This is a genomic window from Providencia stuartii (genome assembly GCF_029277985.1).
In the GTDB taxonomy this organism is placed as follows: domain Bacteria; phylum Pseudomonadota; class Gammaproteobacteria; order Enterobacterales; family Enterobacteriaceae; genus Providencia; species Providencia zhejiangensis.
Genome location: NZ_CP119546.1, coordinates 2,422,205 through 2,479,875 on the forward strand (window position 1 = coordinate 2,422,205; position 57,671 = coordinate 2,479,875).

General features: G+C 39.5%; 55 protein-coding genes (2 of these 55 running past the window's edge). 19 read left to right on the plus strand and 36 right to left on the minus strand.

The genetic code is table 11. From position 1 onward, the window contains the following. A protein-coding gene (gene grxB / locus P2E05_RS10565) for a glutaredoxin 2 (RefSeq protein WP_163861841.1) crosses the window boundary here: on the minus strand, window positions 1-55 show its 5' end (the start). It extends 584 nt beyond the left edge of the window; 55 of the gene's 639 nt are visible here — the first part of the coding sequence; its start codon is at window positions 53-55; its stop codon lies off the left edge, out of view. Between the two features lie 1,232 nt (window positions 56-1,287). Here grxB and P2E05_RS10570 point away from each other — a divergent pair. After that, complete coding sequence (locus P2E05_RS10570; RefSeq protein ID WP_154635557.1) at window positions 1,288-1,602, plus strand: helix-turn-helix domain-containing protein; 315 nt, start codon at window positions 1,288-1,290, stop codon at window positions 1,600-1,602. Window positions 1,603-1,754: 152 nt separating this feature from the next. Here the strand turns inward: P2E05_RS10570 and P2E05_RS10575 are convergent, their stop codons facing one another. The 6 genes from P2E05_RS10575 to P2E05_RS10600 all read right to left on the minus strand — a co-directional run bounded on the left by P2E05_RS10575 (window position 1,755) and on the right by P2E05_RS10600 (window position 8,979). Next, window positions 1,755-2,372: a fimbrial protein gene (locus P2E05_RS10575; RefSeq protein WP_154635556.1), complete on the minus strand. Its 618-nt coding sequence runs from the start codon at window positions 2,370-2,372 to the stop codon at window positions 1,755-1,757. Window positions 2,373-2,384: 12 nt separating this feature from the next. Further along, entirely contained in the window at window positions 2,385-3,392 is a 1,008-nt protein-coding gene (locus tag P2E05_RS10580) for a fimbrial protein (RefSeq protein WP_163861843.1), read from the minus strand. Next, a complete protein-coding gene (locus tag P2E05_RS10585; RefSeq protein WP_163861846.1) occupies window positions 3,383-5,872 on the minus strand; it encodes a fimbria/pilus outer membrane usher protein in 2,490 nt (829 codons plus the stop codon). Before P2E05_RS10585 ends, P2E05_RS10580 begins: the two co-directional genes overlap by 10 nt. A 9-nt stretch (window positions 5,873-5,881) precedes the next feature. After that, window positions 5,882-6,583, minus strand: a complete 702-nt coding sequence (locus P2E05_RS10590; protein ID WP_154623210.1) for a fimbrial biogenesis chaperone — start codon at window positions 6,581-6,583, stop codon at window positions 5,882-5,884. 70 nt (window positions 6,584-6,653) lie between these two features. Then, the gene (locus P2E05_RS10595) at window positions 6,654-7,238 is read right to left on the minus strand and encodes a fimbrial protein (RefSeq protein ID WP_154623209.1); all 585 of its coding nucleotides are present in this window, start codon (window positions 7,236-7,238) and stop codon (window positions 6,654-6,656) included. A 1,573-nt stretch (window positions 7,239-8,811) separates the two neighbouring features. After that, window positions 8,812-8,979 carry an MbeCy gene (locus tag P2E05_RS10600; protein ID WP_154623116.1) on the minus strand — a complete coding sequence of 56 codons (168 nt, stop codon included), beginning with the start codon at window positions 8,977-8,979 and terminating at the stop codon, window positions 8,812-8,814. A 305-nt stretch (window positions 8,980-9,284) separates the two neighbouring features. Between P2E05_RS10600 and P2E05_RS10605 the strand changes: the two genes are divergently transcribed. Next, window positions 9,285-10,232 (plus strand): FUSC family protein, encoded by a 948-nt coding sequence (locus P2E05_RS10605; RefSeq protein ID WP_154623118.1) that lies wholly within the window; start codon window positions 9,285-9,287, stop codon window positions 10,230-10,232. A gap of 53 nt (window positions 10,233-10,285) precedes the next feature. Beyond that, a complete protein-coding gene (locus P2E05_RS10610) occupies window positions 10,286-11,119 on the plus strand; it encodes an aldo/keto reductase (protein WP_163861852.1) in 834 nt (277 codons plus the stop codon). Between the two features lie 248 nt (window positions 11,120-11,367). On the opposite strand, the gene P2E05_RS10615 is transcribed toward P2E05_RS10610, so the two are convergent. From P2E05_RS10615 to P2E05_RS10630, 4 genes are read right to left on the minus strand one after another with little or no spacing between them, the layout of a single operon-like run. Further along, window positions 11,368-11,814 (minus strand): YcgN family cysteine cluster protein, encoded by a 447-nt coding sequence (locus P2E05_RS10615; RefSeq protein ID WP_208852771.1) that lies wholly within the window; start codon window positions 11,812-11,814, stop codon window positions 11,368-11,370. Between the two features lie 17 nt (window positions 11,815-11,831). Further along, the gene (locus tag P2E05_RS10620) at window positions 11,832-12,488 is read right to left on the minus strand and encodes a fumarylacetoacetate hydrolase family protein (RefSeq protein WP_154623123.1); all 657 of its coding nucleotides are present in this window, start codon (window positions 12,486-12,488) and stop codon (window positions 11,832-11,834) included. Between the two features lie 20 nt (window positions 12,489-12,508). Further along, complete coding sequence (locus P2E05_RS10625; protein ID WP_154623124.1) at window positions 12,509-13,597, minus strand: lytic murein transglycosylase; 1,089 nt, start codon at window positions 13,595-13,597, stop codon at window positions 12,509-12,511. 46 nt (window positions 13,598-13,643) lie between these two features. Beyond that, entirely contained in the window at window positions 13,644-13,916 is a 273-nt protein-coding gene (locus tag P2E05_RS10630) for a YcgL domain-containing protein (protein WP_154623156.1), read from the minus strand. Window positions 13,917-14,045: 129 nt separating this feature from the next. Between P2E05_RS10630 and minC the strand changes: the two genes are divergently transcribed. Genes minC through minE form a run of 3 tightly spaced genes read left to right on the plus strand, consistent with a single transcriptional unit; the run spans window position 14,046 to window position 15,886 of the window. Continuing rightward, on the plus strand, window positions 14,046-14,765 hold the full coding sequence (minC, locus tag P2E05_RS10635; protein WP_163861855.1) for a septum site-determining protein MinC: 720 nt from the start codon (window positions 14,046-14,048) through the stop codon (window positions 14,763-14,765). 23 nt (window positions 14,766-14,788) lie between these two features. Beyond that, window positions 14,789-15,604: a septum site-determining protein MinD gene (gene minD / locus P2E05_RS10640; protein WP_154623128.1), complete on the plus strand. Its 816-nt coding sequence runs from the start codon at window positions 14,789-14,791 to the stop codon at window positions 15,602-15,604. Window positions 15,605-15,607: 3 nt separating this feature from the next. Next, the gene (minE, locus tag P2E05_RS10645) at window positions 15,608-15,886 is read left to right on the plus strand and encodes a cell division topological specificity factor MinE (protein WP_154623129.1); all 279 of its coding nucleotides are present in this window, start codon (window positions 15,608-15,610) and stop codon (window positions 15,884-15,886) included. Between the two features lie 610 nt (window positions 15,887-16,496). On the opposite strand, the gene rnd is transcribed toward minE, so the two are convergent. The 5 genes from rnd to P2E05_RS10670 form a co-directional block, all read right to left on the minus strand. After that, on the minus strand, window positions 16,497-17,621 hold the full coding sequence (rnd, locus tag P2E05_RS10650; RefSeq protein ID WP_154623131.1) for a ribonuclease D: 1,125 nt from the start codon (window positions 17,619-17,621) through the stop codon (window positions 16,497-16,499). Between the two features lie 86 nt (window positions 17,622-17,707). Continuing rightward, entirely contained in the window at window positions 17,708-19,396 is a 1,689-nt protein-coding gene (fadD, locus tag P2E05_RS10655; RefSeq protein WP_154623133.1) for a long-chain-fatty-acid--CoA ligase FadD, read from the minus strand. 351 nt (window positions 19,397-19,747) lie between these two features. Beyond that, window positions 19,748-20,350, minus strand: coding sequence for a Slp family lipoprotein (locus P2E05_RS10660; protein WP_154623135.1), 603 nt, complete (start codon window positions 20,348-20,350; stop codon window positions 19,748-19,750). Between the two features lie 274 nt (window positions 20,351-20,624). Next, a complete protein-coding gene (gene tsaB / locus P2E05_RS10665) occupies window positions 20,625-21,320 on the minus strand; it encodes a tRNA (adenosine(37)-N6)-threonylcarbamoyltransferase complex dimerization subunit type 1 TsaB (protein ID WP_251464236.1) in 696 nt (231 codons plus the stop codon). 123 nt (window positions 21,321-21,443) lie between these two features. After that, window positions 21,444-23,369, minus strand: coding sequence for an ATP-dependent DNA helicase (locus P2E05_RS10670; protein WP_163863593.1), 1,926 nt, complete (start codon window positions 23,367-23,369; stop codon window positions 21,444-21,446). A gap of 159 nt (window positions 23,370-23,528) precedes the next feature. Here P2E05_RS10670 and P2E05_RS10675 point away from each other — a divergent pair, with 159 nt between their 5' ends. Further along, window positions 23,529-23,876 (plus strand): RidA family protein, encoded by a 348-nt coding sequence (locus P2E05_RS10675; protein WP_154623141.1) that lies wholly within the window; start codon window positions 23,529-23,531, stop codon window positions 23,874-23,876. A gap of 72 nt (window positions 23,877-23,948) precedes the next feature. Here the strand turns inward: P2E05_RS10675 and mdtI are convergent, their stop codons facing one another. Further along, on the minus strand, window positions 23,949-24,281 hold the full coding sequence (gene mdtI / locus P2E05_RS10680) for a multidrug/spermidine efflux SMR transporter subunit MdtI (protein WP_154623142.1): 333 nt from the start codon (window positions 24,279-24,281) through the stop codon (window positions 23,949-23,951). Window positions 24,282-24,283: 2 nt separating this feature from the next. Continuing rightward, a complete protein-coding gene (gene mdtJ / locus P2E05_RS10685; RefSeq protein WP_154623143.1) occupies window positions 24,284-24,691 on the minus strand; it encodes a multidrug/spermidine efflux SMR transporter subunit MdtJ in 408 nt (135 codons plus the stop codon). A gap of 639 nt (window positions 24,692-25,330) precedes the next feature. Here mdtJ and pdxK point away from each other — a divergent pair. Beyond that, the gene (gene pdxK, locus P2E05_RS10690; protein WP_269723162.1) at window positions 25,331-26,179 is read left to right on the plus strand and encodes a pyridoxine/pyridoxal/pyridoxamine kinase; all 849 of its coding nucleotides are present in this window, start codon (window positions 25,331-25,333) and stop codon (window positions 26,177-26,179) included. Between the two features lie 109 nt (window positions 26,180-26,288). Here pdxK and zwf read toward each other — a convergent pair whose 3' ends face one another. Next, on the minus strand, window positions 26,289-27,764 hold the full coding sequence (gene zwf / locus P2E05_RS10695; protein ID WP_163861864.1) for a glucose-6-phosphate dehydrogenase: 1,476 nt from the start codon (window positions 27,762-27,764) through the stop codon (window positions 26,289-26,291). Window positions 27,765-28,170: 406 nt separating this feature from the next. Between zwf and P2E05_RS10700 the strand changes: the two genes are divergently transcribed. Beyond that, complete coding sequence (locus P2E05_RS10700; RefSeq protein WP_272657709.1) at window positions 28,171-29,016, plus strand: MurR/RpiR family transcriptional regulator; 846 nt, start codon at window positions 28,171-28,173, stop codon at window positions 29,014-29,016. A 412-nt stretch (window positions 29,017-29,428) separates the two neighbouring features. Then, window positions 29,429-30,871, plus strand: coding sequence for a pyruvate kinase (gene pyk / locus P2E05_RS10705; RefSeq protein WP_272657708.1), 1,443 nt, complete (start codon window positions 29,429-29,431; stop codon window positions 30,869-30,871). 179 nt (window positions 30,872-31,050) lie between these two features. On the opposite strand, the gene P2E05_RS10710 is transcribed toward pyk, so the two are convergent. From P2E05_RS10710 to znuA, 9 genes are all read right to left on the minus strand, one after another. Next, entirely contained in the window at window positions 31,051-31,485 is a 435-nt protein-coding gene (locus tag P2E05_RS10710; RefSeq protein WP_272657707.1) for a hypothetical protein, read from the minus strand. Between the two features lie 117 nt (window positions 31,486-31,602). Then, the gene (locus P2E05_RS10715) at window positions 31,603-32,622 is read right to left on the minus strand and encodes a fimbrial protein (protein ID WP_196713066.1); all 1,020 of its coding nucleotides are present in this window, start codon (window positions 32,620-32,622) and stop codon (window positions 31,603-31,605) included. An 8-nt stretch (window positions 32,623-32,630) separates the two neighbouring features. Then, complete coding sequence (locus P2E05_RS10720; protein WP_269723163.1) at window positions 32,631-35,120, minus strand: fimbria/pilus outer membrane usher protein; 2,490 nt, start codon at window positions 35,118-35,120, stop codon at window positions 32,631-32,633. A gap of 11 nt (window positions 35,121-35,131) precedes the next feature. After that, complete coding sequence (locus P2E05_RS10725) at window positions 35,132-35,794, minus strand: fimbrial biogenesis chaperone (RefSeq protein ID WP_154635600.1); 663 nt, start codon at window positions 35,792-35,794, stop codon at window positions 35,132-35,134. Between the two features lie 179 nt (window positions 35,795-35,973). Beyond that, window positions 35,974-36,504: a fimbrial protein gene (locus P2E05_RS10730; RefSeq protein ID WP_154623643.1), complete on the minus strand. Its 531-nt coding sequence runs from the start codon at window positions 36,502-36,504 to the stop codon at window positions 35,974-35,976. 167 nt (window positions 36,505-36,671) lie between these two features. Then, the gene (locus tag P2E05_RS10735; protein WP_272657706.1) at window positions 36,672-37,556 is read right to left on the minus strand and encodes a LysR family transcriptional regulator; all 885 of its coding nucleotides are present in this window, start codon (window positions 37,554-37,556) and stop codon (window positions 36,672-36,674) included. Between the two features lie 1,252 nt (window positions 37,557-38,808). Beyond that, complete coding sequence (gene lpxM, locus P2E05_RS10740) at window positions 38,809-39,783, minus strand: lauroyl-Kdo(2)-lipid IV(A) myristoyltransferase (RefSeq protein WP_196713063.1); 975 nt, start codon at window positions 39,781-39,783, stop codon at window positions 38,809-38,811. Between the two features lie 109 nt (window positions 39,784-39,892). Then, window positions 39,893-41,230 (minus strand): murein DD-endopeptidase MepM, encoded by a 1,338-nt coding sequence (mepM, locus tag P2E05_RS10745; RefSeq protein ID WP_276122739.1) that lies wholly within the window; start codon window positions 41,228-41,230, stop codon window positions 39,893-39,895. Window positions 41,231-41,248: 18 nt separating this feature from the next. After that, complete coding sequence (gene znuA, locus P2E05_RS10750) at window positions 41,249-42,208, minus strand: zinc ABC transporter substrate-binding protein ZnuA (RefSeq protein WP_163861869.1); 960 nt, start codon at window positions 42,206-42,208, stop codon at window positions 41,249-41,251. Between the two features lie 76 nt (window positions 42,209-42,284). Here znuA and znuC point away from each other — a divergent pair, with 76 nt between their 5' ends. Together znuC and znuB are read left to right on the plus strand one after the other, a co-directional pair. Beyond that, window positions 42,285-43,052 (plus strand): zinc ABC transporter ATP-binding protein ZnuC, encoded by a 768-nt coding sequence (gene znuC, locus P2E05_RS10755; protein ID WP_154622892.1) that lies wholly within the window; start codon window positions 42,285-42,287, stop codon window positions 43,050-43,052. Next, window positions 43,045-43,830, plus strand: coding sequence for a zinc ABC transporter permease subunit ZnuB (gene znuB, locus P2E05_RS10760; RefSeq protein WP_154622891.1), 786 nt, complete (start codon window positions 43,045-43,047; stop codon window positions 43,828-43,830). The genes znuC and znuB overlap by 8 nt, the downstream gene beginning before the upstream one ends. A gap of 110 nt (window positions 43,831-43,940) precedes the next feature. Here the strand turns inward: znuB and ruvB are convergent, their stop codons facing one another. From ruvB to aspS, 6 genes are all read right to left on the minus strand, one after another. Then, on the minus strand, window positions 43,941-44,951 hold the full coding sequence (gene ruvB, locus P2E05_RS10765) for a Holliday junction branch migration DNA helicase RuvB (RefSeq protein WP_154622890.1): 1,011 nt from the start codon (window positions 44,949-44,951) through the stop codon (window positions 43,941-43,943). A gap of 16 nt (window positions 44,952-44,967) precedes the next feature. Further along, entirely contained in the window at window positions 44,968-45,585 is a 618-nt protein-coding gene (gene ruvA, locus P2E05_RS10770) for a Holliday junction branch migration protein RuvA (protein ID WP_163861871.1), read from the minus strand. A 72-nt stretch (window positions 45,586-45,657) separates the two neighbouring features. Then, a complete protein-coding gene (gene ruvC / locus P2E05_RS10775) occupies window positions 45,658-46,179 on the minus strand; it encodes a crossover junction endodeoxyribonuclease RuvC (RefSeq protein ID WP_154622889.1) in 522 nt (173 codons plus the stop codon). A gap of 322 nt (window positions 46,180-46,501) precedes the next feature. Beyond that, a complete protein-coding gene (locus P2E05_RS10780) occupies window positions 46,502-47,245 on the minus strand; it encodes a YebC/PmpR family DNA-binding transcriptional regulator (RefSeq protein ID WP_154622888.1) in 744 nt (247 codons plus the stop codon). Between the two features lie 30 nt (window positions 47,246-47,275). Beyond that, complete coding sequence (gene nudB, locus P2E05_RS10785; RefSeq protein ID WP_208852749.1) at window positions 47,276-47,707, minus strand: dihydroneopterin triphosphate diphosphatase; 432 nt, start codon at window positions 47,705-47,707, stop codon at window positions 47,276-47,278. A gap of 10 nt (window positions 47,708-47,717) precedes the next feature. Further along, entirely contained in the window at window positions 47,718-49,490 is a 1,773-nt protein-coding gene (gene aspS, locus P2E05_RS10790; RefSeq protein ID WP_154622886.1) for an aspartate--tRNA ligase, read from the minus strand. 583 nt (window positions 49,491-50,073) lie between these two features. Between aspS and P2E05_RS10795 the strand changes: the two genes are divergently transcribed. The 6 genes from P2E05_RS10795 to P2E05_RS10820 all read left to right on the plus strand — a co-directional run bounded on the left by P2E05_RS10795 (window position 50,074) and on the right by P2E05_RS10820 (window position 54,430). Continuing rightward, window positions 50,074-50,397 (plus strand): DUF4377 domain-containing protein, encoded by a 324-nt coding sequence (locus P2E05_RS10795; protein WP_154622885.1) that lies wholly within the window; start codon window positions 50,074-50,076, stop codon window positions 50,395-50,397. 185 nt (window positions 50,398-50,582) lie between these two features. After that, window positions 50,583-50,987 (plus strand): NUDIX hydrolase, encoded by a 405-nt coding sequence (locus P2E05_RS10800; RefSeq protein ID WP_163861877.1) that lies wholly within the window; start codon window positions 50,583-50,585, stop codon window positions 50,985-50,987. A 155-nt stretch (window positions 50,988-51,142) separates the two neighbouring features. Next, window positions 51,143-51,541: an MAPEG family protein gene (locus tag P2E05_RS10805; RefSeq protein ID WP_154622884.1), complete on the plus strand. Its 399-nt coding sequence runs from the start codon at window positions 51,143-51,145 to the stop codon at window positions 51,539-51,541. Between the two features lie 133 nt (window positions 51,542-51,674). Then, complete coding sequence (gene cmoA, locus P2E05_RS10810; RefSeq protein WP_163861880.1) at window positions 51,675-52,430, plus strand: carboxy-S-adenosyl-L-methionine synthase CmoA; 756 nt, start codon at window positions 51,675-51,677, stop codon at window positions 52,428-52,430. Beyond that, window positions 52,427-53,398 (plus strand): tRNA 5-methoxyuridine(34)/uridine 5-oxyacetic acid(34) synthase CmoB, encoded by a 972-nt coding sequence (gene cmoB / locus P2E05_RS10815; RefSeq protein ID WP_272657705.1) that lies wholly within the window; start codon window positions 52,427-52,429, stop codon window positions 53,396-53,398. Before cmoA ends, cmoB begins: the two co-directional genes overlap by 4 nt. 225 nt (window positions 53,399-53,623) lie before the next feature. Next, window positions 53,624-54,430: a hypothetical protein gene (locus P2E05_RS10820; RefSeq protein WP_154622288.1), complete on the plus strand. Its 807-nt coding sequence runs from the start codon at window positions 53,624-53,626 to the stop codon at window positions 54,428-54,430. A 349-nt stretch (window positions 54,431-54,779) separates the two neighbouring features. On the opposite strand, the gene cutC is transcribed toward P2E05_RS10820, so the two are convergent. Together cutC and P2E05_RS10830 are read right to left on the minus strand one after the other, a co-directional pair. After that, a complete protein-coding gene (cutC, locus tag P2E05_RS10825) occupies window positions 54,780-55,541 on the minus strand; it encodes a copper homeostasis protein CutC (RefSeq protein ID WP_154622287.1) in 762 nt (253 codons plus the stop codon). Between the two features lie 179 nt (window positions 55,542-55,720). Then, window positions 55,721-56,275, minus strand: a complete 555-nt coding sequence (locus P2E05_RS10830) for a VOC family protein (protein WP_272657704.1) — start codon at window positions 56,273-56,275, stop codon at window positions 55,721-55,723. Window positions 56,276-56,503: 228 nt separating this feature from the next. On the opposite strand from P2E05_RS10830, the gene argS reads away from it, so the two are divergent. Continuing rightward, on the plus strand, window positions 56,504-57,671 hold the 5' portion of the coding sequence (gene argS, locus P2E05_RS10835) for an arginine--tRNA ligase (protein WP_163861885.1). 563 nt of this gene lie beyond the right edge of the window; only the first 1,168 of its 1,731 coding nucleotides appear in the window; the start codon lies at window positions 56,504-56,506; the stop codon falls past the right edge of the window.

Sequence of the window (57,671 nt, forward strand, 5' to 3'; positions counted from 1 at the left end):
AAATCATTCGGGCTCTAACACAAAATGGGCAATGATCGTAAAGATAGAGTTTCATAATGGGAACCTCTTTGGTTGATGGGTGTAATCCTATCGCTTATAACGACAGTATAGTGAATGAATTCTATGTGACAAAGTTATAAAACTTGTTATTAGCTATAGGATCAACCTTAAATATGTTTTAATTTTCATTGAGGTTCTTTTATTTACAAGCAGCCCGCTATAAGCACTCTTTTTCTTCATCCATAAAAGGTTGCTTTTTGTTACAATTAGCAGCAATTTATAGCGAATCGCTTCACCCCCCCCATTATCAACACTTCTCATGCGAACAATATCGATATAAATAACTGAAATTCGACTAAAGTTAGGTTTATTAGACTATAGAATGGGGAAATATCAGAGTAGAGTATCAACAAACTTGATTAGAAATGTATGTTTACATATTGCACCATTTTTAGCATATCAGTTCGGTTATACTAAAAGTCTAAATGCATATTCATTGATAGAGTTTTATAATTCATTATGACAAACTTGCTTTCACCTAGCATTTTTACATTTCTCGTTATCTTTTTAATCTCTTTAGGAGTTTATGATGAACTTCTTTATATCTTACATTTTTTTATCATTAAAATGTAAGTAATATTCCATACCTCTTTATAAGTAAAATGTAATTAGCAAATTGATTTTAAAATAAATATGAAACGCTGATACGTTAAAAATGTTTACCCGTACTGCTTACTCCCCTCACCCATTAATTTTTATAATCTTTTATCGATTAACATTACATTGTTACATCTCTTAATAATAAGTACATTTACTCAAAATAATATTTCCATCACTATAATTTAAAATGGAATTCAAAATTAATATCTATTTATTTAATATTGAATCATTATTTTTTATATTTAAACACTAAATAACTCATACTGAGATAAAAAAACAACTTAATTTGACACTCTAATTAAGAGTATCTATTTTTGAGAAAAATAATAACACTGTATTATTATATATATAACATTTAGTACCCATACAAAGATCATGTATTTATTCTATTAAAAATTCATTATATTAACCATAACAACATGTCTATACCCTCTTCATATGGATACTGCCATTAATTTATTGTCTGTTTAATCCTATAGTACCTAGCGTTAACAATATTAAAAATAATAAAATAAAAATATTAAATATGTGACAATTAATTGTTTGTTTACCATTTAATATATTGTATAATTTTACAATGCATTTAGCATTTATTCTACTATCCCTTTATCAATCGAGGGTGCCAACATGGACATTCATTATTTTATTGGAATTAAAATAAAAGCGCGGCGAAAAGAATTAGGTTTTTCCGGTTCTGATTTAGCCAAGAAATTAAATATAAGCCAACAGCAAATATCTCGCTATGAGAATGGAATCAATAAAATACCTCTAAATCATTTGGTTAGCATAGCAATTGTATTGAAGTGCCCTATAGACTGGTTCTTTCAAGGTTGTATAATTGATGAGGATGACTCAATTCAAGATAAGAATATAAACATAAAGAACCAAGAATTAAAATATGCCGCAGAAAGTGTTATTGTTCATAGCAAAAATGTTATCTGATACTCTGCTATTTTTATTATTACACTCATGATACCTCTACAGCTCAATAATAGTAACACTGTAAATTAACCTTTTAAAAAGGACAAAAAAAAAATAACATAGCCCATTAACTGCTATGTTATTTTTTTATTTGATTTTATAAAATTAAATTGTTAGTTATACTGTATTTCGTACGTTGCATAGCTTGCCATTAATCCAGTGGTCACTTCACTCGCATTCTCAGCAGTATAACCAATATAATATTGGAAGATGGCGTCTTTATTGTCTGATATTTTCGGTGTCACTTTCAATTGTTCAGGATCCGCAGGAATAATTTTATTATCCGCATCTAAAATGGTGCTGTTATTGATGGATAATGCAAAGTTAATATTCTTTGCACCATCAACTAGCATATTTTTCAGTAATCCCGCTGTTTCAAAGTTTGTTTTCGGCACCAAATAACCATCAGCCCAAGTGACACTCAGCTTATTAAGATCAGCATCAACAACTTCACCATTATGTTCCACAGATTGACACTGCGATAACTTGATAGTGAACATTTTAGATTTTAAATACGCACCACCTGCACTATTGTTGATTTCCATCAGTGAGATGGGAGCAAGATAGATATTGGCATCACTTCCTTGATCATTCACTGAGACTTTACAGGAAACATCAACAACTCTCCCCGCAAAAGATACCTTTCCTTCGTCATAATTTGTTTCAAAAGTGGGTAATGCATTTGCATAACCTACCACTGAAAAAAGTATCGGCATTATCCAGTTTTTCATTGGGATCCCCTATTAATCATAGGTTATGTTGAATTGCATCTTAGCCTGCACTTCACCAGCAGAGATTTTATCTTCATGTTGGTAATAGCGGGCAATATAGTTCATATTAATCGCTTTATCGCGTGCGGTTGCTAACTCACCAACTTTATAAGTTTCACCCCAATGCAATTTTTCTCTTTTATCAGTAAGAACCTGCACGCCAATACCTTGCGCAGAAGATGATTTGGCGGTGTTCGCTAACACCCCATCTTTAGCGGTGGTATTCCGAGCTAATGTGCCATAGAAATTCATATTCACAGAAACGGAATCCGGGGAAATACTCACACCACCATTGCATAATAGATTAATTGGAAATTGTTTTTCCCCTGCTGTGGTTCCCCGTCCTCTAAACTCAGTGCGCCTAACGGTATCTAAATGAACGTCTTGGTTTGCACCTGTCGTAATTTTACAAGACGGAGATACGATGGTAATGGCATCAGCTGATAAATAGGTAATAATCGCAGGTTCAACTGAATTCGGTTTATAGCCATAACGTGTATACTCACCCTGAGTAATTCTCCCTGACCCCGTATTTTCTGCTGTCTTAATGATTTGTAACTTAAATGTTGAGCCAGCTAAATACACATTGATCTTCTTTTTACTTTCCCCTTTGACTTTATAAGTATCAGGGTAAGTCATTGCAACAGCGCCCATACGTTGGAAACGTAGTCCTATCCCTGGGATATTGGTGTTGTAGACTTTATTCGGCCCTTCCGTCACCCCTTTAGCGGTGACGATTGCATCTAAAACAGTTCCACCATAGCACACTGCCCAATAGCTTCCGGTTTCTTTCATCGGCCAGGTTTTTTCTTGTATCACACTACCGACAGGAAGATCAGGTGAGACAATAACTCGGCCAAATTGCATATCGATATTCTCTGCTGGAACCCGACTGTCTCGGGTACATGTCGCATATGCAGAGATACTCGATAGCACTGCCGTGAGTGCTATCCCATGACGTAGAATTGTATTTATCGACATACACTATCCTTACTGGTTCCTGCTTCCAGAGAAAATACACATTGGCCATTATCCCATTTTACAATGGCTTCTTTGGCTTCTTCGTTACTAATAAATACTGTTCCCCCCTGCCCAACGACACCAATAGATTCACCTTGAAGGTTAGTTACTTCAGCACCAAATGGCATAGGTTTTTTATCAAGACGTACAACGTTAAAAGTACGGTTACGTTCAACTTTGGTTCCAAATTTCACTTTAACAATACTGCCTTCATAAGGCACAACTTGACTCGATGTATTTTCAAACACGATATCTTCAGCGCTGCCTTTAGGGTCAATTTCAATATTGTTAATACGATAAGGACGTACATATGGCGCTAGCGCATACCCCCCCTTATTAACACGAACACCTGGTGCACTGATAACTGAAGCACCTTCTGCTCCCTCAGCTTCAATGAGTGCCATTGTCGTTGACGTATTTGGCGTCAGCACAACACCGTCAGAGTGGACGACAACAGAGCCATTCGCACCAACACCAAACTGTCGATACCCTTGCCCTTGGCTATAGTTGGCATTGGTGTTGACATAAGGTGTACGATAACCTGTATTCATCGCAATACTGTGTTCACCACCGCTAGCCGTTGATGTGTTTAGTCCATAAGTCCAGTTATTTTCATCATCCAATGTTCCATTAACGCCAAGCTGAGTTGAACCAAACTTCTCGTTATTAAATATGGTGTTTGACGTTAATGTGGTACTTCTGTTGTCACCAAAATAGAGTGGAATATTTAGGTTTAAACTAATACGGTCATCTTTCTTACCATAGGTACTGTTATTATCCGAATAGACTCGCATAAAGTTAATGGAATAAGAGAGGCGTTGGTATTGGTTGTTATAGCTAAACTGATATTGTTTTTCAGTGCCAGAACGCTCCCAATAGCTGGATATACGACCAGTGAAATACAGCCCGCCAAACCCATCAGGTAAGTTTTGGTTTACCGTGTAGCTAAAGCCATTTTTTTCACGCCAACGATTATTCGAAAGTCCACGTTTATCGTAGTCAATCGCATACAGAGCATCATTAACATTAAAATAGTCTTTCGTTGAATAACGGTATGCAGCCAACGAAATATTGGTATCAGTTTGTGATATCAATCGGTTAAAAGTGATGCGATAACTCTGACCATTATCAGTTCGATGCTTTAACGCGGTTCGAGATTGCGTCATATCTAGCGCAACCGCACCAATACCTGTATTGATACCTGTACCAATTAAATAAGCTTGATAGTCATCAAACGCCGTTACACCACCATAAAGAGAAAATGTGTTATTTAGGCCGTGTTGAATAGTCCCTTGCATAATATAAGGACGATTGTGCAAGCCATCTGTGTCCGATTTACCCGCGGCAACTTGATAGCGCGTAAAACCAGGACGCAAAAGTTGCGCTAATGATGAATATGGAACACTGAAACTACTTTCACTACCATCAGCTTCTTTTACCGTGACATTTAAGTCATTACCATAACCCGATGGATAAACATCATTAAGAATAAATGGACCAGGTGGTACTGACGTTTGATATATAATAGAACCATTTTGGCGAACAGTGACCAATGCGTTACTTTGCGCTACACCACGAATTTCAGGCGCATAAGATGTCATTCCGTCAGGATACATGCTGTCATCTGTTGCGATTTTTGCACCACGCAAGCCAATACTGTCAAACAGATCGCCATCAGTGTAAAACTGACCGGCTGTCATTTTGGACTTCATGCTTGCAATAGGTCGTTGCAAGTATGTCTGGTTGCTGTTCCAACTGGTGCTTCCGGAACGTTGCCAACTTAAATTACCAATATGCTTTAACAGCCATCCATCAAAAGATAACCCTGCATTTAATCCTAAATAGGCACTGGCATCATTTTGCCCTTGAGAACCACTCGTATGGCTATCATAGTAGTTGGCCATATAGGCAACATTAAGTGCGGGTATACCTTTTTCCCAGAATTGTGGTGCAACATACCCACGTGATAAACGTTGCTCGTAAATTTGGGGAACTGAGATATCTAGACGTAAATTTGATGCGTGAAATTTATCATTCACCTCGCTCAAACCATTCCACTCTTTTAACGGTAAACAAGTAGACTCTTGTGAATTGAGTTGTGGGTTTAGCTTTTCTGCGTCGATACCAAAATTGCTCAACATTATTGGCGTGTAACAAATCCCTAAATGCCCTTCTTTTTGTCGAACAACATTTAAATCATAGCGCCCTTTCCAATTGCCATTGGTATACACATCAACGGAATATTTACCTTCACTGATTGGCGCGGTATTGAAGCGTTCTAAATCAATATTATCTTTGCTGCCTACTATGAATCCACTGTTAAACTCGTAGGTGGTACCTTCCGCACCCCATGCGTAAAATGTCGGCATCATACATACAGTGACAAAGCAGGTCACAGAGAGTGTATTACTATATTTATTTATTAACTCTCGCTGTTTCATTTTTCTGTCCTATTTAACAGTTGTTTTAACTGCTATATCCGCCCCATAATCATTGATATTGTTCAAAACAATGTTTTCGCCTACTTTAATTGCTTTTTTCAATACCACTGAACTTTGGCTTTTGGGTGCCAGCATAATCGCTTTATCAGTTAACCCATTTTTTCCATCTGTAGAAATTTTTGTAATAGTAATAAAAAATGGTGTTGGGTTATTTATGGTCAAATTGTTTCCATTAGCACTGACAATTAATTTTTCAGGTGCTAACTCACGACTACCTAAACCTACAGGACGATAAATAAATTTAAAACGTGAACGAATTGCCAGTTGTAAAAAGTTTTGATCTTCTTTTCCAGCCGTTCTAACGGTGGGGGGGATATCTAAAATATTCAGCCACCATAAACTTTCCTGATCTTGTGCTAATTGGTTTTTATCCATTAATTTTATACGGAGAGTTTGTCCCCCTTTCGCATCAATTCGAGATATTGGAGGCGTAATTTGAAATGGTGTTTTTATTGTATCTGGTGTTTCAGATGCATCACCGGTATCTAACCACGCTTGTGCGACGGCTGGTCTATCCGCGGTATTATTTAACTGCACTGTAATTTCTTTTTCATTTCCAGGATAAATAAATCGAGTGCCGTTAACAATAATATTATTCGCTAATGAAGATGCACTGAAAACGAAGCAGAAGAATAAAACAATTGCTTTCATTTGAACCTCTAAATAAAAGCGGCAGTGAGCCTACCGCTTAGATAAATATTACTTTTAAATTAATTTAATCTTATTCGTAAGTAATTTCGTAAGTTGCGTAGCTTTCTACAATACCGCTGCTAACAGTATCTGGTGTAGAAGTTGCGTAACCTACGTAATAAGTGAAGCGTGAACCATCAGCAATATCGATTGTTTTTGGCTTAGGCTGAGTAGCGCTGGTTGGGTTGATTTTGGTTTTTAAATCAGAATCAGCGTTAGTTGCTAAAACTAATTGAATATTTTTAGCACCCGTTGAATCTGTGTTAGCTAAATAACCTTCGTTAGCACCAGAAGCACCCGCCAATACGTTACCACCAGTCCAGTTAACGTTTAATACTGTGTCATCATTTGTGCCTTGGCAATTAGTTACATCAATCACAAATGATTTTGGTTTCAGATAAATGTTTGCACCTGCATCTTTAACTTCTTTAACAGAAACAGGAGACAAATAAACTTTAGCATCGCTACCTTGGCCATCAACAGAAATGGTACAAGAAACATCTGTCACTTTACCGTAAAAATTAACTTGGCCACCGCCAGCATTTTCAGTTCCAGCATAAGCAGAAGATGCGCCAATAATTGCAGTTGCAACTGCTGTCAGTAATACTTTTTTCATTATCATTTCCTAATATGAGGGGTTTTATTATTACACTAAACAGGACTTATTAAGTGCCTAGTTTTTTAATAAATAATTAACATAGTGTACTCACCATATATTTAATACGGACACATATTTATTTCTGTGTATTTAAGCTACTACTAATAATTAAATTAAAAATATAGTTTTATCTCAATTAGTCCATCTTAGAATTAATAATCATAACGTGGTCTATATGATTTCGAAGAGAGGATACATAAAAACTTAAATTACATTAAATCGTTTTTATTATTACATAGTGTAATTTTTAATAGGTGGCACCTATCAAATGAGTGCTATTGATCGAAAAATTTTATTAAGCCAATTCTCTGAATTACTCGTATTATGCAAGTTTATTACACTTGATAATTTATTTTTCAATTTTATGTTACAAATAAATTCTAAAAAATGATCTTATGATAGTTTTTTGTAAAAAATGAAAACAGCAGAATACATCTAAATATGACCATCATTATCGTAATAACTTATTCCAAATTAAAATCCACTGAAGAATGAGTCATCTAAATTTGATAGCTAACCTCTGCATAATATAAATTAATTTTATGTTATGTAGAGGTTGATATTCATTCTTATTTGAGCATATATTTATGAAATAATGATGACACATCATAATTGGACTATTTACTCACTATTGGAGTAATTCTGAGAAGTTAAGCTAACAAAGAGATATTGTGGTGATAAAATACTGGGTATAACCAATATCGTTAGTGTTGATATTGATAATATTAGTCTAGCAAGTGAAATATCTAAGCTAAATTTACTTGGATTTTGATAATTTTTATTAATTTAATATTTTATTTCTTGCCAATAACTAAAAATGTTTTAATGAATAATGGAGCATCAACGTCTTCTGTTAGTAAATGTTATCAATTAATTTGATATATAGCCGTTTTTTCTACATAAAATTTTATCTATTCAAATTATTTTAAAATTGTAACCAATTGATAATTAATATTAAAAAATAATTTGTTTTCTGGGTAACATAGGTCTATAAATCGGCATTCAGAAAACTCTTAAAACTCATCTACAGAGTAAAAATAGCTCACATTTCAACCAAACCTAACTAAAATCGATATTCGATTAAAGCCCCTATCTATTAGGAATCCTATAATCTAACTAAAAATGTAGATGCTAATTGCTAAAATAGCCACATTTTATACAACTTATTCGGGCCATAACATAAAACACACATCATATATTGAATATCTATTGTCGTTAAAAGTGAGAGTTAGATCTCTTTCAATCTATGAGCTGTACATTAATTAATCTTATTTGTTAATCTATCACTCTATCCCTTTCCGCCATTGGCAAAGTCATATGATGTCCATTGGTACGAACAGTAAAACACCCCATCCGCAAGAGAAAAGCGCCATAGAGTACAGGTAGCAGTTAACCTTTATGCGCTATTAAGCGAATGCAATTCACGCTATAGCTATAGCGCAGTAAAGATGCGTTAATTGCCTTCAAATTGGTGAGTGGCGTATCCCGATGTTTATGACCAAGTGCGCTCAATAACCGCGCTGTAATGGCACTATGAAGACTTGTGCTCAATATCATTATTCTCGGGATGATCTGGTGCGGCAAAGGCAAGTTCTTTCATCCATTCAGAAAGGATGGGCTTCGTTTTTTTTGCGTCAAGCTCCGCTCTCTCTTTTTTAGTTAACCTAATGACGACAACCTCTGTTTTCATTTGATGCATTTTAATTTCCCCCTTTAGAGGGTTAACCATGCCATAGTCAAGCCAAAGACAGGTCTTAATTACTTAATTTTACAAAAACAGAAGATAACGATACAAACAACTGAAATTAATCAATATATGTATTGATAAAAAGAGACTTGAGACTAGTTGCATGTCGAATTAATTGAAAACAACGCCATTTACCCTTTTGATAATCTAATAATGAATATAAAAATTATAATATTGTCAGTAAGTTACTCATTGATTACAGTATTCATACTAAACAAATTTGGCCTATATCATAAAATGAGAAGCGAGAACTTCTGATGTCAATTTCTTTGCACCAAATCCGTAGTGCACTTTTACTCTCTCTATGGGTTATTGCTCCTTGGATTTTCGGTATATTCTATGGACAAGCCATGTTTGGCACTCTTATGTCCTTTGGTGCTTATTTATTAGTGGTTTCATACCCTAAATTACCCAAAAAAAATCCAATTCCCGTATTACTACAAGGGGCTGGGATTTTATCTGTCTTTGCAATCATCGGGATTAATGTCACTTTAGGTAGCCTTTTGTTTTTTATTTATGCTGCTCTTGGTGCCCTTATTCAAGGCTATGCTGAATTACGAGCCACGTATTTGCGTTTACCTATCGCATTAGGCGTATTGGCTTATTTTCTTTCAATAGGACAAATACCTTCCCAAGGGAGTTTATTTTATAGTTGTGCATTTACACTCGGTACCTGTTGGGGCGTTATCATTTCTTATCTTCAGCTCCCTCGAAATGAAGCCCCCGCTTCTGCCACTCATATTGACTTACATTCTCCAGCGGTACAACGCTTCTCCATTGCAATGGTCTTAGTCGCACTAATAGGCAGTGTGCTCGCGACGCTATTGCCTAGCTCACATCCTTGTTGGTTACCGGCTGCGGGTTTAAGGGTGATGAAATCTGAGCGTATGGCGACGTGGGCGCGATTAAAACAACGGGGGATAGGCACCTTACTGGGCGCTGCTGTTGGCGGATTGTTACTTGGTTTTTATGAAAATCAACTATTACACGTCTCACTGGTGGGATTATTATTATTTGCCATGTTAATAATTGGGGCTAAACGCTACGGTTATTGGACATTCTGTTTAACTGCCATTGCATTGACTTTTAATATTACCGCTACCGCTGGACCTATAATCCTCGCGTTCGACCGAGTATTGCTCACAATTTGCGCACTCATTATTGCAATAACCATGCTGTTAGTACTACCCAAATCGACAAAATAAGTTTCGACAAGGTTGATATATTGAATGTAATGCTAATATCAACAGGAGGCACTATGAGCCCGACATATGAATTACTCGATGGATTCCAAATTCCTCAAATTGGCTTTGGAACATATGCTTTAAAAGGCTTACAGGGCACGCGGATCATTGAAAGCGCTTTAAACAATGGCTACCGTTTACTCGATACTGCATTTAATTATGAAAATGAAGGCATCGTCGGTAGAGCAATAAAAAATAGTTCTATTCCAAGAGATCAAATCAGTGTGACTTCAAAGTTACCAGGGCGCCACCAGCAATATAATAACGCAATACAGACGATTCAAGAATCTATCACACGTCTAGGATTAGACTATATTGACCTGTATTTGATCCACTGGCCAAACCCGAAAAGAGGAACGTTCGTTGAAGCTTGGCAAGCTTTAATCGACTCACAACGCTCTGGCTTAATAAGAAGCATTGGTGTCTGTAATTTTCTTCCTGAGCACATCGAGATTTTAGAAAAAGAAACAGGCGTGCTCCCTGTCATTAACCAGATAGAATTACACCCTAACTTTAACCAAGCAACACAGCGTCAATATCATGCATCAAAAGGCATTATTACGCAGTCATGGAGTCCATTAGGACGAGCTGGAAATTTATTCTCTCACCCAACGCTGGTCAATTTGTCTAAAAAATATAATCAGACTGTGTCACAGATTATCATGCGCTGGCATTTACAATTAGGTGCATTGCCGATACCAAAATCCGCGCACTCAACTCGTCAGATTGAAAATATTGATGTTTATGATTTTATCCTGTCGTCAGAAGATATGCAGGCAATAAATGCATTATCTTCAGTAGAGGGAAGACTAAGAAACCAAGACCCAGCAGTGTATGAAGAGTTTTAAATACGGTTTAGGAAGTGATACAAGCGGTTGCAGTAACAGCCCTATCGAATAAGGCTGAGGTTGTTGACAAAGCGGGATAAAAGCGTGATTTTTCCCGCTTTGTGTTATCAGCCGAAAATCAATAAATTGATTTTCCTCGTTTATTTTCAAAAACCCATTTGACTTGCCGCCAAACATAATAGGTTTGTCAGCAGTATGAGCCCTATCGAATAGGGCTATTATATGATCCCGTGTCAATGAACACGTGATTATGTTCTGTCTACGGGACGGTTCATTATATGGTCTTCCCACTCAACCACATCTTTTTCCCTAACGGCTATGTGCCGCACAGAAATCCTTTCCGCATGCATCGCCGCTTTTGACCCCGTCTTTAACGGATGCCATGCAGGCAATGTTTTCCCTTCAAGCAACAGACGATAAGCACAAGTATGTGGTAGCCATTCAAACGTCTCTAAATTGTATCGATTAAGTTTGATACAATCTGCCTCATAGCTGAAACGGTCTTCATAATGTTTACACTGGCACGTTTTGATATTTAATTGATTACAAGCCACATTAGTAAAATAAATTTCATCTGTGTCTTCATCCATCAGTTTATGCAAGCAGCACTGCCCACAACCGTCACACAGTGATTCCCATTCATCGTCAGTCATTTCATCTAACGTTTTTACCTGCCAGAAAGGCTGAGACATAATACTTAATAATCCTATACTTATATCACTCTGGTCGTTAACGAGTGATCATTAATTGAGAGCTTTAACATATCACCCGATGTCAATGGTCCCACACCTTCTGGGGTTCCTGTCAAAATAATATCCCCCGCACGTAAGGTAAAAAAGCGAGACATATAACTAATCAATGGCAATATGGGCGTGATCATATCACGAGTCGAGCCTGACTGGCGAATTTCGCCATTAATCTCTAAGGACAGTTGGGCACTTTGTGGGTCACCAAAGCTATTGACAGGAATAAAACCCGAAATTGGGCAAGACCCATCGAATGCTTTACTTTTTTCCCATGGTTGTCCCGCTTTCTTAAATTTTGCTTGTAAATCTCGTAGCGTTAAATCTAACGCCACCGCAAAACCCGCAATTGAACGAGAAACCCGATCTTCATCGGCATTCTTTAATGGCATACCAATCAAGACAGCTAATTCAATCTCATGATGCACTGCTCCCAGATCTTTTGGGATCACTATCGGCTGGTTTGCATCACATAATGCAGTTTCAGGTTTAATAAAAATAACAGGTTCTTCTGGGTGTGCGGAGCCCATCTCTTTAATGTGTTTTGCGTAATTACTGCCAACACAAACGACTTTATTTGCAGGAAAATCCAATAAGGCACCTTGCCAGTCACGATGTTGGTACATAGTTGTAACTCCTATTATCGTTATTGTATTTTTTGAGCAACGCCGTCAGCCATCAAGCATACACTCAAAGCAAAGTAATATGAGCGATTCCAATGCATAATAGTGCGGAAATTTTCTGTCACTAAGTATGCGCGCCCCTGCGGATCATCAGGGATAACAACCCATGTTTTTACACTGGACGGTAATTGTGCGAATGCTGGTAATTTGACGCCAAGTTGTTGCCACTGAGCAACGGTTTTACCCTGCTCTGCTTTAACCCCTTCGAGCTGTTTATCAAAATCAGCAGGTAATGTAATTTGGTAACCCCACGGTAAAGCGGCTTGCCAGCCTTCTGTCGAAAGATAATTCGCGATGGAGGCAAAAACATCTGCCGTGTTATTCCAAATATCCATTTTTCCATCACCATCACCGTCCGCCGCATAAGACAAATACGATGTTGGCATAAATTGGCTTTGCCCCATGGCTCCAGCCCAAGATCCTTTTAATTGCTGATCTTCTGGGATATAGCCTTTGTCCATAATTTCCAATGCAGCTAGCAATTGTTTGCTAAATAAAGCTTCACGACGCCCTTCAAATGAAAGTGTTGCTAATGCTGAAATAACATCTTCTTTACCTTGGGAACGACCGAATCCACTCTCTAGTCCCCACAAAGAAACAATATATTGAGGCGGAACACCATAACGTTTGCTAACCGCATTTAAGATTGCTTCGTTTTCCCAATATTTTTGAGCACCTGCGTTAATGCGCGAGGCGGGTAACACATTCTTTAAATAGCTTTCTAAAGTCACGGTGGCTCTTTTTTCAGGTTGCCCTTTATCGGCCTTAACCACACGCTCAATAAAATGGATATTAGCGAATCCCCGTTCAACTGTGCTCGGTTTAATTCCTTGCGCTATCGCGTGCTGTTTTAATAACTCAACATAAGCCGGAAATTGTGATGGCTCACGATTTTCAATTGGAAATGCTTTATCTAGCGCTTCAACTTCTTGCGCAATTGCGACATTTTGTTGAGTAGTCAATTGCTTCGGTGCAGCTGAAACCGGTGGCTTCGCTGAACAACTCACTAAAAATAAGCCGCTAATTAAAGTAAATAGTAAAGTTGGTTTCATTTCATCACTCCCACCGGTCAATTATCATTTCAGGATTATCCTAATTTTATTCGCTACAAGACTCACGATATTCAGCGAGTAAATTTTCAACTGGTGGTGGAAATTGAAGATAATATCCGACTTCAATTAAATCTGCTTTGACCTTTTCAATATCAGCATTTGCCAATTTATCGCGGTTTGTAAGGGATAATGTCATCGCAAACTGTGGAACGCCGAATTGTTTCATCAGTTCTTCGGGGACTCGAGAAAAATCATCTTTCTTCTCAATATAAAGATATGTTTGATCACGGTTAGGACTACGATATATTGCACAAATCATTATATTTAACTCTTTTTCTTGGTTCATTGGCTTGCTTGAGGAATGCAGTAACTATAACATGCTATTGTTTTACAGAATATCGTCTCCCGAAGTTTGTTTCGGATATTTTAATTTGCTGAGCCCGGATAGATGTCACAGTCGCCAATAGAACTCAAAGGCAGTAGCTTTACTCTTTCAGTGCTTCACTTACGTAGTGAAGAAACTAAACTCATCAAAAAAGCGCTTCAAGATAAGGTAAGTCAAGCACCTGACTTCCTTAAAAACGCGCCTGTGGTTATTAATATTGCCGATTTAACAGCGAATGCGGATTTATACAGTATCCATAAGGCTGTTATATCAGTTGGTTTAAGGGTTGTCGGAATAAGTGGATGCACCGACCCTTTATTACGGAAGAAAGTCAGTGATGCAGGTTTAGCGGTACTGAGTGAAGGCAAAAGCCAAAAAGCCGTTGACATTCAGCCTGAATCAACGCCGTCTAACGTTGAAATTGCTTCGCCAGCGGACCCTGAGTTTAGTTATCGAAAAACTCGAATTATTAATAGCCCAGTTCGTTCAGGTCAACGAATTTATGCCCCAAATAGTGATCTTATTGTCACAAGTAATATCAGCGCAGGTGCAGAATTACTTGCAGATGGTAATATTCATATATATGGCATAATGAGAGGTCGAGCTCTTGCGGGCGCCTCTGGTGATACTGAAAGCCAAATTTTTTGTACACACCTGCAAGCCGAATTGGTGTCTATTGCGGGTGAATATTGGCTGAGTGATCAGATCCCTTCTGAATTTCTCGGCAAAGCAGCGAAACTTTGTCTCGTTGATAACAGATTAAATATTGAAAACTTAATTTAGACCTTATTTACAAGGAATTATTCATGGCACGCATAATTGTTGTTACATCTGGTAAAGGTGGCGTAGGTAAAACCACTTCAAGCGCGGCCATAGCTACAGGCCTAGCACAAAGAGGGAAAAAAACAGTTGTGATCGATTTTGATATCGGTCTGCGTAACCTCGACCTTATCATGGGATGTGAACGCCGAGTAGTGTATGACTTCGTTAACGTCATTCAAGGTGATGCCACGTTAAATCAGGCACTCATTAAAGATAAACGTACAGAGAATCTCTATATTCTACCTGCATCACAAACTCGTGATAAAGATGCCCTTACTCGAGAAGGCGTTGAAAAGATACTCGACGAATTAGGTAATGAATTAGCATTCGACTTTATTGTCTGTGATTCACCAGCAGGTATCGAAAGTGGTGCATTGATGGCACTTTACTTTGCAGATGAAGCGATTATCACTACCAACCCAGAAGTCTCTTCAGTACGCGATTCTGACCGCATCCTAGGTATTCTTGCCTCTAAATCACGCCGCGCCGAAAAAGGTTTAGACCCTATCAAAGAGCACTTATTATTAACCCGTTATAATCCAGGAAGAGTGACTCGTGGCGATATGTTGAGTATGGAAGATGTCTTAGAAATACTCTGCATTCCATTAATTGGTGTGATCCCTGAAGATCAATCCGTATTACGTTCATCAAACCAAGGTGAACCTGTGATTTTAGACACAGAATCTGATGCTGGTCAGGCATACAGCGACTGTGTTGATCGTATTTTAGGTGAAGAGCGCCCTATCCGATTCATTGAAGAAGAGAAAAAAGGTTTCTTGAAACGCCTATTTGGGGGGTAAATAATGGCTTTATTGGATTTCTTTCTGTCGCGGAAAAAACCGACAGCAAATATCGCAAAAGAGCGATTGCAAATCATCGTAGCAGAACGTCGCCGCGGTGATAGTGAACCTCCTTATCTTGCTGATATGAAAAGAGATATTTTACAGGTTATTTGTAAGTATGTTCAAGTTGACCCTGAGATGCTTTCTGTACAATTCGAACAAAAAGACGACGATATCTCAGTACTTGAATTGAACGTGACATTACCTGAAGGTGATGAGCTAAAAACAACTGAGAAATAATCATAGCAAATAGCCGTTGTTTTTAAGTGATAAATAGCGGCTCGCTTTATCAGTTTTTCAGTCAATTGAATTGGCTTAATCATTAGTAAGCTAAATAGCCATAATATTTTTTATGGCTTGGGTTTTCTATCGCTAAAATAATGTTTTCGATTCTTTTAGATAAGCTCTCTGCTTGCAATATAACCAAATGTTAAACACCGCATCTTGTAGATTACCCTATTAGCATAACGCACTATCTATTCACGCTAATTTTAATCCTCTTCACCAAAATAAAGACTCATCGGCAATAAAACTTGTATACAAGATCGACAAAATAATGGGTCAGTTATCTTTTCAGGAATAGAGGCGATTAACAATAACTTTAAAATGATAAACTTCATTCCACATCTTGCCTGCTATTTTGGCTAAATATTGTTCTTTGATTGTTTTTGAAAATACAGAAACAACCTTTCACAAAGAGTGAATAAAATGCTTTTAATATGCCTAAGGATTATATGGGCAGTTTTACCCAAGGTCTCATTAACGCTATGTTATTCTTTGTTGAGAGAGCCTTAAATCCAGCAAGCTCGATTTAAGGCTACAATTTGGTCGAATAACGCGGGGATACAAACTAGTGTGTTTGATTAAGCAGTTTTGTAATGGGTTCCGCTAGCAAGCGACCTCGCCAGCCATCTAATAATTCAGGCTGCTTAGACAAGGATTTAATCCCCCAATGTACCGATAACAACTGATTAATTTGTCGACGAGATGCCAGTAATTCAGCATTAAATTTTTCATGTTCAGCGATTTCTTTTACTACCGCCTTAATTTCTTTAAATAAACTTTTATACTGGGATTGTTCGTTCAAGTTTGCAACCATTGGCGGATAGTCGCTTTCATTCATTTGTTTGGCTTTTTCCACAATACTGAGCAATCGTCTTCCGTGACATCGGATTTCTTGCCCCGTGAGTCCCAAAGCATCAAGTTCACCTAACGAACTAGGCAAGTAACGAGCCACCTTCCATAAATGTTCTTCTTTAACAACAAAATTAATGGCCATATCACGTGCTTTAGCCTGATTTAAACGCCATTCAGCCAGCATTTGCAAACAAGCAAGCTGTTCATCTTTAAGCTGACACACATTCGTGATGTTTCGATAGGCTAGCGCCGGATCCGTGATTTTCTGTCTCCGCTCAACGGTTCTTTGACACTCTTCTAAGGCATCAGCAAGATAGCCCGCTTCTTCCACTTTTTGCATGAGAATTTTCGCTAATGGCAACAGATATAAAACATCTGCTGTCGCATATAGGCATTGTTTTTCACTGAGTGGACGCGCTAACCAATCGGTTCGAGATTCACTTTTATCCAGCGTTACCCCTAGATATTCTGCAACTAAAGAGGCAAAGCCACACGAAATTGGGTAACCTAAAAATGCGGCGATCACTTGGGTATCAACCATCGGCTCAGGGACACATTGAAAGTCATGCAAAAATACTTCAAGGTCTTCACTACCTGCATGCAAAAATTTAGTGACAGTCTGATTAGTCAGCAACGCTTTAAACGGTGAAAAGTCGCTGATTGATAAAGGGTCGATCAATGAAACTTGTTTTCCATCATAAAGCTGTAGCAAACCTAATTGTGGATAATAAGTTCGAGTACGGACAAATTCGGTATCCAATGCAAGCCAATCAGCTTCACTTGCCTGCTGACATACTTGTGCAAGCTCACTGTCCGTTGTTACTAAACGATAATTCAAAACAAATTTCTCTTTTTATATACTCATCACAGTAACGCCGGTAAAAACCGGCGTTACTCATAGGGATGCAAACCGATAAGCTAACATTATGCTGTTGAGCTTTCTTTTTGCTGTTTTTCTTCATCACGTAATTCTCTACGCAATATTTTTCCAACATTTGACTTTGGCAACTCTGTTCTAAATTCAAACAGCTTGGGGACTTTATACGCGGTGAGTGAACGGCGACAAAATGTTTTTAAGTCATCAGATGTTAATTTCGGATTACTGCTCACCACAAATACTTTAACGGCTTCCCCTGTGCTGGTACTTGGTACGCCAATTGCCGCACATTCAACCACATCAGGGTGAGATGAAATCACATCTTCAACTTCATTTGGATAAACATTAAAGCCAGAGACAATAATCATGTCTTTTTTACGATCAACGATACGTATATAGCCTTCACTATCAATTTCAGCGATATCGCCCGTCGCTAACCAGCCATCACGCAAAATTTCAGCGGTTGAGTCAGGTCGGTTCCAATAGCCCTTCATGACCTGAGGGCCTTTGACCCACATTTCACCCGGCTCTCCCGCAGCAACCTCATTGCCGTCGTCATCAACCAGTTTAATTTCTGTTGATGGAACAGGTAACCCGATACTACCACTATAAGCGGTCAGATTATACGGATTTCCGGTCACAAGTGGTGAACATTCTGTTAAGCCATAACCTTCTAATAAGTGCTTACCGGTGAGTTTTTGCCATTTCTCGGCAACGGCTTTCTGGACAGGCATTCCGCCACCGACCGACAACCTTAACTTGGAAAAATCAAGTTTCTGGAATTCGGCATTATGCAACCACGCATTAAATAAGGTATTAACCCCGGTAATTGAAGTGATGGGATAACGAGCTAACTCTTTGACGGTACCAGGTACATCGCGAGGGTTGGTTATTAATAGGTTTACCCCACCAACATTGATAAAAAGGAGGCAGTTCACCATAAGAGCAAAAACATGATAAAGCGGCAGTGCTGTCACCACAAACTCTGAGCCAATTTTTAAGACTGGGCCATAAGCGGCTCTCGCTTGCTCAATATTCGCTAACATGTTGCGGTGTGTCAACATTGCACCTTTCGCAACCCCTGTTGTGCCTCCTGTGTATTGCAAAAATGCTAGGTCATCGCCCGTAATATTCGGTTTAATGTACTGCATACGATAGCCATAATGCATCGCACGCCTAAACGAAATGGCATCCGGTAGATGATATTTCGGAACGAGCTTTTTGACATACTTCACCACAAAATCAACTAACGTCGCTTTAGGGCGTGAGAGCTGATCCCCCATGCGGGTCAAAATCACATGCTTAACTTTGGTATTAAAAACAATTTTCTCAAGGGTATGCGCAAAGTTTGACACAATCACAATAGCGCTTGCACCACTGTCGTTTAACTGATGCTCTAACTCTCTTGGTGTATAAAGTGGGTTAACATTAATAACAACCATGCCCGCACGTAAGATACCAAATAGCGCTATTGGGTATTGCAATAGATTGGGCATCATTAATGCCACACGGTCGCCTTTTTTAAGCCCTAAGCCATTCTGTAGGTATGCCGCAAAAGCACGGCTTCTCTCTTCCAACTTGCGGTAAGTCATCACTGCGCCCATATTAATAAACGCAGGTTGATCCGCATATTGCGAAACCGAATTTTCAAGTAACTCCGCTAAAGAAGCAAAGCGATCAGGATCGATCTCTTCCGGAACATCGCTTGGGTAATTTTTCAGCCAGATTTTTTCCAAAGTATGACTCCTGAATTTTAGTATAGTAATATGACTCAACACCCTTTTAACAAATTATTAACTCAGCGTACCAGTTTGAAAAATACCCTGTGCCAAGGTTGAGAGCTCTATCACTAAATAAATTTCATTCCTTCGAAACAAAAATAGGCGGGACAGTCCGCCTATTTCATTTTAGTGTGTTTTACCAGAACGATATCCGGTATAGATATCGTAATAATACACTCTTCTGAACAATTTTTGGAGAAATTAACACATTACCCGTGCATACGCCTAAAAATAAGTCAGTCGAACTCACAAATCAAATAAAGAGGAGGCCAAATTGCCTCCTCTTACAAATTGTCCAATTTAATCTTATTCCGTTAAATACGTTTGTACTGGCGCGACCCCGCCAGGGTAGCCGTAACCATATCCATAACCCCAAGGGTGATTATAGTAATAAGGATTACCATAATAGCCATAACCCCATGGGCCAGCCGGAGGTAAAATAACACTTTGTGTTAAATTCCAACGTTGATATCCCGTTGCATCTAAAGTGACATATTTATACGGTATATCACCTATCTTGCCTGGCTGTTCTCCTGTAATTTTACCGACAACCGTTATATAACGACCATTGTAGTCAGCTGGATCAAGGAAGCCATTCACGAAAGCATAAATACGACCTACAGAAGGAACACCTAATTCAGGAGCTGCATCATATTTATTTAACGGAATAACAGCGATTTCTAAACGTGTTTTATTAGGTTGATTAAATACAGAGATGACTTTTCCGCCAAAACGGCCTTCTTGCCCAATATACATTTCAGGCGCATTTTGTACTGATGATAAGTTAACCGCTGGATTTGGTGACGAACCTTGAATTGAGGAAGGAATCGACACACAACCTGTTAGCGCTAATACGCCGACAAATAAGACAACGTTAAGTGTAGTGCGACAGTTAATTTTTATTCCCATATACCACCTCCATTTAAGTGAATTATAAATTCAGACGGCAAGGATTAATATGAATATCATCGTATATCACACGATATGTTCAATGGGCTGAGTGAGAAATGTACTATCAAGTCAATTATAGACGTATTGCAGAACCTTTAGTCAATTTCTATTTGTTTATTTTAATCATTTAATTAAAAAATCATTCCAATTTAGATTATTTAAATTGAAATGATTCATAATTTTAATACGCTAAATAACCCTAAAATAAATACAACAACTGAAAATTAACGCATTAACGACCAGGCAGTTTTTTCCACGTCACTTCATTGCGTAAGTAAGTGGGTTCCACGTTTTCCACTGACTCCACCTTACCTGCTCGCCATAAACGCTCAGCGATAGGCAACATATCTTGTGCTGTTGGCAATTCAACAGTGCTATCATTCAAGACAATATCGTTATCTTGTAATTGTGGATAGGCTTGCCAACCTGTCCCTGCGTGGCTCCATTCCCCAGTAAGTTGGCTAATTTTATCACGGAAAAGATCTGGACTCATGACCGCTTCACTGTCCTCGCCAAGCCATATTCCCTCTGCATTACGTTGATATTGAGCACAATACACTTCTGTCATTCGAGCATCGATTGCGACCAATACCCGAGCATGACCTCCAACGCGATATGCTCCTTCAGCCAATGTCATTAGCGATGAAATGCCGATCATTGGCAAATTAGCGCCTAACGCCAGCCCCTGAGCTATCCCCACACCAATTCGAACGCCCGTAAAACTACCCGGTCCCCGCCCGAATGCTAATGCATCCAGTTGACTTAACGAAAGCCCCGCTTGTGATAAAACGTCTTCCACCATGGGCAACACTTTCTGAGTGTGCTCTCGTGGTGAAACTGCAAAGCGAGAAATAATTTCTCCATCGCATAATAATGCGACTGAACATGCTTCTGTTGCTGTATCAACAGCAAGAATACGGCTCGACATGCCACAACTCCGGCAAATGAATTAGGTTTGATGCCACTGCCTGTCAACAGTGACCTGAAAATGCGATTTATAGTAGCATAAACTCAAGAGGAAAGAGTACAAAAAAGCCCTTATGGCCTTGGTTTACTTACTATTATTAATATCAGTTCTTTTTTTCTCAAGAAACTCAATCGCTTTAGTTAAACTACGAGTTCTTGGCGATGGCGGTAAACTGTTCAAGAAAACCTCACCATATGGGCGCGTTACTAAACGATTATCACAAATCACAATCACACCATAATCGCTAGTGTCACGGATCAAGCGCCCAACCCCTTGTTTCAACGTAATCACGGCATCAGGGATTTGTACATCAGCAAAAGGATCCCCTCCTCTTAGCTGACAATCCTCAATACGCGCTCGTAATAGGGGGTCATCTGGCGCAGTAAAAGGCAATTTATCGATAATAACGCAGGTTAAATCATCTCCACGAACATCGACGCCTTCCCAGAAGCTACTCGTCGCGACCAATACGGCATTACCTGCCTCAATAAACTGTGTCAGTAATTTATTTTTACTCGTTTCCCCCTGCATAAAAACAGGCAGAGTCAAGGTCACTTTAAACTCTTCGGCTAATTCACGCATCATCAAATGTGATGTACATAAGAAAAAACAACGCCCTTGGTTTTTGATGATCAGGGGTCTTAACATGGTAGCCAGTTTTTGTGCGATGCCTTTTTGATTCGTTTCTGGCAGAAAACGCGGTACACAAAGTAACGTTTGGCTTTGATAATCAAAAGGACTTGCTAATAATAATGTTTTGGCTGAATCAATTCCTAATCTATCTGTAAAATAGTTAAGTTGCTCATTGACTGATAATGTCGCGGAGGTAAATACCCAGCTTGCTGGGGCGCTAGATATCATTTCACTAAATTTATCTGCTACCGTCAGAGGGGTTAATGCTAATAAAAAGTGGCGACCATAACTTTCAAACCAGTAGCTGTAACCTGGAATAGTGACTTCTTTCAACCTATTGAGTCTATTGCGATACAGTGTTACTCGTTCAAAAATAGAATCTAATGTTTGTGAGCGCCCTAGTGACGTTTTAATGACTTCATAACAAAGCTCAAGGGAATCTTCGAGTAGTGTTAACGCTCGCTGTACCGTGGGCGTTTTTAATAATTCACGTAAATTCCCTCGAAAGCTGTTTTCCCCCAAATTTAAACGAAAATCTAAGGTACTTTGAGTTAGCCTGTCTGCACTCTTTTGTAGCTGAACCAGATCCTTAAGCTCTGTTCGGTAACTCATTACCATATCACGAGCAAGATCCAACAATTGGCGACTGCTTAATTGTTGACCAAAGTATTGGCTAGCGATATCTGGGATTTGATGCGCTTCATCAAAAATCATCACATCGGCTTGCGGCATCAGCTCACCAAACCCCGTATCTTTCACCACGCGGTCAGCCATAAATAAGTGATGGTTTACCACTATGATATCGGCATCTAATGCCTTACGACGCGCTTTTAAAACAAAGCACTCTTGATAACGAGGGCAATCACTGCCTAAACAGTTGTCATTAGTACTGGTGACTAGCGGCCAAACGGCATGATCTTCCGCAATATCATGGCACGTACTCACATCCCCTGATTCGGATTCAATTGACCAACTACGCAACCGTACAACAGCAGAGAGAATTTCAGGTTCAAGGCTGCCACCACCTAATGATTGCTGATCTAAACGCTCTAAGCACAGATAATTAGAACGACCTTTGAGCAACGCTGTACGACCGGTATATTGCATCGCATCAATAATCGTCGGTAGGTCACGATGATAAAGTTGATCTTGTAATGCCTTCGAGCCTGTTGAAACAATCACTTTTTTACCTGATCGTAATGCAGGAACTAAATACGCAAACGTTTTACCTGTACCAGTCCCCGCCTCAGCCACTAGCACTTGCTGTTTTGCAATGGCTTCAGAGACAGCATTAGACATAGTCACCTGCGCTGCACGTGGTTGAAACCCAGGGATTGTTTTCGCTAAAAAGCCATCAGAAGAGAAATCGTCGTACACCGCAAACCTATTAATCATTCAATTTGAAGGGGATTACTTTACCATGTCTTGCCCTCACCTGCTGAGCTAAATGGTGTATTCATGCCAGAAGGGATTTTCATTAATAGAACTAACTGTTATTCTTAAAAAAACTCATAGATAAAGCACTAAGGAACCCTAATGACGATTGAAAGGATAGATCCAGATAAGCGTTGGTCTGAAGCGGTTATTCACAATAATGTTGTTTACTACACCAGCGTTCCTGAAAATTTAGATGCTGATATTATTGCGCAAACCACAGATACACTCTCCGCTATTGATATTCTTCTACAACGTGTTGGTTCTGATAAGAGTAAGATCTTAGATGCCACTATTTTCTTAGCTGATAAAGCTGATTTCGCTGGCATGAACCAAGCATGGGATGCATGGGTTGTTGAAGGTAGCGCGCCTGTTCGTTGTACAGTTCAAGCGGCACTAATGAAACCCGAGTATAAAGTGGAAATTAAAATCGTTGCGGCGATTGATTGATTAGCCAATAGGGTGGATTAATCCATATAAAATATTAAAAGCGCCGCATACACACGGTATCGGCGCTTGTTTTTATGACATTTTAATGAGCACCATTCCTAGTAGCAGTACCGCAATGCCGCCCCAACCCTTGTAGTTGAGTCTTTGGTTGAAAAGTATCCATCCCGCGGCAATTGTCGCGATAATCCCAAACGCCCCCCACAGTGCATAAGCGATTGACAGCTCGATTCCTTTTACTGCTTGAGCAAGGGAACTAAATGCCCCTAATACCGCTAATAATGAGAGAATACCTAACCAGTAACGTTTAAATCCATTCGACATTTTTAACAAGATATTCGCTAAAATCTCAAGTACGACTGCTAATACCAAAAAGGCACCGTGCCACCATTCAAATTGCATATCCATAATTAGGCCTCCGTTTTCGTCATCGATTGTGTCAAGCTGCTTGATTTAACAGCGGTGTGTGCTTTTTGAGATGACTTAGTGGCGACAGCCTTTTTAGTACCAAATTTTATCAATCCAATACCGACGATTAGCAAGATTAACCCACCGATTTTCATTGGTGAGAGTGATTCACCAAACCACAGTACGCTAAAGGTGGTGATGAATAAAATACCGATGCCTTCCCATAAGGCATACGCGACCCCTAACGCCACTTTTTTAATCGCAATAGCCAATAAAATATAGGAAAGTGCGATCATGACATACATGACGACCATTCCGGTATATCCACCACTGACACTGGCGTGTTTCATGGATAAAGTACCGGTAACTTCGGCGATAATAGATAATACTAAAAATATCCAATATATCATTATATAATCTCTCTACAGACAACCGCATGCCTGCTTTTTTTTCATACAGAAAAAACGCACTTTTCGTCAGCGAAAAATTTCATGCGAGTATAAAAAAATAATAAATATCAAGAAAATGCTGGTTTTATTCAGCAAAGTGAATATTTTAGAGAGACGCTATAAAGCACCGCACCAGTGATGCTCACTGGAAAGGATAGCTGAAAGGAAAAGTCTGTGGGTTGTTCTTCTTTGTGACTTACTGATTTTAATGCTATTCACGCTAAGCATGATATCTCATTCATTTCATCGGATGGACATCCACCCAAGTTACTCCGAACCCTCATATAATTGTTAATACATGCTATTTTTAGCATGCCAAAAATATTAAGTCAATGAATATAAACAGCTTTTTATAATGAATTTTTATTGCATAATTATGCATCTATAACCGCAAGAACCTCAGTATTGTTCATAAGATAGCGAATAAACAACCAAAAAACCCTCACTAAATAACCCTATTTTTTATTGATAAAAATACATTTTTTACTGTTTTCTTTTATTAGACAACACATCAACTGTTTATCATTGACTTCAACAACAAACAGGCTTCTTATATGAGTCATATTCGTAAAATATGTATTTCGTCCGAAAGAGAGATAAATGGCTACCTTCAACCTCACCTCTAATAGTTTTCAAAACGACACAAATGCGACACCACTCCCCTATGATGTCATCTCTATCCAATCTCAGGTTGTTTATGGCTGTGTCGGTAATAGCATTGCCGTCCCTGCATTAATGAAACAAGGCTTGCGCGTTGCCGCTGTACCAACGGTTATTTTAAGCAATACTCCACATTACGCGACTTGCCATGGTGGTGAGTTACCTTCAGAGTGGTTTCGCGGTTACTTAAGTGGCTTAGTGGAACGTGGCTGTATGGCGGGTGTACGTGCCATTTTAACGGGTTACTTAGGCTCTAAAAACAAAGCACATGATTTAGCACAGTGGCTAACTGCTATACGTAAAACGCACCCTTCTATCCCCGTGATCGTCGATCCCGTTATGGGCGATGAAGACAGCGGTTTCTACATACCACCTGAAATCGCTGACGTTTATCGAAATGACGTTATTCCACTTGCGACAGGGATCATTCCAAATAAATTTGAGTTAGCAACGCTCAGTGGCCAAGAGATACAAACTTTAGATGATGCAACTAAAGCTGCCCGTAGTTTATTAAAGGGGCATACTCAATGGGTCATTATTACCAGCGCATTTCAACCCGATGAAGAGAATATCGACGTCGTTTGTGTCACGAAGCAAGATGTGTCAGTTATCCGCCATAAACGTTACCCAGTCACCCCCAAAGGCACAGGTGATTTATTTGGTGCGGAGCTAACAGCTCAATTATTAGCGGGGTTATCCGTGCCCGATGCCGCGAAAATGGCCTGTTTACGCATTGAGCAAGGAATTATTCATATGGCGGCAACCGGTCGCAGTGAATTGGTGCTTTAATGGCGACCTACAAGAATGTGATAAATCGCCGTTGATATCACGTCAATCAATAAGGCCAGTTGGCTTATCTCTGCAACAACTGGCCTTATAAAAATAATATTAGACGTTATTATTCAAATTCATTCCATGAACGCCCATCACGGGTGATCATAGCGACAGAAGCAATAGGCCCCCAAGTCCCCGCTTGATATGGTTTAGGTGCTTCGTTATCCATTGCCCATGCGTCCATAATGGAGTCAACAAATTTCCATGCTTCTTCCACTTCATCGCGACGAACAAATAATGCCTGAATACCGCGCATTGCTTCGAGCAATAAACGCTCATAAGCATCCGCTAAGTGAGTTTGATTGAATGTTTCTGAGAAACTCAAATCCAACTTCGTTGTTTGCAAGCGATGTTTATGATCGAGCCCAGGTGCCTTATTCATGATCTCAATATCAATACCTTCATCAGGCTGTAGGCGGATAGTGAGTTTGTTTTGTGGAAGCTCCTGATAACTTTCTGAAAAAATATTCAGCGCAGGTTTTTTAAAGTAAACCACAACTTCTGAACATTTTGCAGGCAGACGCTTGCCTGTCCGTAAGTAGAAAGGCACGCCAGCCCAACGCCAATCATCAATATCGACACGCAATGCCACAAAGGTTTCGGTCATACTTTGCTTATTAGCGCCTTCTTCCTCAAGATAACCAGGCACCTTATTACCTTGAACAAAACCAGCGGTATATTGGCCGCGAACTGCTTTTTCTCTAACATTCGTATGGTCAATGCGACGTAGTGAACGTAAGACTTTAACCTTCTCATCACGAATGCGATCGGTCGTCAAATCTGCGGGAGGAGACATGGCAATCATTGTTAAAATTTGTAATAGGTGATTTTGCACCATATCACGCATTTGCCCTGCCTGATCAAAGTAGCCCCAACGACCTTCGATACCGACTTCTTCCGCAACCGTAATTTGTACATGATCGATGGTTCGGTTATCCCAGTTATTGATAAACAGCGAGTTAGCAAAACGAAGCGCCAACAAGTTAAGCACCGTTTCTTTTCCGAGATAGTGGTCAATACGATAGACTTGGCTTTCATCAAAATACTTAGCGACTTCATTATTAATTTCTTGTGAAGAAGCTAAATCCGTGCCTAAAGGTTTTTCCATGACAACACGGTTAGGTTGCTTATTTAATCCTGCATGTCCCAGCCCTTGGCAAACTGCACCAAACGTACTTGGCGGCATGGCAAAATAGTGGATCGCGGGATGACGATCCTGCTTAAGCATTTGTGCCAAACTATCGAAATTTTCAGTTTGATTAACATCTAGATTGCAGAAATCTAAACGTGCGCTAAGTTTTTCCCACAGTACCGGATCAAGGTCTTCTTTCAAAAATTCGCTGAATGCTTTTTCAACAAATTCAATATAATCGCTCTGGCTCCACTGCGCACGGCCAACACCGATAATACGCGTGTCTGGGTGAATGTAGCCTGCTTTCTCCAACTGATACAAAGATGGAAGCAATTTACGACGAGCGAGGTCTCCTTTGGTGCCGAAAATAATCAAGTCACAGGCTTGAGCAGCATTATTTACCGCCATATTGGTTCTCCTCAATTTGCGGAATTTATTGTAATTTTGTTACAAAATTAGCCAGATGTTCCGCTAATGTACCCTTTTGAAGGTACTCAGTAAATATTGATGATACTGATCACAGTTTTTATGCTGAAAAAAACAACAAACGTGGCTCGTGTCATCATAACTGAATGGTGACAGCATTTGTAATAAAATAACAAAACCGTCAGTGAACTGACTGAGATGAAAATTAGATACAGCTCATAGTTTCGTAAAAAATTACGCCACAAACTTGGAACATTCGGATAGGTTAACCATAACCCATAGTATATTCCTGTTATAAACACTGCCTTCAAAAACGATATTAATAAAATACAGAGTATCTTTATGGCAGAAAAATTTCTCCTTTTGATGAAATAGGCACTTTCGTTATATGAATATTTTAGAACAAATGAAGAGCAGCCTCGATTTTTTAAGTAAATCAGAAAAGAAAGTTGCCGAAGTTATTTTAGGTATGCCACAGCGCGCTATCCATCTTAGCATTGCAACCCTTGCTCAACTGGCTGATGTGAGTGAGCCCACCGTTAACCGCTTTTGCCGCAAAATGGATACCAAAGGATTTCCTGACTTCAAACTGCGCCTAGCTCAAAACCTTGCCAATGGCACCCCTTATGTCAATCGTAATGTTGAAGAAAACGACACAGTAAATACCTACACCCATAAGATTTTTGAGTCTGCGATGGCAGGGTTAGATAATGTCAAACATACCTTAGATATTACAGCGATTAACCGAGCTGTTGACCTTCTCACCCAAGCTCGCAAGATTAGCTTTTTTGGCTTTGGTGCTTCCGCTGCTGTCGCTCATGATGCGATGAATAAATTTTTCCGCTTTAATATTCCCGTCATCTATTTCGATGATATTGTTATGCAGCGGATGAGTTGTATAAATAGTAGCGAGGGAGACGTTATCGTTTTGATTTCACATACTGGCAGAACAAAAGCGTTAGTCGATATGGCACGTTTAGCCCGAGATAACGATGCGACTGTCATCGCAATTACTTCCGATAACTCCCCACTTTCTCACGTTGCCACCCTTTCAATCATCATCGACGTATCTGAAGATACTGATATGTACATGCCTATGGTATCTAGATTAGCGCAACTAACCGTTATTGATGTGCTAACAACAGGTTTTACCTTAAGAAGAGGTGAAAAATTTAGAGATAACTTGAAACGGGTCAAAGAAGCATTACGCGATTCGCGGTTTGATAGCGTGTAGCGATAACTGTTTTTGATTATTGATGCTAAATAACTCAAGCTATAGCAAAGTGACAAATCAATACGCCACTAGGTACGGTAATAATACGAGAAGCCACACAGATGGAGGTGACCAAGGGGGTGGCAACGTGGAATATAACGAGTATCGCTTTAATAGTTTTGCAGACCTGATAGCATTAACTAATTAGCAGTATATAATAGCTGTGCTCGTGTCAGCACAATAACTTGTCGCAAAAAGGTCTCGAAAATACGCAAAATGGTTCAAGTTATGTGCAAGCAGAAACGAGAAGTGATCCTGAATGGATAGGTTTCTGTCATGGGCAAGATAGCATTTTTGATATAAAGCATACAATTGAAGTATGAAGTCATTTCATTCAATAAATTAACACCATTACAGGTCAACGGAGTAATACATGACTAGACGGCTTAGAAGAACGAAAATTGTTACTACCCTAGGTCCAGCTACCGATCGTGATAATAATCTCGAAAAGATTATTAACGCCGGCGCCAACGTTGTACGCCTTAACTTCTCTCACGGAACTCCAGAAGACCATATTCTCCGCGCCAATAAAGTGCGCGAAATCGCTGCTCGTTTAGGTCGACATGTTGCCATTCTTGGTGATTTACAAGGTCCTAAAATTCGTGTGTCTACATTTAAAGACGGCAAAGTATTCTTAAATGTTGGTGATAAATTCATCCTTGATGCCACGCTTGGTAAAGGTGAAGGCGACCAACAAAAAGTCGGGATTGACTACAAAGGCTTACCCGCTGACGTCGTTCCTGGTGATATTCTGTTACTGGATGATGGACGTGTCCAACTCAAGGTTCGTGAAGTTCAAGGTTTACAAGTTTTTACTGAAGTGACAGTTGGTGGTCAACTTTCTAATAATAAAGGCATCAATAAACTAGGTGGAGGGTTATCTGCTGAAGCCCTCACCGATAAAGACAAAGAAGATATCATCACTGCTGCAAAAATAGGTGTTGATTACCTTGCGGTTTCTTTCCCACGCTCAGGCGAAGATTTAAATTATGCGCGCCGCTTAGCCCGTGATGCCGGCTGTGAATGTCAAATAGTTGCCAAAGTAGAACGTGCTGAAGCTGTTGCCACTGACGAAGTCATGAATGAGGTTATCCTTGCGTCTGATGTTGTCATGGTGGCTCGTGGTGACTTAGGTGTTGAAATTGGTGATCCTGAGTTAGTGGCCGTACAGAAGAAACTGATTCGTCGTTCACGTCAACTCAACCGTGTAGTGATCACCGCGACACAAATGATGGAGTCAATGATCACTAACCCAATGCCAACACGTGCAGAAGTCATGGACGTTGCCAACGCTGTTCTTGATGGAACAGATGCCGTTATGCTATCAGCAGAAACGGCGGCAGGGCAATATCCAGCCGAAACTGTCGCCGCCATGGCACAAGTGTGTTTAGGGGCAGAAAAAATGCCTGGCCTCAATGTTTCTAAGCACCGTTTAGATGCGGAATTTAGTTCACCAGAAGAAGCGATTGCGATGTCAACGATGTATGCTGCCAACCACCTTAAAGGGGTAAAAGCAATCATCGCTATGACTGAATCGGGTCGTACTGCCCGTATGATGTCTCGCATTAGTTCCGGCTTGCCTATTTTTGCGATGTCTCGCCATGAAAAAACACTTAATCAGTCTTCACTATACCGTGGTGTCACGCCGGTTTTCTGTAGCACACACACCGATGGGATCGCCGCAGCAAATGAAGCCGTCACTCGTCTACGTGACAACGGTTATTTAATGTCTGGTGACCTGGTTTTAGTGACTCAAGGCGACTTGATGGGCACTATTGGTAGTACAAACACTTGCCGTATTTTAGAAGTGGAATAAATCCAAACGGTTATTTTCCTAAACAAAAAGGGAGCGTTAACGCTCCCTTTTTAGTGGACAATGCAAATAGAGTAAAACATCCGTTCTAGTTGTGTTATTCAGTGAACAGGGATAAATTCATTTTGGATATCTATTTCCATACCCAGAGTAATTGAATTAGTCAGCTCGTTATCACTTAATTAGAATGAAGACTGACGATCTTTCCAATTATTAAAAGCCGCTGCAATCACAGTTGCTATTTTATCGTAATTTTCCCATGTATTCTCAACATGGTATACCGTTGGCAATCCTTTCGCTAAAATGCGTTCATAATCGTCGAAATAGCCGCCCTCTTCAGCCTGATAATAAAACTCGGTGAATGCTAAACCTTCTTCATTGACATCTTCATCAATAAATTTTTTATCGCACATTGAGATTAAAAATGTGCGACCATCCATTTTACGGGCGCAAACTGCCGCGATTTCATCAACGGATTCTTCTTGATGAAATTCACCCACTAATCCATTTTGAATAAGCCATGCCAGATAAAAACCAATATGTGTTCCCGCATTTTCATGCGACAAATTTTCGGGATAATCCCCACCATAGTGCCAATCCATTCTATCAAATGCCATTGCAGACCTCAGCTTCATCACAATAAAAATAACAAGAAGCCCAACCCCCTATCAATGTGGGCTTCTCATGAGTTATAGCGAATTATGGCGAATTAATCTGTCCGATTTTTCTGGGAGTTAATGATATTGCAAATTAAATTGGAGCGTACCATTTGCTTGACCTGCTTGCGTATTATTTGATGTCTGAATATAGGCAGCTTGCAATGGGATACTATAAAGGCCTGTTGCTGAATTTCGCTCTTCTATTGTCATCATTTGATTAATTTTAATTGGCTGGTCTTTGTACTTAACTTGTATACCATACCCTTTAGCTGTGTTGATATCACTAGGGTTATTTAACGCAATTGTTCCAGGTGTTAAACTATTATCAACAGCTGTACCTGTAAACGTGATCTTAATCGGTGATACTGGGTCGCAACTAAGATTTATTTTAAAATCTTTAACGCTATTTGGACTCACGCTCCCTACGCCTGAAAAACTTCCTTTATCCACGCTATTAAATGGTACAACAATATTATTGTTAATCACTTCACAGCCTGTTGATATGATATTAACGGGCCCTAAACTCACTTTCGGTTCCGTATTCCCATAACTGTCCCTAGTTTTAAATCCATTATTATAAATAATTAACATCGCAGCTTGGGTCGCGGGTAGCACTTGAGTCTTCACATTATTGCGCATCTTATAAAAAACTATTTTTAAAGATACGATATATTCACCAGAACTTGAGTTCACTTGGCATATCATTCTGTTATCCACATTACCGTCAATCGTATTTAAACCATCAACATAAGCATGCCCTGTACATGGACTGATGACATTACCATATAATGCATAACCAACACCGGAGTTATTGAGTTCTCTCACATAGGCACCATTATATTTTGGTGAATTCCCCGGTAAGGATGGAAAATAGAGACCTACCTGAACAGGGTCTGTCACACCACTCCAACTCCAAGCGGTATAGGTACCCAATTCAATCGAAGCAAGTTCTGTACCTACAGGTGCTGTCCTTGAGACATAAATAGGCGTGTTAACTGTATAGGGTAAATTTTTAAATAATGCTCTAAACTCTGCCGCAGCTGATTGTGTAAATAGAAGCATCGATGTACAACCAAGTAATAATAATTTGTTCATGTCCGCTCCTATTGGCAGTCTCTTGCCAGAAACTGAATTTTATCGTTATTGAGATCAATCGTAAGTGGAAATTGGCATTGTTGCTCTATATGGCTTCCCCATTGAACGCGAATTAAGCTTTGTTCAGGAACACCACTTAAATACACTTCACCATCATTTGCCACAATACCTGTCGTTATTTCATCTTTATCGACAAACACGGTAACCTGTGCACCAAAAGGTATAAGTTGCTGATGGTGAGTTAATTTGAGCATGACACGAGCCCCCCGTTTTCCTTTAAAATCAGCTAATACAATAGCACCTCGAGTTGGCACAACTGTCGTTGTACTTAACCCCACGTCGTTATTTCCAGTTAATGTAGAGGGATCAACGCTGATTTTATTTCTTTCATAACGGGTCGCACTGGGAACAACCGCATAACCCCATGAGTCGGTATAAAGTGCCTGCGCATTGTTTACTTGCAAATTATTAATATTTTTTGCTTTCACTAAAATCGCTGAATCATAAATATTGCGAGCCGCCGTCACCCCACCTGAATGCAACAGTAATGCACCTGATGCCCCAAGGTTCGCATTTTGATAACGGGGATCATAACTATAACCAGCACTATATTCCCCTGATGAAACAACATAATTACCACTGACCGAGCCACTATTTTCATGACGGCTATGGTTATAATTTTGTGTTACATCAAACTGTAAATTATTATCCGCTAAACGCGTACCGCTGACACTCACCGAGCTGATAGAGTCGCCGTTTCGACTCGTATTATAGCGATAATTAACCCAGTTATTTTTCTGTCCAATAGTAAACGGAATACTAAAGTTAACTGATAACATTTCATTGTTGTTATTGGTGTATTCTTGCTTAGTATATGAATAAGAGATACCGTAATTAATCTGTTTATAATTTGAGTTAAAACCTATTGTTAAGTTTTTATCAACTCCGCTTCGATCCCAATAATATTGCTGATAGCCATTGAGTGATAAATAGCCCATATCTTTCAGTGATTGGGATATTGATGCTTGGAACTGCTGTTTTTTTCTGCCACTCGCATAAAGATCATTATTTGATGATGAAAAATCATAATATTCTTTTGTCGAATAACGATATGATGCAAGAGAAAATGACGTTCCCGTACCAGGTAAATATTTTGAGTATTGCACTCGATATGATTGGCCTTGAGCCTCTTTTTTATCAATTAATTCTGTTTTTGACTGTGTTATATCCGCAGAAATAGCACCGATATTACCTAAGTTTATCCCCGTTCCTGCTGTATATGCCTGATAATCTTTCGATAAAATAAATCCACCATAAATCGACAAATTATAAGGTAAACCATATATCGCCGATGCCTGAGCAAAATTAGGCTTACGATAAGCATTATCAGCATTATATTTACCAATATCGACACTGTATTTTAATGCGCCCGCACGTTGCATCATAGGGACAGCAGAAAAAGGCTGAATAAATGAACGAATAGTTCCATTTGCCTCTTCAATTTGAACCTCTAAATCCCCGCTATACGATGTAGGATAGAGGTCATTTATTTCAAATTCCCCTGGTGGCACTGTCGTTTGATAAATCACACTGCCATTCTGGCGTATCGTCACGACAGCATTCGTTTGAGCAATACCTTGAACAACAGGCGCAAAGCCACGTTGACTCTGTGGTAACATACTTTCGTCTGAAGCTAATTTTATTCCACGATACGGATTACTCTCCATAACCCCATTATCAGAGGCGGTTTCTCCAATTGTTAAATGGCTTTTCAGTGAACGAATATCTCTTTCTATATATGTTTGTAAATTATTCCAGTGACTTTCATTAGAAGTACGGCTGTAATTACTGTGGTTACGTAACCGCCATGCCCCCACGTTTATTCCACTGCGTAAGCCAACAAAAGTGTTATTTGTATCATCACGGTCTTTATACCAATTTTGGTTATGGCGAATATTATAATTAACAAAAGCAGCATTAATCCCATCATCCCATTCATTAGGATCAACATAACCACGGCTATAGTTATCTAAGCCTATTTGAGGAATACTGATTTTAAGTCTACTATTTCCAAAGTCATACGAATAAGAGGCTCCTGGTATTGTCGCAGAAATATCCGTAACTTTATCTTCATCATTGATATTGTTAAATGCTTGACTTGCTGTTTTTTTAACCCCCCAACTTAATAACATTTTTTTGGATATGAGAGGGGATAGTTTTTTATTATGCTCATCAAAGATAAAACGTAAATGTTGTTCATCAACAAATTTATCATTAACATAAATGTCTACATGATAGTTTCCAGGTACTTGCCCTCCTGAGTAGGATAAGTAATCTAAACTATTTACGTCCGCAATTTGACTTTCTATGCCTGTATTTATTGCATTTATATCAAAAACATCTTTTGTATTAGCATTGTTAGAATATAAGATTATACTGACCGCAATAAATATTTTTGAGTGGTATAGATTCTTACTGTTATAACTTAAGGCAGACATTTTTCATACTCTTAATTAGATGTTTTTTCAATAATCGCGCCATAGTCATTAATAAATTTAACAACCACTTTCTGATTATTATTTATTGTTTTTTTGATCACATATTCTTTTGAATTAGGGTAGATAAGATCAGCACCTTGAATATTTTCGCCATCAACCAATATATCTCTTACTGACAAGTGGTATGGTGTCTGGTTATTGATGACAACGCCATCTGATTTCTTTTCTATAATAACTTTACTAAAGTCAAATGGCTCAATGTCTTGCGACCTTAAAAACAGCTTAAACTGTGAATTAATAACTATTTGCAATTGATTTTCAATTTTCGAATCTTTAGGTGGAATTGATTTTATATTTAATAAATATAATTTTTCCTGATTTGAGCCAATCGGCTCACCAACATAAGAAATACGTGCCGCCCCATTACTATCAGGCTCAAGACGAAATAATGGTGGTGTCGCAACAAAAGGTGTTTTACCTTCTCCTTCAAATGGGCTTACCCAGCTTTGAATAAGAAATGGTTTTTCTTTATCACTATTATAAATAGGGATATCAATTTCACGTTTATTTTCTTGGTAAACAAAACGCGTTCCACCGACACTGACCCCCGCAGCTGAAGCTAAGTGTGAAATAGAAAATAAAAGAAAAACTGCTGAAAAAATCATTTTCTTCATAATAATGCCATTTTTTGTATTTAGAATGAGAGGGTAACTTTGTTACCCTCTATACCTATTATTCAAATTAGCATATGACTGACATGCTCATTCCCTCCAAACAACGTTATTATTTATGTTGCTTAGAATAGTTTTGGCTTATCGATTAAATGTAATTAGAATTTTAAAGTATATATTTGTTATTGGTATTGAATACTATAAATCGCTGTACCATTTGCTGAACCTGCTGTCGCAGTACCCGTTGCTTTATAACGAGCAACATAGTCTAGTTCTACAGAGTCCCCTGCCGCATTGGTAAATTCAACCAGTTTTGAATCATCAAATAATTTAATTTGCGTTGTGGCATCTTTTTCAAATAAAGCAATACCTACCTGTGTTGCTTGGCCTGTAGTTTGTGCAATCTGCAAAATATCGCGATCGTTATTATCGCGTGTACCACCGAATCTTACCGTCACTTTTGCATTCGCAGGGCAATCAATCAACTTAATTGTGAAATCTTTTAAACCTGCTACTTGCCCTGCTGTTGCTAAGCTTTTTGATGATACCTTACCAAGATCAACCGTTAAATTTTGTGAGCTGCTATCCACAGCACAGGCTAAATCTGTAATTTCCCCTGTAAACTCAATAGTTCCTGAAGCAAACACAGCCGGAGAAGTTGTTACAGCTAAAGCCACCCCTAAAGTTACTAAGGATTTTTTTAGAATACTCATATCGATTCCTATAATTAGATGTTCTGATATTAATGCCACCGTATTAATAATATATTTACTACATACAAGTGTGCGATGGAAATATAACACCAGACGTTTATTTAGTTAACATCCTATTACATTGAATTTTTTGTTATTATATCAAAACAATAAATGTATTATTTTGATTAATCCTTTAATGACTGGTAAAAATTTGAGCTATTATATTTAAACTGATTAATAAACTCTTCTAACACATATTGAGCTAACGAGTTTTTATTAACATACAAATAAAAACTATAATAAATATTATCCGTTGTTATTTTGAGCTGTTTTAATGCGTTTTTATTCAGTTGATTTTGTATTAAATTTTTCGGTAGCCAAGCATAGCCTATACCACTTTCAACCAGTCCAATGACTGTTTCTAATGATGCCGCTTTGATTGTTTGAGCGCTTTTAACAGCATCTTCTATTGAAGACTCCAGAACAATTTTTACGTGTTTAGATAGGTTTTCCAATAATTGAGCATCCTCCACATGTTGTAACATATGTTCAGGTTCAGTAACTAATACAGCCTCTACTTTCTCTAAAAAAATAGGGTTTAAAATTTCAACATAATGATGGGTAATTAAAACATCATAATCCTTTAAGGAGAATATATCCGATTTTACTATGGCTTGCTTAGCAATATCAATATCATAGTCTCTGTGTGTTTGAATAAATCCCCCCATTTTATTTAAAATATTATCTGTTTGGTAAAGAGTATCAATCACCAAATTTATTTTTGAATTATTGTTTTTATTCAGCGATTTAGCCTTATTTTCTAATGAGATCGCTTTATTTGTCAGTTCTCGAGATAATGCTAATAATATTTCCCCTTTTGGCGTTAAAACTGCCCGCCTTTTTTCTAATGAAAATATTTCAATATCTAATGTTTGTTCAAGTTTGCTGATTGTATAGCTAATCGCTGATTGGGTTCGATGTAATACTTCTGCTGCTTGTGCAAACCCGCCACAATCTACGACAGCTTGCAAGGTAATCCATTGGTCCAATGTAGTTCGAGTTTTTTCCATAGCATCTCCAAATCAATTTTTGGACTCAATTTTTATTATTTAATAAAAATATATCAACATATTTAACACTCGTTAATAGGTATAAGCACTTACAGTATATTTTACCATCATTAGTTAAATAATATTTAAGTCAAGAAACATCATGAAACTGAATGAGTTCTTTTATAAATTAACTATCTTGCTTATTTTAAGATGAAAAATAAGACATCTGATTTAGATAATGGCGTTGATGCTATAAAATAAAAATATAAAATAAGTTTATTAAATAGATTTCAATATAATATTAAAGTAAAGTCTCTTAATACGGTTTAAAAAATAAATTAGTCATATTAGGATGATTACTATTGAATATTCATAAAAATTAAAAGCGAGTTTTCAACTCCAAGCTTTCAATTGCTACAAACAAAATGGATTAATATATAATTATTTATAAAAAACCAAAAAACAAAATTCAACTTAAGGCACTACAATAAGCCAGATATATACATCTTGATAATTAAAAATATTTCATTATATCAAAGTGACAAATTATTTTTAATTATTACGTTCTCGACAGCCCACTCGCCCGATGTGAGATAAAATAGAAATAATATAAAGACTTTTATTCATTACCAAATGAGACATTCTCTATCATTCGCTTTATCGGATTCTATATAAAAACTTCAGGTTATTTCGATATCTTGTTTCTTATCTTTCCGTATTTCCCTAAAATTTATACCAATATTAACTTCAGTTAAAGATTATCATATTTAAACAACCCATTTACTGATATTTATAATAATCCCTCCTTTCCTTTTCAAGAGATTAATTTCTTAAATATCCCCTCACACGTGTAATTTATTCATCATATGGCTTACATTGGTCATTGATAAGGATTTTTGACCTTTTCGCTTGATAATTTACTTAACATTGTACTATTCACAGTGTATACCCACATAAAAAACAAGGCATTTCATGTTGACGGCATAATAATAATTTCATTTATTATCAATAACATCTAAATATATTTGACATAAATAAATCATATTAAAAGTTAAGAAAAAAACCATAATAGTAAAAAATAAATATTTTTTATTTTTTTATTACTCACAATACCTACGGTATTAATCGTAATTCGATTACTAAAAAAGGATAAGAAAAGTCTATACAATAAAATATATCGGCTAAAAAAGAAAAACACTTCAACCTTAATAACATGTTGAAGTGTTTTTTTCGTTAAGTACGTCAGAAATAAGCGAGTATTGAGCCGCGACTATCGATATAAATCATCACGCTGATAAGGTTCTATTTCATCACCTTTTCTGGTTTTTAATAACTTAAGTATCCACGTATATTGTTCAGGATTTGGACCAACAAGGAACTCCAGTTCTTCATTCATTCTTCTGGCAATGTATTGATCATCTTGTCCATCAATATCATCCATCGGCTGTCGAATATAAATATGCAGTTGATGTGTACGATGGTCATAGACTGGAAATAAAGGAACTATCTTGGCTTTGCAGACTTTCATTAAGCGCCCCACCGCTGGCAATGTCGCCTTATAGGTCGCAAAAAAATCCACGAATTCACTGTGCTCTTCACCATGGTCCTGATCGGGTAGATAAAACCCCCAATAACCTTGGCGTACAGAGGCGATAAACGGCTTAATCCCCGCTTCCCGAGAATGTAAACGACCACCAAAATGATAGCGTGCTTTATTCCATAAATAATCTGCTACTGGATTTTTTTGATGGTGAAACATGGCTGCCATTTTATGGCCTTTTGCAGCGAGTAACATTGCGGGTGCATCTACAGCCCATCCATGAGGCACCATGAAAATAACATGACTTCCTTGCTGTTTTAAATTATCGATAATCTCTTGATTGTGCCAATGTGTTCTCGCTAGTGTTTTATTCGCACCACGAAGGCAAAGCTCTGCAAGCATCACAAATGATTGGGGGGCAGTTTCAAACATCTTATCAACTAGCTGCTCTCTTTCCTGCTCTGTCAAATCAGGAAAACAATATAATAAATTTATCTTTGCACGACGACGTGCACTTTTCGCCAATTTGCCTACCCATTTCCCCACTTTAGCCAACATGGGATCCCGAATTTTAACAGGTATATAGGCTAAAGCAGCAAACACGCCGGCACCTAGCCAAACACCCCAATATTTAGGCTGTAAATAGGATTTATGAAAGGTAGGCACATAGCCTAATTTACTATCGGTATCTTTGTCTTTATTCATGATGTACCTAAAAGAACTATTTGCGCTCTTTTATAGCTTAAAACGATAACAAGTGGAAGCTTTACAAAAAAAACTGGCAGATATCAATTATCTGCCAGTAGTGAGATGCTTAATTAAGCTTTAACTGTGGTTTCGTTTCTTTCACCATAGCTAAGTATTCTTTACGCTCTTTCCCTGTTAAACCACCTGAGCTAGGCAATTTCGCTGTCAGAGGGTTGACAGCTTGCTGGTTAACCCACATTTCGAAATGCAGATGTGGACCCGTTGAACGCCCTGTATTCCCTGATAACGCAATACGGTCACCACGTTTAACTTTTTGCCCTGGTTTCACAAGCAGCTGACGCAAATGCATATAACGCGTGGTATATTGGCGGCCATGACGAATAGCAACGAAGTTCCCCGCAGCACCGCTGTACTTAGCCACAATAACTTCACCATCACCAACAGCCAGAACGGGTGTTCCTACTGGCATGGCAAAATCAACACCTTTATGGGGAGCCACACGGCCCGTTACAGGGTTAACACGACGAGGATTAAATTGTGATGATACACGGAATTGTTTGGCGGTAGGGAAACGCAGGAAGCCACGCTCTAAACCATTCCCCTCACTGTCGTAATATTTACCGTCTTCAGCACGGAATGCATAATAATCTTTCCCACCACTACGCAAACGCACACCAACGAGCTGGCTCTGTTCGTTAAGGCCATTCAGCATTTCACGGCTCATTAAAACGGTAAACTTATCGCCTTTTTTCAGTTTACGAAAATCAATTTGCCACTGGAGAGCCTTGATCACTTCACGGCCTTCACTACGTGTCAAACCCGCTTGGCTTGCGCTTTGGGCAAAACTACCATTAACGACACCCGGTAAAACACTGTTTTGCCATTCGCCAGTACGGATCTCTTTCTTTTCTTCAAATTTATTGGTACTGCCAACACGGCTATAAACACGTGTTTCACGGCGAGAGACTTCCCATGTGAGTGTGGCAAGTTCGCCTTGTTCTGTTAAGTCCCAATTTAACGTTTGACCAATTTTTAAGTTGCGTAACGCCTTATGCTGGTTTGCTAACGTCGCAACATCGCCTGATTCTATGCCGAATTGGGTTAAAATACTTGAAAGGTTGTCACCACTGGCAACGACATATTCATGAGGGATTGGTGCGCCATCGGTTTCCCCTTCGCTACCATCACCATCCGCGACACCTTCATCAGGTAGTTGATCACTACTATCTTGAATAATGTCATCGGTTGCATCCGTTAAAGGTGCAAATGTAAGAGGAATAACGGTATCTACAGAATTTTCGGTATCAGAGTTAGTTGTTGGTAAATGCGCTGGCCGCCAAATCGCGACGGCCAATGTTGCTATTGTTAATGTCCCTAACATGATTTTGTGAGACTTGGACAGGCTACCGTAAACCTGTGCAAGTCCTTTAGCCATTTGCTGCACTAAACAATTCCTTCTTGTTTAATTCAGGCAGCTCGCGTATTGCTTCGACAGTTGCATTAAAAACTGCATATAGCTATCTGGGCCTATTTCCAGCCCGCTACCTAGCGGGTCGAGAGTTCCCATTTTGACTCCCGTATTCTTAGCAACACTCTCTATGACGGCTGGCCTGAATTGAGGTTCAGCAAAAACACATTGTGCTTTATGCTCAACCAATTGAGTTCGTATTTTATGTAATTTCTGTGCACCAGGCTGAATTTCCGGGTTTATCGTAAAATGCCCCAGTGGAGCTAACCGATAGTGTTTTTCAAAGTAGCCATAAGCATCGTGAAAAACAAAATAGCCCTTGTTTTTGGCTGGCTCTAAAATATTAACAATATTCTTATCATTTTGCGTCATTTTTTCATTGAATTTACGAAGGTTTACGTCCAGCTTCTCTTTTTGGTCAGGATAAAGCACTACCAAACGATCGTGAATATCTAATGCAGCCTGTTTTGCAATCTCTGGTGACAGCCAAATATGCATATTATACTCACCATGATGATGATGTTCGTGATCCTCATCATGATTAGCTTCATCGCCATGGTCATGCCCCTGTTCGTCTTCTTCATTATCCTTCATTAACAATGGGATGATATTTTCCTGTTCAGCCAGCGCTAGACGTTTATTCTGCGGTAATGTCTTGAGTGGCTTATCTAAAAACATTTCCATATCGGGACCTATCCAAACGAATAAGTCTGCCTGTTTAATTTTTTTTAAATCAGACGGTTTAAGTGCATAATCATGCGGTGAAGCACCATCGGGGAGTAATACTTGCGTCTCTGTCACGCCATCAGCGATGCCTGCTGCGATAAAAGCAAGTGGTCGGATGGAGGTCACAACATCCGCTTTTGCGACCGTTGCCATCGTTGTCGTCAGTAGTGAAGCCGTCGCCATTCCTATAATAAATTGTCGGGCATTGAATTGAGATTTATGTATCATAGACGTCTTTTTCCGTGATTTTAATTTTGAAATGTTATAATATAACACAACATGAATTCTGCAAGATGTTTTTCATATGCAACCATTACTGAATTTAAATAAAATTTCTGTTTCCTTTGGCGAAAAGCAAGTGCTGAAAGAGGTGAGTTTCTCACTTAATAAAGGCGATATTATTACCTTATTAGGCCCTAATGGTGCCGGTAAATCGACGATTGTTAGGGTTGTGCTTGGCCTTCTCGCACCAACCTCAGGAACCATTGAACGAGCAAAAGCACTGTCTATTGGTTATGTGCCACAAAAACTACATTTAGATGCCACATTACCATTAACGGTTAAACGCTTTTTGATGTTAAAGCCGAAAGTGCGTACAGAACAATTACTACCCGCTCTCGAACGCGTCAAAGCAACGCACTTACTGAGTCAACCTATGCAAAAGTTGTCAGGTGGTGAAACACAACGTGTATTACTTGCCCGCGCGTTACTCAATGAACCCGACCTTCTGGTACTCGATGAACCCGCTCAAGGCGTTGATGTGAATGGTCAGGTCGCTCTTTATGATTTAATCAATCAGTTGCGTACTGAGCTGGGTTGTGCGGTATTAATGGTGTCACATGACCTTCATTTGGTGATGGCAAAAACAGATAAAGTGTTATGCATCAATGGCCATATTTGCTGCTCAGGCACCCCTGACGTTGTGTCAAATCACCCGGAATTTGTCGCTATGTTTGGTTATCGTGGCGCCTCGCAACTAGGCGTTTACCGCCATCATCACAATCACCAACATGATTTAGAAGGTAATGTCGTAACAACGCATACCCACAACAAGGAATGTCAACATGATTGAGTTGCTTCTACCCGGCTGGATTGCTGGCATGCTACTCGCCATTGCCGCGGGCCCACTCGGATCATTTGTCGTATGGCGTCGTATGTCCTATTTTGGTGACACACTTGCCCATGCGTCTCTATTAGGTGTTGCGTTCGGTTTATTATTTAATATCAATCCATTCTATGCCGTCATTGCTGTCACCTTACTGTTATCGTTGATCTTGGTCTGGCTGGAGCGCCGACCTCAGCTCGCTGTTGATACTTTATTAGGTATCATGGCCCATAGCGCTCTGTCACTGGGATTGGTCGTGGTCAGTCTAATGGCTAATGTCCGTGTTGATTTAATGGCCTATTTGTTTGGCGACCTACTCTCGGTAACTTACGATGATATTATCACTATCTTGATTGGCGTGATTGTCGTGTGTGGATTACTATTTTGGCGATGGCGTTCGTTGTTATCTATGACGGTCAATCAAGAGCTTGCTTTTGTTGATGGAGTCGATATTCAACGTCTTCGTCTGTTATTGATGTTAGTCACCGCATTAACTATTGGTATTGCGATGAAGTTTGTTGGGGCATTAATCATTACATCTTTATTAATTATCCCAGCAGCAACGGCTCGACGTTTTGCTCGCACACCTGAACAAATGGCCGTTGTGGCAATTTTGATTGGAATGTTATCTGTAACAGGGGGCTTAGCTTTCTCTGCCTTTTACGATACCCCTGCGGGCCCTTCCGTGGTACTAACGGCCGCGATACTATTTGCTGTTAGTTTATTAGCAAAAGTCAAAAACTGATCTTTTCGCGCGTATGTTGAGGCGTGTTATTCTCTAACGTATTGCGTCATTTTCATCAAAAATCCCTTGTTTTTAACAAGGGATTTTTTTAGCCGATAATGTCGTACAACTTACACGTCTTTCGGTGTTAAACCAAAGTGTAAGTATGCATGGGCCGTTGCCATGCGACCCCGTGGCGTTCGTTGGATAAAACCTTGTTGGATCAGAAATGGTTCTAGAACATCTTCGATTGTTTCACGCTCTTCACCTATCGCCGCTGCAAGGTTATCAACACCGACCGGCCCTCCCATAAACTTATCAATAATCGCGACAAGCAGTTTTCTATCCAAGTAGTCAAAGCCTGCTGCATCCACATTCAGCATATCGAGCGCTTGACTCGCAATGAGCTCATTGATTGAGCCATCACCTTTTACTTGTGCAAAGTCACGCACACGACGCAATAAACGATTAGTTATCCGCGGAGTACCACGTGAACGCATCGCAACTTGACGCGCCCCCTCTTCACTGATTTCTAACCCCATAAATTGAGCGCTACGCTTCACGATATGCTGTAGATCATCAACGTTATAGAATTCAAGACGTTGTACAATACCAAAGCGATCACGCAATGGTGATGTTAATGACCCAGCCCGTGTCGTTGCGCCAATTAAGGTAAAAGGAGGTAGGTCAATTTTAATTGAGCGTGCCGCTGGCCCTTCGCCAATCATAATGTCGAGTTGGTAATCTTCCATGGCGGGATAAAGAATTTCTTCAACGACTGGCGACAAACGATGGATTTCATCAATAAAGAGTACATCATGAGGCTCTAAATTGGTCAGCATTGCGGCTAGGTCACCCGCTTTTTCGAGCACGGGTCCTGACGTGGTACGTAAATTTACGCCCATCTCATTTGCCACAATACCGGCAAGTGTCGTTTTCCCCAAACCCGGCGGACCAAAAATTAATAGATGATCAAGCGCATCACCTCGTAACTTAGCCGCTTGAATAAAGATCTCCATTTGTTCTTTGACTTGCGGCTGACCGATATACTCATTGAGTAATTTTGGTCGAATAGCGCGGTCAATCGCTTCTTCTTCATCATGGATCACTTCAGCAGAAATTAGGCGGTCAGCTTCAATCATCGTTATATTCTCTCAATCAGAGTGCTGCACGTAATGCATCACGGATCAATGTCTCACAATCACTGTCTGGTTTGGCGACTTTACTGACCATACGGCTGGCTTCTTGCGGCTTATAACCTAATGCCACCAGCGCGGTTGTCGCTTCTGCTTCAATATCGGCACGATTAGGTAGATGACTGTTGACATCTGGTAGCTTAATATCCGTATGTTGGTTAAATAAATCACCATTAAGGCCTTTAAAACGGTCTTTCATTTCAACAACTAAGCGTTCCGCTGTTTTCTTACCAATGCCCGGTAGCTTAACCAACGATGAAATAGCTTCTTTCTCTATAGCAGAAACAAATTGCTGTGCTGACATACCCGATAAGATTGCTAAAGCAAGTTTTGGCCCTACGCCATTCACTTTAATCAATTCTTTAAAGAGTGCCCTTTCTTGCTTATCATTAAAACCGTACAGCAATTGAGCATCTTCACGCACAACAAAATGAGTAAAAACAATGGCTTCTTGGCCTATTTCAGGTAGTTCATAAAAACAAGTCATTGGCATATGAACTTCATAACCAACACCTTGCAACTCTAACAGAACAATGGGAGGTTGTTTTTCTAATACGATGCCACGTAAACGACCAATCACAATGAAGCCCTCAGGTTATTTTATTAATAGCGCTGTTTATACCACAAAAAAGGCTGGATGCATATCCAGTCACTATCTTAATCGACCGCGCGTTAATATTAGGCGGGGATCTCCTACTCGAAGTAGGTTCTGGTTAAAGTGGCAATGGGTGATAGCAATGGCTAATGCATCGGCCGCATCCGCTTGTGGGTTTGCAGACAGTTTAAGTATCGATTTAACCATATGCTGTACTTGGCTTTTTTCAGCAGCCCCCGTCCCCACAACTGTTTGCTTTACCTGCCGTGCTGCATATTCAAATACAGGAATGTTTTGATTAACACTCGCGACAATCGCAACCCCTCGCGCTTGACCGAGTTTTAATGCCGAGTCTGCATTTTTGGCCATGAAAACTTGTTCGATCGCTAATACATCGGGTTGATATTGTGTGATAATTTCCGAGACTCCCGCATAAATTCGCTGCAAGCGACTGGGTAAGTCATCAACTTGAGTGCGGATGCAACCACTCCCCAAATACAGAAGTTGTCGGCCTTGTTGGCGGATAACACCGTAGCCCGTGACTCGAGAGCCGGGATCTATACCTAAAATAATCGCCATATCAAAGCCTATTAATATTCATTATTACTTTTAACATCATCTTATCGATATATTTTAGACGCTACAATAGCGACTTCCCAACCATAAGTTGAGTCGATTATTATACATAAATAAGCAAAGTAATTGATAAGAAATGGAAATTGAAAAGAGGCGCGAGAGAAAGTAGGAATATACTCTCAATAAATCTTGGTGCAGCTCAGCAACCAAAGCCTGTTGCTAGGAGCCTATATCACTCTGTGACTACCTAAAATGTCTGTAGCCAACAAGCGTGCACTTCAAGTGTGGCGAGTATAGCCTCTTTCTCTACGCGAGTAACATCTGATTACAACTGAGCGGCGACTTCGTCTGAGATGTCACCATTGTGATAAACTTCTTGTACGTCGTCAGAATCTTCCAGCATATCAATCAGACGCAGTAATTTAGGTGCCGTTTCGACATCTAATTCTGCTTTTGTTGATGGGATCATGGAAACTTCTGCACCTTCACTTGTGAAACCAGCGGCATCAAGCGCATCCTTCACTTCACCAAAGGTCTCTGGTGTTGTGTAAACATCGATCGCTCCGTCATCGTAGGTTTCAACATCTTCCGCGCCAGCTTCCAATGCCGCTTCCATCAGTGCATCTTCATCCACACCAGGCGCGTAAGTAATCACACCACGTTTAGTAAATAAGTAAGAAACTGAACCATCAGTGCCTAAGTTACCGCCAGTTTTAGTGAAAGCATGACGAACTTCGGAAACGGTACGATTACGATTATCGCTCAAGCATTCAACCATCACGGCTGTACCACCTGGGCCATAACCTTCATAAATGATAGTTTCCATATTATCATTTTCATCATTCCCTACACCACGCGCAATCGCACGGTTCAGGGTATCACGTGTCATGTTATTGGATAATGCTTTATCCACAGCGGCACGTAAACGTGGGTTAGTCGCAGGGTCACCGCCCCCTAAACGTGCAGCTGTCACCAGCTCACGGATAATTTTAGTGAAAATTTTACCGCGCTTAGCATCTTGTGCCGCTTTACGGTGCTTGGTGTTGGCCCATTTACTATGACCTGCCATGAAATCTCTCCAAAAACGTCAATAAAATAATTAAACAGCAAATTCTAAAATAGCTTGACGGTTACTCCATGATTTCGTTAATTCCGCCGCTTTTTCTGGCGGCAGCCAACAAAATTCAGTATGTTCCGTCAAAATTGGTACGCGTTCTTCACTGAGTACCATTTTAAACCAATGCTCTTTACAGTGAGTAACATTAGGAGCATAACGATGCCTGAAATGCGCAAAGATTTCAAAAGTGACTTCGCGCGCTAAATCGAAAAACTGCCCTTCCTGAGGAAGAAACCCAGTTTCTTCGACAACTTCTCGCATTGCCGTTTCAAGGCGATCTTCGTTATTTTCCAAACTGCCGGTCACTGACTGCCAGAAATCGGGATCATCCTGACGTCTTAGCATCAGAACATTACCGCTGTTTTCAGCGGTAATGATCACCAATACCGATTCTGGGCGTTTAAAACCCTTCATAACGAATGAATTAGTCTTCCGCGTCTTTTGCAACGACTGAAATCGCCAATTCTGTCAATGCGTCAGGGTTGGCGTGACTTGGTGCATTCGTCATTAAACATGCCGCTGCCGTTGTTTTAGGGAAAGCGATAACATCGCGGATATTATCGGTACCGGTTAACAACATGACGAGACGGTCAAGACCAAATGCTAAACCTGCATGTGGTGGTGTACCATATTTTAATGCATCTAGCAGGAAGCCAAATTTTTCTGCTTGCTCTTCTTCATTAATACCCAGAATATTAAACACGGTTTGTTGCATTTCACTGCGATGGATACGTACTGAACCGCCACCGACTTCGTAGCCATTGATGACCATATCATACGCGTTAGCAACCGCATCTTCTGGTTTCTTAGCCAGATCTTCTGGTGAATAATCACGTGGAGAAGTGAATGGATGGTGCATTGCCGTTAAACCACCTTCCCCATCATCTTCAAACATTGGGAAATCAATAACCCATAGCGGCTTCCAGCTATTTAAATCTGTAATGGCAAAATCGCGTCCAACCTTCAGACGTAAAGCGCCCATTGAATCCGTCACGATATTTTTCGCGCCAGCACCGAATAAGAGGATATCACCGTCCGCCGCATCCGTAATATCAAGCAATTGATTAATGATTTCTTCATTTAAGAATTTAGCGACTGGGCTTTGAATCCCTTCTGCCCCTTTGGCGCGCTCATTAACCTTCATCCAGGCAAGTCCTTTAGCACCATAGATACCGACAAATTGACCATACTCGTCAATTTGTTTACGTGTCATGGCTGCTCCGCCTGGTACTTTTAATGCGACCACGCGGCCTTTCGGATCATTCGCGGGCTGTGCAAAAACAGCGAATTCAACATTTTTAACGATATCGGCAACATCAACCAATTCCATTGGGTTACGCAGGTCTGGCTTGTCTGAACCATAACGACGCATTGCTTCTGCAAAAGTCATTATAGGGAAATCACCTAAATCAACATTCTTCACGTCTTGCCATAATTGGCGGATCATGCGTTCCATGATTTCACGCACTTGTTCCGCCGTCATAAATGACGTTTCAACATCGATCTGAGTAAATTCAGGTTGACGATCTGCACGCAAGTCTTCGTCACGGAAGCACTTCACGATCTGGTAATAACGGTCAAAACCCGACATCATCAGCAATTGTTTAAACAATTGTGGTGACTGCGGTAATGCATAAAACTTGCCTTTATGAACACGGCTTGGTACCAAGTAGTCACGAGCCCCTTCTGGGGTTGCTTTTGTGAGCATTGGTGTTTCAACATCAACAAACCCTTCTTCATCCATAAAACGGCGGACAAAACTGGTGATTTTAGCTCGGGTGCGTAGACGCTCTGACATCTCAGGACGGCGAAGGTCAAGGTAACGATACTTTAAGCGACGCTCTTCTGTATTCGTTTGATTACTATCCAGAGGTAATGGCTCTGATTTATTAAAGACATTAAGCTCTTCAGCAAAGATTTCAATTTCCCCTGTCGCCATATCTTTATTTTTTTGGTTATCTGGGCGAGCACGGACAGTCCCTGTAATCTGTATACAGAATTCATTACGCAATTCCGAAGCTTTTTCAAAGAGGTCTTTGCGCTCTGGATCGAAAAAGACTTGAACGACCCCTTCACGGTCACGCATATCGATAAAAATCAAACCACCTAAATCACGACGGCGGTTTACCCATCCACAAAGAGTGACTTTTTGGCCTTCATGGGCAATATTTAACTGCCCACAATAGTTAGTACGCATACAATATCCTTTTTACTCAGCTTGTTGTGCATTTGCTTGCTGCGGAAATTTGGCATTTTGCTGAACATTCAGAATGTCAAAAAAGGCAGACATTATACAGGAAATTCTGTTGCACAAACAGTTACGTATTAGGAGGCAATACCTAATATTTTTGTTTTTAATCATATTTGCATCGATTAAAAGGTCGCCAACATAACGTAACGAGTACTGTACATTGATAGAGACAGAATTTATGACTGAGGGTAATTTTAAGTGACTCTGTCGGTGATGTACATATTCCAACTCGGGTTTATTTTCTCTTGATTGCTTAATAGACAGGCCATGCCCCCGCCAATATCTATTCATTGACTAGCCAATAAAGGACAAAACCATCAATATTCGCAATCTAGGCCACTTAATAACCAAACGACGCATTGACTTGATGATGGCATATTGCATCAGTCATAAAGAAAATGTGATAAATAAAAAGATTCCACGCACCAATAAACTACCTGTTTCATTTCACATTCATCGATTTCAGAATCATTACCGCTGTTATTTGTTATAATTACACTAATTTCAACTGTATGTATAAGGTTATTCGATGAAAAAATGTGTATTCGTTTCTTCACTCCTTTTTGTTCTTGTAGGCTGCCAAACAGTGAAAACTACTGATAACACTAAAACTTTTTATATCGATTCAACTCTCGCGGATTGTGTCGGCGTTGCTCCGATGAAATGTATGAAAATCAAACAGAACCAACAGGCTGATTGGGAACTGTTCTATGGCACTATCCAAGGATTTGACTACCAACCGGGTTATCAATATACCTTAAAAGTCAACCAATTTGATGTCGCCAACCCGCCAGCAGACGCGCCAAGCCTGCGTTATGAGTTGGTTGAAATCATCAACAAAACCAAAAAATAAGTTTATTGTATTTTAAATCCGACCATGAGGACTTTATCACTCAACCACCCCATGGTCATTCAAACACATTCCCCATTGTTTTCATTATATTTGGGTAATATTATTGGTTACCTTAAATGGCGTAAAACAACTGGCGCCTATACACAGCATAGTAAAAAACATTCAACAGAAGGTAATGGCTCACCGTGAACCATAAAATTATCGATAAATTAGGTTTAATTACACTTTCTAACCGAAAAGTTGCCATGGTTCGTTCCCATAATAAAGAATTGTTTTACATTCCAGGTGGAAAACGTGAGCCAGATGAAAGTGATGAGCAGGCCTTGTGCCGTGAAATTAACGAAGAGTTAACCTTAACGTTAGAGAAGGACTCAATACGTTTTTATGGGGAGTTTATTGGCCCTGCTGATGGTAAACAAGAAGGTACGCAAGTGCGTATTCGTTGTTATTTTGCCAATTATGATGGGGTCGCTCAGCCTGCCGCGGAAATTGCAGAACTTGCTTGGTTTAATAGCTCAAATTTAGGCCATTGTTCCGCCACAGCCGCAAGGGTTGTTTCGCAACTACAACAAGACAACCTAATTGATTAAATAACAACCTGAACGTGTTTGGGATTTGTGTAAACTTTGTTTGAATATTAATGATTAATAGTTTTACTATTAGTAAATTTTACTAGTTTCTATTAATATAATGCGTAGTTTTAATCAGTTAGTCAGTCAATTTGATTAAGCAATGGAGTGAATAAATGGTCAGCTCTCTGTATGCTGTACTGGGCGCTTTGTTACTACTTAAGCTATCGTTAAATGTTGTAAAGCTCAGAAATCAATACCGTGTATCTTATGGTGACGGGGGTTTTTATGAGTTACAGACTGCGATCCGCGTTCATGGTAACGCAATTGAATATATTCCTATCGCTTTAATTTTGCTACTGTTTATGGAAATGAACGGTGCACAAGTTTGGATGATCCACCTTTGTGGACTAATTCTGATTGCAGGACGAGTCCTACATTCTTATGGTTTGAAAAATCATGACGGCTCTTATCGTCGTTCAGGTATGGCGGCAACGTATATCGCAATGACGTTAATGGTTATCGCCAATATTTACTACCTACCTTGGATCCAAATTTTTTCTTTCAATCTTTAGTTATTATTATCAATGCGGCACTGTGAACGAGTGTCGTAAAACTTTTATTGCACTTTTGACCGATTGATTTTCAGGTTACGTCCCTTTTCTGCTACAATCCGCAACTACTTTTTGTTTTATATATACAGATCTTATGTCAAGTCAGGAATCCAATAACAAAGACAGCCTCTTTAGCGCCCCAATTGCTAATTTGGGTGATTGGCAATTTGATGAAAAAGTTGCCGAAGTCTTTCCCGATATGATCCAGCGTTCCGTACCGGGTTATTCAAACATCATTACGATGATTGGCATGTTAGCAGGCCGTTTTGTCACCGAAAATAGTCATGTTTATGACCTTGGTTGCTCATTAGGCGCTGCAACACTCTCTATACGTCGTAATATTACAGCTCAGCATTGTCAGATTATCGCTGTCGACAATTCACCCGCCATGATTGAACGTTGCCGTCGCCATCTTGATGCCTATAAGGCAGAAACGCCTGTGGAGGTTATTGAAGGTGACATTCGCGATGTCCATATTGAAAATGCCTCGATGGTGGTGCTCAACTTTACGTTGCAGTTTCTTAATCCGAATGACCGCCAACAGTTATTAAATAAAATCTATCAAGGTCTCAAACCTGGTGGCATTCTTGTGTTATCGGAAAAATTCAATTTTGAAGACCACGAAATTGGTGAATTATTATTCAATATGCATCATGATTTTAAACGTGCTAATGGCTATAGCGAGTTAGAGATTAGTCAAAAACGTAGCATGCTAGAAAATGTGATGCTAACAGATTCCGTTGACACACATAAATCACGTTTAAAACAAGCAGGTTTTACTCACTGTGAAGTGTGGTTCCAATGCTTTAATTTTGGCTCGTTATTAGCCCTTAAAGAGGCTCAGTTATGATCGATTTTGGCCGTTTTTATCAGCAAATCGCAACAGGCCCTTTAAGCCATTGGCTTGATACGCTACCAGCACAACTTAGCGAGTGGAAAAGCAACCAATTGCATGGCGGCTTTAAGTCTTGGGAAAAAATGCTAGATAATTTACCTATCATGGAACCAACCCATCTAGACTTAAAAAATAGTGTCACGGCACTACGCGAACCTGAGTTATCCGCGGGTGAAACACGCCGCCTAAACAATATTCTTGAGCAACTAAAACCTTGGCGTAAAGGCCCTTTTTCGCTCTATGGGATTAACATTGATACTGAATGGCGTTCTGATTGGAAATGGGATCGCGTTTTACCACACATTTCCCCTTTAAAGGATAAGATGATCCTTGATGTCGGTTGCGGCAGTGGTTACCACATGTGGCGAATGTTAGGTGAAGGCGCTTCATTTGTTGTCGGGATAGATCCAACGCAACTCTTTCTTTGCCAGTTTGAAGCCATAAGAAAATTATTGGGGGATGATCAGCGCGCTCACCTCTTACCATTAGGAATTGAGCAACTGCCAACGCTTGCTGCTTTTGATACCGTATTTTCAATGGGAGTACTCTATCATCGCCGTTCACCACTCGACCATTTGTGGCAACTGAAAAACCAATTAGTCAATGAAGGCGAACTGGTACTAGAAAGTCTAGTTATCGAGGGGGATGAATTTCAGTGTTTAGTACCGGGCGACCGCTACGCACAAATGCGCAATGTTTACTTTATTCCCTCTGCAAAAATGCTGAAAGTGTGGTTAGAAAAATGCGGTTTTGTCGATGTTCGCATTGTTGACCAAGCGATTACAACGGTTGAAGAGCAACGTCGTACTGAATGGATGAAAACAGATTCACTGGCTGAATTTTTAGATCCTCATGATACGACCAAAACTATTGAAGGCTATCCTGCGCCATTACGCGCCATCCTTGTTGCACGTAAACCATAAAATCATAGAATAAGGGTGGCTAATGCCACGCTTATTCTTTTCCCAGCGATTATTCATCATTTTAAATCTGTCGTTATTAATACTAATTTAAATACTTAGGTCATAATAGATTAACCAAACTGTATAAACATTTTATTTCCTCAAAGCTTATCGATATAATAATATTTATATCAATATGAAATAAAATTTAATTATTGTTAATTACAGACTTATTTGGATATTCTTATGAAGCCTTCCCTTATTTTTATCGTTCCTTTCTCTTTTCTTTTACTCGCTTGCTCTCCTCCAGAAAATAGAATTCATACCGCAATAAAAAAAGAGATTGCCACATATTACCCTGACCCTGATTCAATACAATATAAAGATATTGTTGTTCATCGAAATGCCAATGAAGCTATCGTTTGTGGTGAATTTAATGCAAAGAACAATCAAAATGAGTTGATGGGGTTTAAACCATTTGTCAGTGAAATTTATATTGGTGACAATATAGAGATCAACTCTATTCGCGTTGGTAATCGTATTCGCAAAGAGAGTTTTCCTGCCTTAGTTTGTCAGCATGGCAGCTATGATGAAGGTGTTAAAGCACAGAATCGGCAAAATAAAGCGTTTTTAGATAATATGAATGGGTTAGCTCAGATAGAAAGCTATATTGACGATTCATCCGTCGGCAATCGTGTAAGGTCTTACCTTATTAATAGAGCAAAAGAGATCTACGAGAATGAATTAAGCCCCGAAACACTCAAGGTCGTGGACTCCACTGAAGGTCGTTTGGTCACTGTTGTTGCCTATAAAAAAGGTGATGATGTCTACTTTGCTTCTATACTCAACCAAGAGATCTATGAGTTAGAACCAATAAAAAATTCCGTCGTAAAATATATTCATGGGGCTGAAAAAGATAAGAACCTCGTTGTGTTAGGAAATTATACGACGGAAGATAATGGTGAAAAAGTCTCTGAACTGCTCCTATTAGCCGTAGAGATCCTAGAAAATGGTGTATCATATGCAAATGCCGTTTTCCCAGCCAAGTCTTAATTAAACGTCATTTAATTGGGCACATTATTTTTTATAATTGCCCAATCAATTTAAGTGTATTTATCGCATAAAGAAGGTTATCTTATACGCCATTACGTCTATTTTATCGATACAACCAATCATATTATTGACGCCTTTAAAGAGTGAAATTATTGTCGTCGAGTTGATACCTTCTTATTATCGCCCTACTCTTTATTTCTAGAGCAATATTATCTCTAATGGGCTTGGTATATTATTTATCGTGAAAAGAATACATTCGATGATATATTGTTAATATTGATTAACTGACCAAAAAAAGAGAGATAAATATCCCTCTTTTTTATCGTTCTATTGTTGAATAACGTCGCCGCTATGCCGAAATTTTTTCAGTAATCGAAATAAAATCTTTCATTGCCTCAACTGTTGGCCCATCAACACAGTAATGTGTAAACTCATCATTTTCACTGTTTGATGCCATCGTCACACCAACTTTACGGTAGTTCATGCTTGAGGGAACTGATTTACCCGCTGAGCTGTGCACTTCCGTCAAACCGATTTCCATAAACTTACTTAAATTGGCTAATCGTACCCCAGCGCCAGCCATAATGATTGGGCCATTGATTTCTCGGCTTTTTTCGTTTAGCTCTTTCAGTAATGGTAAACCTAACTCTGCATTTTGTTGTTGTCCAGAGGTCAGGATCCGAGCCACACCTAAGTTTTTTAACTGCTCAAGGGCAAGCAATGGATTAATACACATATCAAAGGCACGGTGAAAAGTAATATGCATTCCTTGTGCTATTTCCATCAATATATGCATACGATCAATATCAATACGCCCTTCGGTATCAAGGATACCGATGACAGCACCAGGAAAGCCCATTTCTTTTACCATAATCAAATCATCTCTGATCACATCAAATTCATTTGTGTCATAGCAAAAATCACCGCCGCGAGGGCGAATTATTGGGTGAACGGGAATATGCAGTTTTTCGTTTGCTAACTTTAAATACCCATAACTCGGTGTTAGGCCACCATCAGCTGCACCAGAACATAATTCAATGCGATCAGCGCCATATTCTTGGGCGACTTGAGCGCATTCAATACCAAAACAGCAAATCTCCAGCTTTGCCATGACCACCTCCAAATATAGAATCAAACTCTGACGTTAAAACTTAATTCATCAACTTAATATGAGCCTGTTATTCGTTAACATTTAGCTAATAATGCCATTAATTTCTGAGCGTTATCGGATAGATATCACACCATGAACAGTTTTTTCCGAATTATTAGTCATAACGTTAATTGCATCACTTATTTTTCGCTTTCTATCACCTGTTTTAGCGTGTAAGGGTGATATTTTACCGTTATCTCCCCATTAGTGACTGCTAATGTTGGATTTGGCAAGCTTTCACTCTGCCCTTTAGGCTGGCTCATTTTCACGCTATAACCTTCTGGTAGCGGTTGAGGTAACAGGTCAAGCGCCGCACTTTCTAACTGTTCAGGCGCGACGTTCATCACCAGCTCAATATGTTCCCATGATTCTTGGGCATACCTTTTATCTTTTGGAAAAGGGAGTTCAACGACAGAGACTTCCTGAGCTGCAATCACTAAAGGTCTATTAAGCTCAAATAAACAAATAGGACGTCCGTTGATTTCATTTTCAGATAAAAGCTGAGCGCATTTTAATAGGCCTTTTTGCCAACGTTGTGCTGTCTCAATATGATGGCAACGAACAGAAATGTGGTCAATCTGATAATCAGTGAGTGAAAGAGATAACTCTGCCGCCACCTTCGCTAATTTTTGCTCAAACTCAGGTAATGCATTCCACAAATCATGCAACTCAAGCACTTCAACAAATTCAGTCATTCAACATACTCTTTTTCATACATTAATATTTCGTGTGTTAAATCACTCGTCGTGGGTATCCTCATTCAAATTGAAGAATGATCAGCAGACAGTGAATAAAACGGCTTGACTGTAGCACGACTCCTCAAAAATATGGTATAAAACCTGCCGAATTTTCTCTTCTTTCTTTTAGTTCTGCGCGTGTAATGGCACAATGCGCTAACTATGTTCGTTATTTAAGGTAATCCGGTGAATATTCAGGCTATTCTTTCAGATAAAATCAGTGCTGCAATGCAGGCAGCGGGAGCCCCAGAAGGCAGTGATGCACTTGTGCGTCAATCAGCAAAAGCCCAATTTGGTGACTATCAAGCAAATGGTGTCATGGGCGCAGCGAAAAAAATGGGCATCAATCCCCGACAACTGGCCGAGCAAGTTGTCAGCCATTTAGATCTTGAAGGTATTGCAAGCAAAATAGACATTGCTGGGCCGGGTTTCATCAATATCTTTCTTGAGCCAAACTGGATCACGACCCAAGCTGAACACGCATTGAGCAGTGACCACCTTGGCTTATCACCCGTGAAATCTGAAACGATAGTTATCGACTACTCTGCCCCGAACGTCGCTAAACAAATGCACGTGGGCCATTTACGTTCAACGATTATCGGTGATGCTGCTGCCCGTACCTTAGAGTTTTTAGGTCATAAAGTGATCCGCGCTAACCACGTAGGTGACTGGGGTACCCAATTTGGTATGCTCATTGCTTATCTTGAAAAGATGCAAAATGAAAATGCCAGTGACATGGCACTGGCTGATCTCGAAGAGTTTTACCGCGAAGCGAAACAGCATTATGACTCAGATGAGGCTTTTGCCGAACGTGCGCGCGGTTATGTGGTGAAACTGCAATCAGGTGATGAGTATTGCCGCAAAATGTGGCGTAAATTGGTTGATATCACCATGCAACAAAATCAGCAAACCTATCATCGCCTCAATGTTACTTTGACTGAAGATGATGTGATGGGTGAAAGTCTCTATAACGATATGTTGCCAGGGATTGTTGCGGATCTTAAAGCCAAAGGCTTAGCGGTTGAAAGCGAAGGAGCCACCGTCGTTTACCTTGATGAATTTAAAAACAAGGAAGGCGAACCAATGGGTGTCATCATCCAGAAAAAAGACGGCGGTTTTTTATATACAACAACCGATATTGCTTGTGCTAAATATCGCCACGAGGTTCTGCATGCAGATCGTGCTCTTTACTATATTGACTCACGTCAGCATCAACACTTGATGCAAGCTTGGACCATTGTTCGTAAAGCTGGCTATATTCCTGAGTCTATGTCACTTGAACACCATATGTTCGGGATGATGTTAGGTAAAGATGGCAAACCTTTCAAAACACGTTCTGGTGGCACCGTTCGCC

Excerpts from the sequence above, each read along its gene's own strand:
- P2E05_RS10780 (WP_154622888.1), bottom strand. The coding sequence starts at position 47,245 with ATGGCAGGTCATAGTAAATGGGCCAACACCAAGCACCGTAAAGCGGCA.
- P2E05_RS10715 (WP_196713066.1), bottom strand. The coding sequence starts at position 32,622 with ATGAACAAATTATTATTACTTGGTTGTACATCGATGCTTCTATTTACA.
- P2E05_RS10730 (WP_154623643.1), bottom strand. The coding sequence starts at position 36,504 with ATGAGTATTCTAAAAAAATCCTTAGTAACTTTAGGGGTGGCTTTAGCT.
- P2E05_RS10710 (WP_272657707.1), bottom strand. The coding sequence starts at position 31,485 with ATGGCATTTGATAGAATGGATTGGCACTATGGTGGGGATTATCCCGAA.
- P2E05_RS10805 (WP_154622884.1), top strand. The coding sequence starts at position 51,143 with ATGGTCAGCTCTCTGTATGCTGTACTGGGCGCTTTGTTACTACTTAAG.
- P2E05_RS10595 (WP_154623209.1), bottom strand. The coding sequence starts at position 7,238 with ATGAAAAAAGTATTACTGACAGCAGTTGCAACTGCAATTATTGGCGCA.
- znuB (WP_154622891.1), top strand. The coding sequence starts at position 43,045 with ATGATTGAGTTGCTTCTACCCGGCTGGATTGCTGGCATGCTACTCGCC.
- mdtJ (WP_154623143.1), bottom strand. The coding sequence starts at position 24,691 with ATGATATATTGGATATTTTTAGTATTATCTATTATCGCCGAAGTTACC.
- ruvC (WP_154622889.1), bottom strand. The coding sequence starts at position 46,179 with ATGGCGATTATTTTAGGTATAGATCCCGGCTCTCGAGTCACGGGCTAC.
- P2E05_RS10660 (WP_154623135.1), bottom strand. The coding sequence starts at position 20,350 with ATGGGAATAAAAATTAACTGTCGCACTACACTTAACGTTGTCTTATTT.
- mdtI (WP_154623142.1), bottom strand. The coding sequence starts at position 24,281 with ATGGATATGCAATTTGAATGGTGGCACGGTGCCTTTTTGGTATTAGCA.
- P2E05_RS10610 (WP_163861852.1), top strand. The coding sequence starts at position 10,286 with ATGAGCCCGACATATGAATTACTCGATGGATTCCAAATTCCTCAAATT.
- cutC (WP_154622287.1), bottom strand. The coding sequence starts at position 55,541 with ATGGCAAAGCTGGAGATTTGCTGTTTTGGTATTGAATGCGCTCAAGTC.
- znuA (WP_163861869.1), bottom strand. The coding sequence starts at position 42,208 with ATGATACATAAATCTCAATTCAATGCCCGACAATTTATTATAGGAATG.
- nudB (WP_208852749.1), bottom strand. The coding sequence starts at position 47,707 with ATGAAGGGTTTTAAACGCCCAGAATCGGTATTGGTGATCATTACCGCT.
- P2E05_RS10605 (WP_154623118.1), top strand. The coding sequence starts at position 9,285 with ATGTCAATTTCTTTGCACCAAATCCGTAGTGCACTTTTACTCTCTCTA.
- P2E05_RS10625 (WP_154623124.1), bottom strand. The coding sequence starts at position 13,597 with ATGAAACCAACTTTACTATTTACTTTAATTAGCGGCTTATTTTTAGTG.
- tsaB (WP_251464236.1), bottom strand. The coding sequence starts at position 21,320 with ATGTCGAGCCGTATTCTTGCTGTTGATACAGCAACAGAAGCATGTTCA.
- P2E05_RS10585 (WP_163861846.1), bottom strand. The coding sequence starts at position 5,872 with ATGAAACAGCGAGAGTTAATAAATAAATATAGTAATACACTCTCTGTG.
- P2E05_RS10620 (WP_154623123.1), bottom strand. The coding sequence starts at position 12,488 with ATGTACCAACATCGTGACTGGCAAGGTGCCTTATTGGATTTTCCTGCA.
- P2E05_RS10580 (WP_163861843.1), bottom strand. The coding sequence starts at position 3,392 with ATGTCGATAAATACAATTCTACGTCATGGGATAGCACTCACGGCAGTG.
- minC (WP_163861855.1), top strand. The coding sequence starts at position 14,046 with ATGTCACAGTCGCCAATAGAACTCAAAGGCAGTAGCTTTACTCTTTCA.
- P2E05_RS10575 (WP_154635556.1), bottom strand. The coding sequence starts at position 2,372 with ATGAAAAACTGGATAATGCCGATACTTTTTTCAGTGGTAGGTTATGCA.
- zwf (WP_163861864.1), bottom strand. The coding sequence starts at position 27,764 with ATGGCGGTAAATAATGCTGCTCAAGCCTGTGACTTGATTATTTTCGGC.
- minD (WP_154623128.1), top strand. The coding sequence starts at position 14,789 with ATGGCACGCATAATTGTTGTTACATCTGGTAAAGGTGGCGTAGGTAAA.
- P2E05_RS10795 (WP_154622885.1), top strand. The coding sequence starts at position 50,074 with ATGAAAAAATGTGTATTCGTTTCTTCACTCCTTTTTGTTCTTGTAGGC.
- lpxM (WP_196713063.1), bottom strand. The coding sequence starts at position 39,783 with ATGAATAAAGACAAAGATACCGATAGTAAATTAGGCTATGTGCCTACC.
- cmoB (WP_272657705.1), top strand. The coding sequence starts at position 52,427 with ATGATCGATTTTGGCCGTTTTTATCAGCAAATCGCAACAGGCCCTTTA.
- P2E05_RS10675 (WP_154623141.1), top strand. The coding sequence starts at position 23,529 with ATGACGATTGAAAGGATAGATCCAGATAAGCGTTGGTCTGAAGCGGTT.
- P2E05_RS10830 (WP_272657704.1), bottom strand. The coding sequence starts at position 56,275 with ATGACTGAATTTGTTGAAGTGCTTGAGTTGCATGATTTGTGGAATGCA.
- P2E05_RS10820 (WP_154622288.1), top strand. The coding sequence starts at position 53,624 with ATGAAGCCTTCCCTTATTTTTATCGTTCCTTTCTCTTTTCTTTTACTC.
- pdxK (WP_269723162.1), top strand. The coding sequence starts at position 25,331 with ATGGCTACCTTCAACCTCACCTCTAATAGTTTTCAAAACGACACAAAT.
- cmoA (WP_163861880.1), top strand. The coding sequence starts at position 51,675 with ATGTCAAGTCAGGAATCCAATAACAAAGACAGCCTCTTTAGCGCCCCA.
- P2E05_RS10630 (WP_154623156.1), bottom strand. The coding sequence starts at position 13,916 with ATGATTTGTGCAATATATCGTAGTCCTAACCGTGATCAAACATATCTT.
- P2E05_RS10600 (WP_154623116.1), bottom strand. The coding sequence starts at position 8,979 with ATGCATCAAATGAAAACAGAGGTTGTCGTCATTAGGTTAACTAAAAAA.
- znuC (WP_154622892.1), top strand. The coding sequence starts at position 42,285 with ATGCAACCATTACTGAATTTAAATAAAATTTCTGTTTCCTTTGGCGAA.
- minE (WP_154623129.1), top strand. The coding sequence starts at position 15,608 with ATGGCTTTATTGGATTTCTTTCTGTCGCGGAAAAAACCGACAGCAAAT.
- ruvB (WP_154622890.1), bottom strand. The coding sequence starts at position 44,951 with ATGATTGAAGCTGACCGCCTAATTTCTGCTGAAGTGATCCATGATGAA.
- P2E05_RS10735 (WP_272657706.1), bottom strand. The coding sequence starts at position 37,556 with ATGGAAAAAACTCGAACTACATTGGACCAATGGATTACCTTGCAAGCT.
- P2E05_RS10700 (WP_272657709.1), top strand. The coding sequence starts at position 28,171 with ATGAATATTTTAGAACAAATGAAGAGCAGCCTCGATTTTTTAAGTAAA.
- P2E05_RS10570 (WP_154635557.1), top strand. The coding sequence starts at position 1,288 with ATGGACATTCATTATTTTATTGGAATTAAAATAAAAGCGCGGCGAAAA.
- P2E05_RS10725 (WP_154635600.1), bottom strand. The coding sequence starts at position 35,794 with ATGAAGAAAATGATTTTTTCAGCAGTTTTTCTTTTATTTTCTATTTCA.
- aspS (WP_154622886.1), bottom strand. The coding sequence starts at position 49,490 with ATGCGTACTAACTATTGTGGGCAGTTAAATATTGCCCATGAAGGCCAA.
- P2E05_RS10720 (WP_269723163.1), bottom strand. The coding sequence starts at position 35,120 with ATGTCTGCCTTAAGTTATAACAGTAAGAATCTATACCACTCAAAAATA.
- P2E05_RS10590 (WP_154623210.1), bottom strand. The coding sequence starts at position 6,583 with ATGAAAGCAATTGTTTTATTCTTCTGCTTCGTTTTCAGTGCATCTTCA.
- pyk (WP_272657708.1), top strand. The coding sequence starts at position 29,429 with ATGACTAGACGGCTTAGAAGAACGAAAATTGTTACTACCCTAGGTCCA.